General features: G+C 40.7%; 53 protein-coding genes (2 of these 53 running past the window's edge). 37 read left to right on the top strand and 16 right to left on the bottom strand.

The genetic code is table 11. The features are described 5' to 3' along the window. From rimP to Q0A08_RS12730, 9 genes are all read left to right on the top strand, one after another. A protein-coding gene (rimP, locus tag Q0A08_RS12770; protein WP_046016682.1) for a ribosome maturation factor RimP crosses the window boundary here: on the top strand, positions 1 to 20 show its 3' end. It extends 442 nt beyond the left edge of the window; the window shows 20 of its 462 coding nt (coding positions 443–462); its start codon lies beyond the left edge, outside the window; the stop codon is at positions 18 to 20. Positions 21 to 47: 27 nt separating this feature from the next. Beyond that, positions 48 to 1538 carry a transcription termination factor NusA gene (nusA, locus tag Q0A08_RS12765; protein WP_438461931.1) on the top strand — a complete coding sequence of 497 codons (1491 nt, stop codon included), beginning with the start codon at positions 48 to 50 and terminating at the stop codon, positions 1536 to 1538. Between the two features lie 27 nt (positions 1539 to 1565). Continuing rightward, positions 1566 to 4130, top strand: coding sequence for a translation initiation factor IF-2 (infB, locus tag Q0A08_RS12760; RefSeq protein WP_438461930.1), 2565 nt, complete (start codon positions 1566 to 1568; stop codon positions 4128 to 4130). Between the two features lie 9 nt (positions 4131 to 4139). Continuing rightward, positions 4140 to 4532 carry a 30S ribosome-binding factor RbfA gene (gene rbfA / locus Q0A08_RS12755; protein WP_009835752.1) on the top strand — a complete coding sequence of 131 codons (393 nt, stop codon included), beginning with the start codon at positions 4140 to 4142 and terminating at the stop codon, positions 4530 to 4532. Positions 4533 to 4560: 28 nt separating this feature from the next. Continuing rightward, positions 4561 to 5487, top strand: coding sequence for a tRNA pseudouridine(55) synthase TruB (gene truB, locus Q0A08_RS12750; protein ID WP_438461929.1), 927 nt, complete (start codon positions 4561 to 4563; stop codon positions 5485 to 5487). 85 nt (positions 5488 to 5572) lie between these two features. Beyond that, on the top strand, positions 5573 to 5842 hold the full coding sequence (gene rpsO / locus Q0A08_RS12745) for a 30S ribosomal protein S15 (protein ID WP_009835750.1): 270 nt from the start codon (positions 5573 to 5575) through the stop codon (positions 5840 to 5842). A gap of 203 nt (positions 5843 to 6045) precedes the next feature. Next, on the top strand, positions 6046 to 8154 hold the full coding sequence (gene pnp / locus Q0A08_RS12740) for a polyribonucleotide nucleotidyltransferase (RefSeq protein ID WP_438461928.1): 2109 nt from the start codon (positions 6046 to 6048) through the stop codon (positions 8152 to 8154). A 167-nt stretch (positions 8155 to 8321) separates the two neighbouring features. Next, positions 8322 to 8921 (top strand): LPP20 family lipoprotein, encoded by a 600-nt coding sequence (locus tag Q0A08_RS12735; RefSeq protein WP_438461927.1) that lies wholly within the window; start codon positions 8322 to 8324, stop codon positions 8919 to 8921. Between the two features lie 253 nt (positions 8922 to 9174). Then, positions 9175 to 10113, top strand: a complete 939-nt coding sequence (locus tag Q0A08_RS12730) for a DUF3080 family protein (protein ID WP_438461926.1) — start codon at positions 9175 to 9177, stop codon at positions 10111 to 10113. Here the strand turns inward: Q0A08_RS12730 and Q0A08_RS12725 are convergent, their stop codons facing one another. Further along, positions 10114 to 10434 (bottom strand): hypothetical protein, encoded by a 321-nt coding sequence (locus tag Q0A08_RS12725; RefSeq protein WP_438461925.1) that lies wholly within the window; start codon positions 10432 to 10434, stop codon positions 10114 to 10116. It lies immediately after the preceding gene. A gap of 286 nt (positions 10435 to 10720) precedes the next feature. Between Q0A08_RS12725 and Q0A08_RS12720 the strand changes: the two genes are divergently transcribed. From Q0A08_RS12720 to Q0A08_RS12705, 4 genes are all read left to right on the top strand, one after another. Continuing rightward, the gene (locus Q0A08_RS12720) at positions 10721 to 11785 is read left to right on the top strand and encodes a diguanylate cyclase (protein WP_438461924.1); all 1065 of its coding nucleotides are present in this window, start codon (positions 10721 to 10723) and stop codon (positions 11783 to 11785) included. 101 nt (positions 11786 to 11886) lie between these two features. Then, entirely contained in the window at positions 11887 to 12873 is a 987-nt protein-coding gene (glk, locus tag Q0A08_RS12715) for a glucokinase (RefSeq protein ID WP_438461923.1), read from the top strand. Beyond that, the gene (gene zwf / locus Q0A08_RS12710; protein WP_438461922.1) at positions 12866 to 14344 is read left to right on the top strand and encodes a glucose-6-phosphate dehydrogenase; all 1479 of its coding nucleotides are present in this window, start codon (positions 12866 to 12868) and stop codon (positions 14342 to 14344) included. The genes glk and zwf overlap by 8 nt, the downstream gene beginning before the upstream one ends. Before the next feature lie 60 nt (positions 14345 to 14404). Next, entirely contained in the window at positions 14405 to 15025 is a 621-nt protein-coding gene (locus tag Q0A08_RS12705; RefSeq protein WP_438461921.1) for a bifunctional 4-hydroxy-2-oxoglutarate aldolase/2-dehydro-3-deoxy-phosphogluconate aldolase, read from the top strand. A gap of 76 nt (positions 15026 to 15101) precedes the next feature. On the opposite strand, the gene Q0A08_RS12700 is transcribed toward Q0A08_RS12705, so the two are convergent. The 5 genes from Q0A08_RS12700 to rpsU form a co-directional block, all read right to left on the bottom strand. Further along, positions 15102 to 16493: a PhoH family protein gene (locus tag Q0A08_RS12700; RefSeq protein WP_438461920.1), complete on the bottom strand. Its 1392-nt coding sequence runs from the start codon at positions 16491 to 16493 to the stop codon at positions 15102 to 15104. A gap of 299 nt (positions 16494 to 16792) precedes the next feature. After that, positions 16793 to 18628 (bottom strand): RNA polymerase sigma factor RpoD, encoded by a 1836-nt coding sequence (gene rpoD / locus Q0A08_RS12695; protein ID WP_438461919.1) that lies wholly within the window; start codon positions 18626 to 18628, stop codon positions 16793 to 16795. 112 nt (positions 18629 to 18740) lie between these two features. Further along, the gene (gene dnaG, locus Q0A08_RS12690) at positions 18741 to 20714 is read right to left on the bottom strand and encodes a DNA primase (RefSeq protein ID WP_438461918.1); all 1974 of its coding nucleotides are present in this window, start codon (positions 20712 to 20714) and stop codon (positions 18741 to 18743) included. Between the two features lie 78 nt (positions 20715 to 20792). Next, complete coding sequence (locus Q0A08_RS12685; RefSeq protein WP_046016667.1) at positions 20793 to 21239, bottom strand: GatB/YqeY domain-containing protein; 447 nt, start codon at positions 21237 to 21239, stop codon at positions 20793 to 20795. A gap of 146 nt (positions 21240 to 21385) precedes the next feature. Then, positions 21386 to 21601, bottom strand: coding sequence for a 30S ribosomal protein S21 (gene rpsU / locus Q0A08_RS12680; protein WP_009835737.1), 216 nt, complete (start codon positions 21599 to 21601; stop codon positions 21386 to 21388). 480 nt (positions 21602 to 22081) lie between these two features. On the opposite strand from rpsU, the gene tsaD reads away from it, so the two are divergent. Further along, complete coding sequence (gene tsaD, locus Q0A08_RS12675) at positions 22082 to 23125, top strand: tRNA (adenosine(37)-N6)-threonylcarbamoyltransferase complex transferase subunit TsaD (RefSeq protein ID WP_438461917.1); 1044 nt, start codon at positions 22082 to 22084, stop codon at positions 23123 to 23125. A 9-nt stretch (positions 23126 to 23134) separates the two neighbouring features. Then, positions 23135 to 23491, top strand: a complete 357-nt coding sequence (folB, locus tag Q0A08_RS12670; RefSeq protein ID WP_438461916.1) for a dihydroneopterin aldolase — start codon at positions 23135 to 23137, stop codon at positions 23489 to 23491. Between the two features lie 59 nt (positions 23492 to 23550). On the opposite strand, the gene Q0A08_RS12665 is transcribed toward folB, so the two are convergent. The 8 genes from Q0A08_RS12665 to Q0A08_RS12630 all read right to left on the bottom strand — a co-directional run bounded on the left by Q0A08_RS12665 (position 23551) and on the right by Q0A08_RS12630 (position 31688). Next, the gene (locus Q0A08_RS12665; protein WP_438461915.1) at positions 23551 to 24684 is read right to left on the bottom strand and encodes a tRNA nucleotidyltransferase; all 1134 of its coding nucleotides are present in this window, start codon (positions 24682 to 24684) and stop codon (positions 23551 to 23553) included. Next, positions 24685 to 25005: a thiosulfate sulfurtransferase GlpE gene (gene glpE / locus Q0A08_RS12660; protein WP_438461914.1), complete on the bottom strand. Its 321-nt coding sequence runs from the start codon at positions 25003 to 25005 to the stop codon at positions 24685 to 24687. Next, positions 25002 to 25832 (bottom strand): symmetrical bis(5'-nucleosyl)-tetraphosphatase, encoded by an 831-nt coding sequence (locus Q0A08_RS12655; RefSeq protein ID WP_438461913.1) that lies wholly within the window; start codon positions 25830 to 25832, stop codon positions 25002 to 25004. The genes glpE and Q0A08_RS12655 overlap by 4 nt, the downstream gene beginning before the upstream one ends. Positions 25833 to 25840: 8 nt before the next feature. Next, complete coding sequence (gene apaG / locus Q0A08_RS12650; RefSeq protein WP_438461912.1) at positions 25841 to 26215, bottom strand: Co2+/Mg2+ efflux protein ApaG; 375 nt, start codon at positions 26213 to 26215, stop codon at positions 25841 to 25843. Further along, entirely contained in the window at positions 26208 to 27014 is an 807-nt protein-coding gene (gene rsmA, locus Q0A08_RS12645) for a 16S rRNA (adenine(1518)-N(6)/adenine(1519)-N(6))-dimethyltransferase RsmA (protein ID WP_438461911.1), read from the bottom strand. The genes apaG and rsmA overlap by 8 nt, the downstream gene beginning before the upstream one ends. Next, a complete protein-coding gene (gene pdxA / locus Q0A08_RS12640; protein WP_438461910.1) occupies positions 27015 to 28019 on the bottom strand; it encodes a 4-hydroxythreonine-4-phosphate dehydrogenase PdxA in 1005 nt (334 codons plus the stop codon). A gap of 106 nt (positions 28020 to 28125) precedes the next feature. Continuing rightward, positions 28126 to 29376, bottom strand: a complete 1251-nt coding sequence (locus tag Q0A08_RS12635; RefSeq protein WP_438461909.1) for a peptidylprolyl isomerase — start codon at positions 29374 to 29376, stop codon at positions 28126 to 28128. After that, positions 29376 to 31688 carry an LPS-assembly protein LptD gene (locus Q0A08_RS12630; RefSeq protein ID WP_438461907.1) on the bottom strand — a complete coding sequence of 771 codons (2313 nt, stop codon included), beginning with the start codon at positions 31686 to 31688 and terminating at the stop codon, positions 29376 to 29378. Before Q0A08_RS12630 ends, Q0A08_RS12635 begins: the two co-directional genes overlap by 1 nt. A gap of 93 nt (positions 31689 to 31781) precedes the next feature. On the opposite strand from Q0A08_RS12630, the gene djlA reads away from it, so the two are divergent. Then, positions 31782 to 32579, top strand: a complete 798-nt coding sequence (djlA, locus tag Q0A08_RS12625) for a co-chaperone DjlA (RefSeq protein ID WP_438461906.1) — start codon at positions 31782 to 31784, stop codon at positions 32577 to 32579. Here the strand turns inward: djlA and Q0A08_RS12620 are convergent. Continuing rightward, a complete protein-coding gene (locus Q0A08_RS12620; RefSeq protein WP_438461905.1) occupies positions 32576 to 33562 on the bottom strand; it encodes a DUF3530 family protein in 987 nt (328 codons plus the stop codon). The two genes, djlA and Q0A08_RS12620, sit on opposite strands and share 4 nt — an antisense overlap. Before the next feature lie 59 nt (positions 33563 to 33621). Here Q0A08_RS12620 and rpe point away from each other — a divergent pair, with 59 nt between their 5' ends. After that, a complete protein-coding gene (rpe, locus tag Q0A08_RS12615; RefSeq protein WP_438461904.1) occupies positions 33622 to 34296 on the top strand; it encodes a ribulose-phosphate 3-epimerase in 675 nt (224 codons plus the stop codon). Further along, complete coding sequence (locus Q0A08_RS12610; RefSeq protein ID WP_438461903.1) at positions 34296 to 34976, top strand: phosphoglycolate phosphatase; 681 nt, start codon at positions 34296 to 34298, stop codon at positions 34974 to 34976. Before rpe ends, Q0A08_RS12610 begins: the two co-directional genes overlap by 1 nt. Before the next feature lie 52 nt (positions 34977 to 35028). Here Q0A08_RS12610 and Q0A08_RS12605 read toward each other — a convergent pair whose 3' ends face one another. Continuing rightward, a complete protein-coding gene (locus tag Q0A08_RS12605; protein ID WP_438461902.1) occupies positions 35029 to 36126 on the bottom strand; it encodes a mechanosensitive ion channel family protein in 1098 nt (365 codons plus the stop codon). Positions 36127 to 36546: 420 nt separating this feature from the next. On the opposite strand from Q0A08_RS12605, the gene Q0A08_RS12600 reads away from it, so the two are divergent. The 19 genes from Q0A08_RS12600 to tssK form a co-directional block, all read left to right on the top strand. After that, positions 36547 to 37344 (top strand): hypothetical protein, encoded by a 798-nt coding sequence (locus tag Q0A08_RS12600; RefSeq protein WP_438461901.1) that lies wholly within the window; start codon positions 36547 to 36549, stop codon positions 37342 to 37344. Beyond that, a complete protein-coding gene (locus Q0A08_RS12595) occupies positions 37341 to 39470 on the top strand; it encodes an MFS transporter (RefSeq protein ID WP_438461900.1) in 2130 nt (709 codons plus the stop codon). The genes Q0A08_RS12600 and Q0A08_RS12595 overlap by 4 nt, the downstream gene beginning before the upstream one ends. After that, positions 39467 to 40489, top strand: coding sequence for an ABC transporter substrate-binding protein (locus tag Q0A08_RS12590; RefSeq protein ID WP_438461898.1), 1023 nt, complete (start codon positions 39467 to 39469; stop codon positions 40487 to 40489). Before Q0A08_RS12595 ends, Q0A08_RS12590 begins: the two co-directional genes overlap by 4 nt. A gap of 3 nt (positions 40490 to 40492) precedes the next feature. Next, positions 40493 to 42532: a type VI secretion system Vgr family protein gene (locus Q0A08_RS12585; RefSeq protein WP_438461897.1), complete on the top strand. Its 2040-nt coding sequence runs from the start codon at positions 40493 to 40495 to the stop codon at positions 42530 to 42532. Continuing rightward, positions 42533 to 43102, top strand: coding sequence for a DUF6931 family protein (locus Q0A08_RS12580; RefSeq protein WP_438461896.1), 570 nt, complete (start codon positions 42533 to 42535; stop codon positions 43100 to 43102). Positions 43103 to 43111: 9 nt separating this feature from the next. Continuing rightward, the gene (locus Q0A08_RS12575; RefSeq protein WP_438461895.1) at positions 43112 to 43402 is read left to right on the top strand and encodes a PAAR domain-containing protein; all 291 of its coding nucleotides are present in this window, start codon (positions 43112 to 43114) and stop codon (positions 43400 to 43402) included. A gap of 59 nt (positions 43403 to 43461) precedes the next feature. Next, positions 43462 to 44838, top strand: a complete 1377-nt coding sequence (locus tag Q0A08_RS12570; protein ID WP_438461894.1) for an ImpA family type VI secretion system protein — start codon at positions 43462 to 43464, stop codon at positions 44836 to 44838. A 404-nt stretch (positions 44839 to 45242) separates the two neighbouring features. Continuing rightward, complete coding sequence (locus Q0A08_RS12565) at positions 45243 to 45770, top strand: Hcp family type VI secretion system effector (protein ID WP_046016645.1); 528 nt, start codon at positions 45243 to 45245, stop codon at positions 45768 to 45770. A 218-nt stretch (positions 45771 to 45988) separates the two neighbouring features. Continuing rightward, positions 45989 to 46495, top strand: a complete 507-nt coding sequence (gene tssB, locus Q0A08_RS12560; RefSeq protein WP_046016644.1) for a type VI secretion system contractile sheath small subunit — start codon at positions 45989 to 45991, stop codon at positions 46493 to 46495. Then, positions 46492 to 47970 carry a type VI secretion system contractile sheath large subunit gene (gene tssC, locus Q0A08_RS12555; protein ID WP_438461893.1) on the top strand — a complete coding sequence of 493 codons (1479 nt, stop codon included), beginning with the start codon at positions 46492 to 46494 and terminating at the stop codon, positions 47968 to 47970. Before tssB ends, tssC begins: the two co-directional genes overlap by 4 nt. Positions 47971 to 47992: 22 nt before the next feature. Beyond that, positions 47993 to 49411: a type VI secretion system contractile sheath domain-containing protein gene (locus tag Q0A08_RS12550; RefSeq protein WP_438461892.1), complete on the top strand. Its 1419-nt coding sequence runs from the start codon at positions 47993 to 47995 to the stop codon at positions 49409 to 49411. Then, entirely contained in the window at positions 49408 to 49833 is a 426-nt protein-coding gene (gene tssE, locus Q0A08_RS12545; protein WP_438461891.1) for a type VI secretion system baseplate subunit TssE, read from the top strand. The genes Q0A08_RS12550 and tssE overlap by 4 nt, the downstream gene beginning before the upstream one ends. After that, positions 49826 to 51592, top strand: coding sequence for a type VI secretion system baseplate subunit TssF (tssF, locus tag Q0A08_RS12540; RefSeq protein ID WP_438461890.1), 1767 nt, complete (start codon positions 49826 to 49828; stop codon positions 51590 to 51592). Before tssE ends, tssF begins: the two co-directional genes overlap by 8 nt. Further along, positions 51583 to 52545: a type VI secretion system baseplate subunit TssG gene (locus Q0A08_RS12535; RefSeq protein ID WP_438461889.1), complete on the top strand. Its 963-nt coding sequence runs from the start codon at positions 51583 to 51585 to the stop codon at positions 52543 to 52545. Before tssF ends, Q0A08_RS12535 begins: the two co-directional genes overlap by 10 nt. A 3-nt stretch (positions 52546 to 52548) precedes the next feature. Beyond that, positions 52549 to 55164, top strand: a complete 2616-nt coding sequence (gene tssH / locus Q0A08_RS12530) for a type VI secretion system ATPase TssH (RefSeq protein ID WP_438461888.1) — start codon at positions 52549 to 52551, stop codon at positions 55162 to 55164. A 16-nt stretch (positions 55165 to 55180) separates the two neighbouring features. Next, positions 55181 to 55894, top strand: coding sequence for a hypothetical protein (locus Q0A08_RS12525; protein WP_438461887.1), 714 nt, complete (start codon positions 55181 to 55183; stop codon positions 55892 to 55894). A 26-nt stretch (positions 55895 to 55920) separates the two neighbouring features. After that, on the top strand, positions 55921 to 56925 hold the full coding sequence (locus Q0A08_RS12520; RefSeq protein ID WP_438461886.1) for an FHA domain-containing protein: 1005 nt from the start codon (positions 55921 to 55923) through the stop codon (positions 56923 to 56925). Then, on the top strand, positions 56922 to 57446 hold the full coding sequence (gene tssJ, locus Q0A08_RS12515; RefSeq protein WP_438461885.1) for a type VI secretion system lipoprotein TssJ: 525 nt from the start codon (positions 56922 to 56924) through the stop codon (positions 57444 to 57446). Before Q0A08_RS12520 ends, tssJ begins: the two co-directional genes overlap by 4 nt. A 10-nt stretch (positions 57447 to 57456) precedes the next feature. Then, on the top strand, positions 57457 to 57671 hold the start of the coding sequence (tssK, locus tag Q0A08_RS12510; protein WP_438461884.1) for a type VI secretion system baseplate subunit TssK. 1111 nt of this gene lie beyond the right edge of the window; the window shows 215 of its 1326 coding nt (coding positions 1–215); it begins with the start codon at positions 57457 to 57459; the stop codon falls past the right edge of the window.

The raw sequence follows: 57671 nt of genomic DNA, 5'->3' as shown, positions 1-57671 counted from the left end.
ACGTTGTTCCAGTATTTTAATTTACCCTTTAAAGAGAGGCTAAAAGGATGAGCAAAGATATTCTTTTGGTAGTGGAAGCAGTTTCCAACGAAAAAGACGTACCAAAACAAGTTATTTTTGAAGCAGTTGAAATTGCTTTAGCAAGTGCTGCTAAACGCCGTTTTGAAGAAGAAGCAAAAATTCGAGTTTCAATTGACCAGCGTACGGGTGATTACACTACGTACCGCCAATGGGACATTGTTGCTGATGAAGATTATGCTCAACCTGCCCATGAACTTACCATCGATGACTCAGTAGAGCAGAACCTAGGTTTAGCTATTGGTGAAATCTTCGAAGAAGAAGTTGAATCAGAAGCATTTGGTCGTATTGCAGCGCAAACGGCTAAGCAAGTGATTGTTCAAAAAGTCCGCGAAGCTGAGCGTGCGAAAGTTGTTGCTCGCTATAGCGAAAAAGTGGGCAAGCCAGTTCATGGTCAAGTGAAAAAAGTAACACGTGATAGTTTAATTGTGGATCTAGGTGAGAATGCAGAAGCTGTATTACCTAAAGACCAACTTATCTCTCGTGAAACTTTCCGCATGAATGACAGAATTCGTGCTTTATTACTTGAGATTCGTGACGATAGCCGTGGCGCTCAATTGATTCTTTCTCGTAACGACCCTGCATTCATGGTTGAACTTTTCCGCCTTGAAGTGCCAGAAATTGCAGAAGAAATGATCGAGATTCGTGGTGCAGCTCGTGACCCAGGTCTACGTGCAAAAATTGCTGTTAAAACGAATGACCGTCGCATTGATCCAATCGGTGCTTGTGTTGGTATGCGTGGTGCACGTGTACAAGCTGTCTCCAATGAGTTAAATGGCGAACGTGTTGATATTGTGCTTTGGGATGATAATCCGGCACAACTTGTTATCAATGCAATGTCTCCTGCAGAAGTGGACTCTATCGTTATTGATGAAGATACACACTCAATGCAAGTAGCTGTTAGTGCAGACAACTTAGCTCAAGCAATTGGCCGTAACGGACAGAACGTTCGTTTAGCGTCTAACCTAACGGGTTGGCAGTTAAATGTAATGACGAGCGAAGACGCTGTCGCAAAACAGCAAGAAGAGTCCGATAAGCTTATTAATCTTTTCGTGAATAACCTAGATATTGATGATGACCTAGCAGGTCAGTTAGTTGATGAAGGTTTTGCCACATTAGAAGAAATTGCTTATGTGCCAATGGAAGAAATGCTGGATATCGATGATTTTGATGAAGACTTGGTAAACGAGCTTCGTTCAAGAGCAAAAGAAGCCTTATTAAACTTAGCGCTACAAGCTGAAGAGCAGCTAGAAGAAGCTGCTCCAGCAGAAGATTTGCTCACAATGGAAGGTATGGATAACCACCTGGCATTGGTATTAGCGTCTAAAGGCATCTGTACAATGGAAGATTTAGCTGAGCAGTCTGTTGATGACTTAATTGATATTGAAGAAATCAATGAAGAACGCGCAGCGTCACTAATTATGACAGCTCGTGCACCTTGGTTCGCTGAATCTGAATAAATCTGAGTAGAATAAAGGGGGAACTTAATGACAGTTCAAACCGTAAAAACACTATCCGAGCTGGTGAATACACCAGTAGAGAAGCTGCTGACTCAGATGAAGGAAGCAGGGCTACCACAATCAAGTGAGAGCCAAGAAGTTTCAGATGCCGAGAAACAAGTGCTATTGAAACACCTTCAACGTGCGCACGGTGGTGATGAGTCAGGTGAGAAATCATCTCAACGCATTACTTTGCAACGTAAAAAAACCTCTACCTTAAAAGGTGGCGATAATAAGACGGTTAACGTAGAAGTGCGTAAAAAACGCACCTATGTGAAGCGTAATGATACTGAAGATGAGGCTGCTAAGCAGCAAGAACTGCTAGCTCAGCGTCAGGCTGAAGAGCAAGCTAAACTCGCTGCTGAAGAAAAAGCTAAACTAGCTGCAGAAGAGAAAGCTCGCCAAGAAGCAGAAAGAAAATTAGCAGAAGAAAAGGCGGCTGCAGAAGCGGCAGCAGCAGAGCAAAAAGCTAAGCAAGACGCTCAAACCACTGCTAAGAGCTCATCGGACGGTAAGAATTCCAACGTAGGAGCGAAAGAGTCCTTGGAACCTGTAAAACAAGCTAAACCAGCACCGAAGAAAAACCATCATATGACTGCTGATAAAGAACCATCAAAAGGTAAAAAAGCAGCACCGCAAAAACAAGACGGTAAAGGTAAAAACCGTTTCGGTGCTGATAAAAAGCGCGGTAACAAAAATGCTATGGGTGATGATGAGTTCGGTCGTCGCAATAAACTTGGCAAGAAAAACCGTAAAGCTGCGCCACAAGAGCACGGCTTCCAAAAACCGACTGCACCAATTGTGCATGAAGTTGCTTTGCCAGAGAGTATTACTGTTGCTGAACTAGCTGAAAAAATGACAGTTAAAGCAGCTGCTGTTATCAAAATCATGTTCAAAATGGGCGCAATGGCGACTATTAACGAAGTAATTGATCGTGATACAGCAACTTTGGTAGTCGAAGAAATGGGTCACACTGTTAAGTTCCTTGATGAGAACGCAGTAGAGAATGACATCATTGAAGCGATTGACTACAAAGGTGAAGAGATTAAACGTGCGCCAGTTGTGACTGTAATGGGTCACGTTGACCATGGTAAAACATCATTACTTGACTACATTCGTACTACACGAGTGGCAGCAGGTGAATCTGGTGGTATTACCCAGCACATTGGTGCATATCATGTAGAAACACCACATGGCATGATCAGCTTCTTGGATACTCCTGGACACGCTGCATTTACATCTATGCGTGCTCGTGGTGCTAAAGCGACAGATATCGTAATCCTAGTATGTGCTGCGGATGACGGTGTGATGCCTCAGACTATTGAAGCGATTCAGCATGCCCGTGCAGCTGAAGTGCCTATGGTTGTTGCTATTACTAAGGTTGACAAAGATGGAGCAGACCTTGACCGTGTTAAAAACGAGCTAGTTGCACAAGAAGTAGTACCTGAAGAATGGGGCGGTGACGTTCAGTTCGTTGGTGTATCTGCTAAGTCTGGTGAAGGTATTGAAGAACTGCTAGAGGCGTTATTGCTTCAGTCTGAAGTGCTAGAGCTAACTGCTGTGCCAAGTGCACCAGGTAAAGGTGTTGTGGTTGAAGCACGCCTAGATCGTGGTCGTGGTTCGGTTGCAACCTTGCTTGTACAAAATGGTACATTGAAGAAAGGTGACATTGTATTGGCTGGCCTTCAAATGGGTCGTGTACGTGCCCTTCTTGATGAAAATGGTAAGCCAATTGAAAGTGCTGGTCCTTCTATTCCTGTTGAGATCTTGGGTCTTGATGGTACACCTGATGCTGGTGAAGAGTTCTTGGTGGTATCTGACGAGCGTAAAGCGCGTGAAGTTGCTAACTTCCGTCAAGGTAAATACCGTGAAGTTCGCTTTGCACGTCAATACTCAGCTAAGCTAGAAAACCTATTCTCTGAAATGGGTAAAGATGAAGTTCGTACTTTGAATGTTGTCTTGAAAGCTGATGTTCGTGGTTCTCTTGAAGCTCTGAATAAATCTTTACTTGACTTGAATACTGATGAAGTTCGCGTAAACATCATTTCAAGTGGTGTTGGTGGTATTACTGAAACTGACGCAACTTTGGCTTTGGCTTCTGAGGCGGTAATCTTTGGTTTCAACGTACGTGCTGATGCTTCTGCTAAAGCTTTCATTGAGCGTGAGACTGTTGACCTAAGATACTACAGCGTAATCTATAACATCATTGATGATGTTAAACAGGCGCTATCTGGTATGTTGTCACCTGATCTTCGTGAAGACATCAAGGGTACAGCTGAAGTTCGTGAAATCTTCCGTTCACCTAAATTCGGCCTTATTGCTGGTTGTATGGTTGTTGAAGGGACGGTTTACCGTAACAAGCAGATCCGTGTATTGCGTGATGATGTTGTTATTTATGAAGGCGAACTTGAATCATTACGTCGCTTCAAAGATGCAACTAATGAAGTCAGCAAAGGCATGGAATGTGGTATCGGCGTGAAGAACTATACCGATGTTAAAGTTGGCGATAAGATCGAAGTCTTCGAGACTGTTGAAGTCGCCCGTTCTTTGTAAGAGGCTATAATGGCAAGCGAATTTAGTCGTACTAGTCGAATAGGAGACCAGCTTCAAAAAGAGCTGGCTTCTATCATACAGTTTGAAGTGAAGGATCCTCGTTTAGGGATAGTCACTATTAATGAAGTCAGAGTAGCTAAGGACCTTGGCTACGCTGATGTTTATTACACTGTGTTAGGTATGGATGACAAGCCGGAAAAACTGGCTGAGAACCAAACTGCATTAGACAGTGCTAGTAATTTTTTACGCCGTCGTGCATCACAGGAGATTAAACTCCGTGTGATGCCGTTACTGCGCTTTCATTATGATGATAGTGTTGTAAATGGTGCAAAAATGTCAGCTTTGATTGATGAAGCAATTAAAGCAGATGCTAAGCACAATCCAGAAAATGACAGTGAATAAACTGCTTAAGATCTAGGTTAAAAGTAAAATGACAAAACGCACATGGCGCCCAGTTCATGGGGTTGTCTTACTAAATAAACCTTTAGGCTTGAGTTCTAATCAGGCTTTGCAAAAAGTTCGACGTCTATTTCAAGCTGAGAAGGCGGGACATACAGGTGCTCTTGATCCTTTGGCAACAGGTATGTTGCCATTGTGTTTTGGTGAGGCAACCAAGTTTTCTCAGTTCTTGTTAGATGCGGATAAACGTTATATTACTAAGGTGGCTCTTGGCGTGAGAACGACCACGGGCGATGCTGAAGGTGATGTGTTGACGACAGAGCCTGTGCCTAACTTAACGGATGAAGCATTGGAGTCTATTCTTGATCGCTTTCGTGGCGAAATAGAGCAGGTTCCTCCTATGTATTCGGCGTTGAAGCACGAAGGTAAGCCTCTTTATGAATATGCTCGACAAGGTATTGTGATTGAGCGTAAACGTAGAGAGGTGACTATTTCTGATCTGACTGTAATAGAAAGAACAGAGAATAGCTTAACCCTAGATATTTCTTGCTCTAAAGGAACCTATATTCGCACTATTGGTGAGGATGTTGGGGAAGCATTAGGTTGTGGTGCGCATTTATCTGCACTGCATCGAGTTTCGTCAGCAGGTTATGATCCGCAAGATATGCTTACATTGGAAGAGTTTGAGGCGATTGCTGAAGGTGGTTATTCTGAATTGGATAAACATTTATTGCCTATGGACTCTGCCGTTATGCATCTTAATAGGGTAGAATTGTCCGCGGCTGATGCTAGGGATATTCTTTTTGGTCGCGCATTGGCCAATGGCACTGAGTTTGAAGAAGAAAGTTTAGTGCGATTATTTGCGCAAGCTGATCAAAGGTTCTTTGGCTTAGGGCAAATTCGAGGTGAATTTATTAAGCCTCACAGATTGATAAATACGAGTGAACAACAGGGGTAACCCGTTTTTTACTGTATCTAGGGTGCCTGAAAATATGCTCGGCCACCCTATATTTTTAATAGCATATTATATTGGAGATAAGATAATGGCATTAACTGCAGAATCAAAAGCAGCATTGGTAAAAGAGTTTCAAGTAGCTGAAGGCGATACAGGTTCACCTGAAGTTCAAGTTGCTTTGTTGACTAAGAACATCGAAGGTCTACAAGGTCACTTTAAAGCTCATATCCATGACCATCATTCTCGTCGCGGTCTTATTCGCATGGTAAACCAACGTCGTAAGTTGTTGGACTACCTTAAGCGTAAAGACGCAGCACGTTACACTGGCTTGATCAAAAAGCTAGGTCTACGTCGCTAAGACTGAAGAAAGGCCATAGTTTACTATGGCCTTTTTTTTTACCAAACTTAGTTAATTTCATTCCCAAGGGACAGCCTGTACTTCAAATTATTTTTTGCAAAAATCAAATTAAAATCTAAATTTGATTGAGAAATAATCTGAGTACTGGCTCTAAAAGAATGTCTTTGGGTGAAAACAGTTTTTAAATTTAATAAGGAATACTTGTGAGTATTACGACTAAAACATTTCAGTTCGGTAAAGATACCGTAACGTTAGAAACAGGCCGTGTTGCACGTCAAGCAACAGGTGCTGTTCTTTGTACTATTGGCGATGTACAAGTTCTTGCGACCGTTGTTGGCGCTAAAACTGAAAAGCCTGGACAAGGTTTTTTCCCTCTTTCTGTGCATTATCAAGAGCGTGCTTACGCTGTTGGTAAAATTCCTGGTGGTTTCCTTAAGCGTGAAGGTCGCCCTTCTGAAAAAGAAACACTAACATCACGTCTAATTGACCGCCCAATTCGTCCTTTGTTCCCTAAGGGTTACATGAACGAAGTGCAAGTTGTTATCACTGTTATGTCTACAAATACAGACACTGACGCTGATATTGCTGGCATGCTAGCAACGTCTGCAGCGCTGTCTGTTTCTGGTATTCCATTCAATGGTCCTATCGGTGCTGCTCGTGTTGGTTTCAATGATGACGACGGCTATGTACTTAACCCATCTTACTCAGAACTTGATGGTTCTTTGTTGGACATGGTTGTTGCAGGTACTAAAGACGCTGTACTAATGGTTGAGTCTGAAGCACAAGAACTGACTGAAGATGAAATGCTAGGTGCTGTTCTTTATGCTCATAAAGAAATGCAAACTGCAGTTTCTGCAATTTCTGAATTTGCAGCTGAAGCTGGCAAGCCTCGTTGGGAATGGTCTGCAGAACCAGAAAACGAAACGCTTAAAGCAGCTATCGCTGAAGGTTTTGCTGAGCAAGTTGAAGCGGCCTACGGTATTAGCGAAAAAATGGATCGTTACAGTAAGCTTGACGAAGTGCGTACAGCTGCAGTAGAAGCATTAGTATCTGAAGAAGGTGCTGTTGAAGAAGCTGACGTAACAAAAGCATTCGCAAAACTTGAGAAAAACACAGTTCGTCGTCGAGTAATCGAAAGCAAGCCTCGTATTGATGGCCGTGACAATAAAACGGTTCGTCCTATCGAAGTTGAAGTTGGCCTTCTGAGCAAAACTCATGGTTCATCTTTGTTCACACGTGGTGAGACTCAGTCGATTGTTACTTGTACTCTAGGTACGAGTCGTGATGCGCAAATGAGTGATGGTCTTGCTGGTGAAAATAAAGATAGCTTCATGCTGCACTATAACTTCCCTCCATACTCTGTTGGTGAGTGTGGTCGTATGGGTGGTGTTGGTCGTCGTGAAATTGGTCATGGTCGTCTAGCACGTCGTGGTGTTCAAGCAGTATTGCCTTCAGAAGAAGAGTTCCCATACACAATCCGTATTGTATCTGAGATTACTGAGTCTAACGGTTCAAGCTCAATGGCTTCTGTTTGTGGTGCAAGTTTGTCTATGATGGACGCGGGTGTTCCTCTTAAAGCGCCTGTTGCTGGTATTGCAATGGGTCTTGTGAAAGAAGATGACGGCTTTGCTGTTCTTACTGACATCTTGGGTGATGAAGATCACCTAGGTGATATGGACTTTAAAGTTGCGGGTACTGCTGAAGGTATTACTGCACTTCAAATGGACATTAAAATTGAAGGTATCAACGAAGAAATTATGGATATGGCCTTAAGCCAAGCGCTTGAAGCTCGTACTCATATCCTTCGTGAAATGTCTAAAGTCATTGGTTATGCTCGTCCTGAAGTATCACCAAATGCACCTTCTATGGCTTCTATCAAAATTGATCCAGAGAAGATTCGTGACGTTATCGGTAAAGGTGGTGCAACTATCCGCTCTATTACTGAACAAACAGGCGCTTCTATCGATCTTGATGATGATGGTACTGTACGTATTTATGCTGCTGATAAGGCATCATCTGATGCTGCTTTGGTTCGTATTTATGAAATCACAGCAGAAGCTGAAGTAGATAAGATCTATAAAGGTACTGTTGCTCGTCTAGCTGAGTTTGGTGCGTTTGTTACTATCTTACCTGGTAAAGATGGTCTAGTTCATATCTCTCAGATAGCTGAAGAGCGTATCCGTGCGGTATCTGACTTCCTAGAAGAAGGCCAAGAAGTTTTGGTTAAAGTTCTAGATGTTGATGCGCGTGGCCGTATCAAGCTTTCTATGAAAGATGTATCAGAAGAAGAAAAAGCGGCTTTTACTGAATAAGTAAAGGTTGAGCTTCTGGTATTAAAAAAGGGAGAGCATTACGCTCTCCCTTTTTTGTTCTTGCCTGATAGCTTTATTACTTTTAATATTCACTAAGACTAAACTAATTATTTGAGCTATAAAATATAAATAAGGTCAGTTCTGACGCTTATTAATAGGGAGATCTTATGAAATATCGCTTACTTGGAACCTTGATGGCTTCCGCATTTCTAGTTGCTTGTGGTTCATCACCTGAAAAGACAGAAACTCAAGCTGTAGCGGCTCCAGTTGCTTCTTGCTTGTTTGCTGATGGTTCTGGTGGCGCAGCCCCTGATTGGGTTTGTGGTGCACCTATGCCTGGTTATGACCTATCTTCTGTAGGTTATAGTGATAAGTCTGGTGCTGGTCCTAACTTCATGAAGCAAATGGCTGCAACAGCTGCGCGTGTTGAGCTGGCTCAAGTGCTGAGTCTAGATATTCAGAATATGATTAAGCAGTATGCTGAAACAACGGGTGCTGGTGATGCTGAAACCGTTGATCGTGTAAATACATCTGTAACAAAACAGATTACAGATCAGACTTTGGTTGGCTCTAAAATTATCCGTCAAATGCCGACACCAACAGGTGGCATCGTTGTATTAGTCGCGTTAGATCCTGCTGGCGTTGAGCAAGTTACTAAAGACTTGTTGAAAACGTCAATGAATAATGATCAAGCTTTATATCAACAGTTTAAGGCTGGCAAAAGCTTTGATGAGTTAGCAGAAGAGATTGCTAAATCACGTAAGTAATAGTGCTGAATATAGAGAGGCGAACCTAAGGGTTCGCTTTTTTTATGCTCAAATTATGCGGTTAGGTTTCTTAGTGATATGAGATTTGAGCGACTAAACTTAATGAGTCTTGGTTATTAATGGTCAGGAAGAGACGTTGAGGCTTTCCTTTATAAGAAAATTAAATCTAAGTTGGTTCTATATTACTTCTAGCTGTTTCGCTCTAGTAGGGTGCCAGGGGTCGACGGATATCTCTGATAGCCTGGGTGCTTATGTGGAAGATTTAAATCGTTACGAACAACTTTCTATGACGACACCAGCTAAAAGGTTTCCTACTTATGCGCTTCCATCCTACAAGCTTAAGCAACAGAGCCTGACTCAATTTGATATTGGCCTCATTGATTTTTTATCTTTACAGCATTGTGGTTTAGGTGTTTTGGTTGGTGAAAAAAATAGTGTTTTAGGCAAGGTTATGCCAAATAGCCAGCAATTATTATATGAAATCAAAGTCATCAAGGCATTAAATGAATGTGATGCTGGTTCAGTCTCTTTGCAAGATAAACTGACTCAGGTGGCAGATATAAAACAGCAAGAGTTGAATAAGGTATATGCAAATGCAGTATTTAACTCGAAAGAAACCGATGTGTTTTATAGTTTCTCTAATGGATATTTACCTCTTTCAGAGAATCGTTCAGGTTTTCAATCTTTACGAATCTCCTTAGATAAGTTAGCTAAATTAGGTGAGATGATAGGTGAAAATCAAACTGCTGTATCGATACTAGAATCTAATATATTGGATGACTTTGAAAGCCACTTTAAAGTCATCCATGATAGTGAGTATGCAGGTAGACTGCTTTTAAGTCTGCTCATATTAACTGATCATTTAACGCTTATAGCAGATAAATTATCAGTATTAGAAACTAATCCAGCATTTTGCCGAGGGCCAATGGTATTTCTAAAGCAGCAGTTTAAAACTCATTATATAGAAGGGATTCAACCTTATATGGCGAGGGTTAACCGTACCGCTTATGACGTATTGGCAAGTTTGTCGAAAATTGAGCGTAATGCTTCATCTTCTAGTACTGATTTAGCTTTGTTTCTGCAGCAATTTTCAATGGAGAAAGAGTCTGAGATATGGGGGTTGTATCAAGTTAGTGCGCAACAACATGCTGCCCAATGGAATCGCTTATTAAGAGGGTGTCATCTGTTTTAACTAAGCATTAGCGATGAGTGTATTAACACTTTCAAGGGCATCATAGGGGGTAGAGTTTGCTTCGATTAGAGGTTCTGATCCTAATGCTTTTAATAGTGCGATATTCGCTTGTGGGTTTGTGTGAATGGTTTGCTTAAAGCTAATGGGGCGATTCACAGCATGGTAGCTATGTTGGTTTAAGCTATCTTCGTCGTTATAGATAGCCGGCCCTGGTTGGGTAAATAAACTCATTAAAAGTGCAAATTGTGCGTTATTAGAGACACTGCTGCCTGCATGTGTTCGCTGGGTAATCTGGCTTTCAACAATATTTATTATATTCATCTAAACACTACTTTTTGTCTTTCCTTTACTATCGAACAAATAACCGAAAGCTTTAACTTTTTGTCATATCTTTATCGCATAAATTGTATTTATTTACTTTAAAGACAAGTATTTGCAGAAAGTAAGTTTATTAATTTTAGGCTAGATATATACTAGGGTAATAAGGGATCTTGTTTTCTGTTGAGACATTTACTAACAAGAATTTGCTAATGAGTCCCACTTGATAAATGATTCAAGGTGATTTTTATAGTGTTTGAAATGGCGTAATTAATTACTGGTAGCCTATATGCATGATATTAACCAACTGATAGAAAATGTAAGAGAAAACGAGCAAATAGCTCGTAAGTTCTTTGAAATAGAACGTTGCATTCTATCGATTGGTCGTTGTGACCAGTTTGTTTCAACTTTAACAAAAGAGGTGCAGAAACAATTTAATGTGCCTTATGTTTGGGTGAACCTGATTAACGAAGCCCCGCTTTCACATCTTATGGAAAGTTTAGAAAAAACCCCTAACTTACGTGATAGGGTAATGTTTTCCCGTCGTAGTCATATGGTTGATGTTATTAAATCATCTGCCAAAACTATCTTAGTAAATGATGATATTAGTAAGTGCCAGGCAATCATTCCTGCCGTCTATCAAGGGGTTGTTCACTCTCTTGCTATTTCTCCCTTAACAATTGATGGTGCGTTGGTCGGACTTTTTTGCCAAGCTGATGCCACGCAAGAGCGCTATGACCCTAAATTAAAAGATACATTCTTACTGGATCAATTGGCAATAAAAATATCTATTTGTCTAAGTAATGTGACAGCGCGTGAAAAACTGGAATATTTAGCGACTAGGGACTCACTGACAGGCTTGTTGAATCGTCGTCAGCTTGAGTTAATGCTGGATAGAGAGTTTCAGAGGGCGAAGCAAGAACAGAGAGATTTAACGGTCGCTTTTTTAGATTGTGATGCGTTTAAGTCTATTAATGATACCTTGGGGCACAACTGTGGTGATGAGGTGCTTGAATATATTGCTAAACGACTTTTAAAGCATGTGCATAAGCAGGGCCTAGCCTTTCGTTTTGCTGGTGATGAGTTTGTTTTCGTATTACCGGGTAAGTCCTTGAATCATGGTTTGCAAATTGCTGAATCTTTGCATGAATATTTACAATCCAACCCATTGCATTATAAATCCAACCTTGTGCCCATTACGATTAGTTATGGTGGTGCGAGCGTAGACTCCGATAGGGTGAGTAGCTATAAACAACTATTGAAATTGGCAGATGAGCGTCTTTATGATTATAAAAATAATCGTAAGCGATCTGTGCCTACTAAAGTCTTTAAGTTCTTAAATCGTTTGAAATAATTGTAATTTTATTACAATAATCTTGTTTGGAATCCACTTTCCGTATGTTTTTTAGTGAAATTATGTAGTAAAATTTCATTAAATTTAGATCGAGTCTAGTTATGTCTTATGCACTTATTGCTGATTTGGGTGGCACAAATGCACGTTTTGCATTGTCTCCAATTGGCAGCACTCAAGTCCAAGAAATTAAAGTGCTACCTTGTGAAGAGTTCGAAACTCTTTTTTTAGCGCTGAATAAGTACCTTTCCCAAGCCAGCATTTCTATTGAATCTATTTCTGCCGTTGTTTTAGCGATTGCTGGGCCTGTGAATCAGCCTTTGATTCGCTTTTCTAATAATGACTGGCAATTTACCCGTGATGATTTAGCTGCTTACTTCGGTATTGATAAAAAACTCGCCTTATTGAATGACTTTGATGCTATTGGTCACTCGTTAGACGTGCTGGAAGAAAAAGATCTGGTTGCGGTTGGTGAGGGTAAGATTGATTCAACTCAGCCTGCTTGGGTTGTTGGGCCCGGTACTGGTTTAGGTGTTGCCTGTGTCATCCCTCAGACTGATATTGGCTATGTGTTACCCGGAGAGGGTGGTCACGTTGATTTAATAAGCTGTACTGAACAGGAAGACTATATTTTATCTTATTTGCGTGAGCGGCATCACAGGGTGTCTGCTGAGCGAGTGTTGTCCGGCATGGGAATGGAAAATATTTATGCGGCTTTGGCTCATAAACAAGGTTTAGATAAACATCTAACTGCGCCAGAAATTGGTCGGGCGTTTAAAGAAAATGAGCCTTTGGCAGTTGCCTGTATGTCACAATTTTTTGTTTACCTAGGACGTGTGATAGGAGATTTAATTTTAAATGTCGAAGCCCGTGGTGGTGTATATATCGCAGGTGGCATAGTACCAAGGTATTTAACTGAATTTATTGAAAGTGGCTTTAGACAGGCGTTAGAAGAAAAGGGGCGTATGCGACACCTAGTTAGTGCTATTCCTACTTTTGTTGTAACGGCGGAGCACCCAGGTTTAATTGGTTGTGCTAAATATGCTTCATATCTAGTAAAAGCGTCAAATAATGGAGAGAGTAATGAGTAATTCCCGTTTAAAAGATTGTGATGTTGTAATTTTCGGTGGAGGTGGTGACCTTGCCATGCGTAAATTATTACCTGCTCTCTACCACTTAGATATGGATGGTCTATTAACCCCTACAACTCGTGTTATTGGCGCTTCACGACGAGATATGACGGCACAAGAGTATCAAGCTAAAGTAAGAGACGCTTTGGATGAGTTTGTGCCTTCTAGCATTGACGATAATGAAACTTGGCCAAGATTTAAAGAACGCTTGAGTTACGTCTCAGTAAACGCACAAGAACCAGCAGATTTCTCTCGCTTTAATGATCATGGTGTGGGTGAAAACAATAAAGACGTTGTATTTTATCTTGCTACTTCTCCTGACCTGTTTGGTCCTATTTCATCTTCTTTGGCCGCTGTAGGCTTAAGTGAAGATCGTATGCGAGTGGTATTAGAAAAGCCGCTTGGACGAGATCTTGTTTCATCTAGAGCAATTAATACGGAAGTGAAATTAAACTTCAATGAAAGCCAAGTTTTCCGTATCGACCATTATTTAGGTAAAGAAACGGTTCAGAATTTACTGGCAATTCGTTTTGGTAATACTTTGTTTGAACCGCTTTGGAATAGCGCACACATAGATAATGTTCAAATTACAGTGTCTGAAACTGTCGGTGTTGAAGGTCGCTGGGGCTATTATGATAAGGCCGGGGCATTGCGTGATATGGTGCAAAACCATCTCGTTCAACTTTTATGTCTTGTTGCTATGGAGCCCCCTGGCAGAATGGATGCAAGCTCTGTACGTGATGAAAAAATTAAGGTGCTTAAAGCATTGCGTCCAATTACAGGCGCTAATGCTTATACCAAAACAGTTCGTGGGCAATATGCTAAAGGTGTGGTCAATGGTAACTCTGTACAGGGCTACTTTGATGAAGAGGGTTCTAGTCCTGATTCTCGTACCGAAACTTTTGTATCTTTAAGAGCTGATATCGATAACTGGCGTTGGGCTGGTGTGCCTTTTTATCTGCGTACAGGTAAGCGTTTAGGTGAGCGTTACTCTGAAATTGTCATTCAATATAAAGCGGTTCCTCATAGTATTTTTAGTGATGAAAGTAATCGCCAAATGCAGCGTAACCAGCTAATTATTCGTCTTCAGCCAGAAGAGAAAATTTCTTTAACAGTGATGAATAAAGTGCCTGGGGCAAGCGAAGGGATGAACCTTCAGCCGGTCGACCTTAACTTGAGTTTGACTGAGGCGTTTCACAATAAGCGTAGTCCAGAAGCTTATGAGCGTTTGTTGCTTGATGTTATGCGTAACGATGCAACCTTATTTATGCGCTACGACGAGGTTGAGGCTGCTTGGAAATGGGTTGATGGCATTATGGAAGCTTGGAGTCAAACAAGTGAGCGACCTAAAGAGTATGCGTCAGGCTCTTGGGGGCCGGCTGCATCTATGGCTCTGCCTATTCGTGATGGCCGTAATTGGCACGATTACTAATCCTTATTGTAAACAACGACTTTTGATTTTTAACAAACAAATTTATAGAGGATAGGAATAATGGTGAGTCAATTAACAGCTAGAGAAGTAATGACTTCTACCCCAGTTGTACCTGTAATTGTGGTTGAGAATGTTGAGCAAGCAATTAATTTAGGTAAAGCGCTCGTTGCCGGTGGTGTGCCGGTATTGGAAGTGACCTTAAGAACTGAAGCTGCGTTGGAAGCTATTTCGGCTTTGAGAGAGCAGGTGCCAGAAGCAATTGTGGGTGCAGGAACAGTGTGTACTCGTGAGCAGTATGTAAAAGCGGTTGAAGCGGGCTCTCAGTTTATTATTAGCCCAGGTATGACGCCAGATTTGCTGGCGGTAGGTAAAGAGTATGACGTGCCTTACCTGCCAGCTGTAGCAACCATTTCAGATATCCTTTTGGGTATGGAATACGGCTATGATCATTTCAAATTCTTTCCAGCCGAAGTGAATGGTGGAGTGAAGGCGCTTAAAGCTTTTGCAGGTCCATTAGCGGATATTAGCTTCTGCCCAACAGGTGGTGTGAGTCCTGCAAACTATAAAGATTATTTGGCTTTGCCAAACGTGTTGTGCGTTGGTGGATCTTGGATAGTACCTAAAGACCTGATAGAAGCGGGTAAGTGGGATGAAATTACGGCTTTGGCTAAGCAGCTTTAGCGTTAGCTTATTTGCTAAAAAAGGGAAGTCATTAACTGGCTTCCCTTTTTTTGTCTTAATTGCTAATGAAGTTTAATTAAAGGTTCTCTTCTGCAAACTCTGCTAAACGACTTCTTTCAATACCGTTTACATGCATAACACTGGCATAGTTAAAGTGCTTACACTTTTCTACTAGGTAAGTTAAGCCTGAGGTAAGAGGGGTAATGTATTTGTTATCAATTTGTGCCAAGTTGCCAAGGACAATAATTCGTGAATTGCTACCAATACGAGTCACAATGGATTTTAGTTGAAATTGAGTTAGGCCTTGAGCTTCATCTACGATAATAAGTGCGTTGTTAAAGGACCTACCGCGCATAAAGTTAAGCGATTTGAACTGTATATTTGCCTTTTGTTTAACATAGTCAATGCTACTGATTGAGTGTTCATCAGCCCCGTGTAAAATTTCTAAATTATCATCGAATGCTGCTAGCCAAGGAGCCATTTTCTCTTCTTCTGTGCCTGGTAGAAACCCTATATCTTCTGCCATTGGAGGGGTAGAGCGAGCCACGATAATTTTATTGAAACGCTTCTCTTCCATGCTAACCTGTAATGCATAAGCAAGTGCAAGCAAAGTTTTTCCTGAACCTGCGGGCCCTGTCATTATCATCAAATCTGAATTCTCATGACGTAATAAGTAAAAGGCCATGGCTTGTTCTAGGTTTCTTGGGTTTATTCCCCAAAAGCTTTGGTGCATTAAGGCCGCACGATTTAAATCAAGTAGGTAGATGTATTGATCATCTAGATTACAAACGAAACCAACAAACTCTGAGTCGTCTGTGATAAACATATTGCTAAAGACTTGCTCTATTGCATCTCTTGGCAGTAGGTGAACAGTATGTCTGCCATGGCTTTCTGTTTTAACTTTATCTATGGTGTCCCAGAATTGCCCTTCGTAATGGACGTACCCTTTGCTGAGTAAGTCCACGTCATCGAGTACTTTGTCTTTTTTGTAGTCTTCGACTCTTTCTAACCCTGAGCCTTTCGCTTTGATGCGCATATTGATGTCTTTAGTAACTAAGCAAACTCTGTCTCTTGGGTTGGTGGCTTGAAGGCTAAGGGCGACATTGATAATGCGGTTGTCGTTAGCGTGGTCATGATTACCATTCAAAAAAGGGATGTTATCGTTTTGTTTGATTTGTTGATCTGGAAAAATGGCTAGACAGCCTGAAAATTTAGCATTGTCGGCAGAGGTGGTTTGTATTGATACACCTGCTTGAAGTTCTTTGGGAGAAGCATCGCCTACGATTTTGTCGATTGTATTGATGGCAAGTCGGGCTTCTCGGCTGACATCTTTGTCGCGCCTGTCTTTGATGATGTCCAGCTCTTCAAGAACTGTCATTGGGATAACGACCTTGTGCTCTGCAAAGGCGTATATAGCAAGTGGATCATGGAGTAGAACGTTAGTGTCTAAGACAAATACTTTTTCCATATGCATGACTCCTGTTGGATCATTATTTAAATATGTTGATCTTGTTAACGCTTCCTTGGGATTAAGTTTTTGTTTCAATTAACACTAGGCTAAATTATTTAGGTGTTCTTAAAAAGTGTTTAGAATATTGATCTTAAAGGCTTATTCACTTTTTAAATAATTAAGTGTTGGTGTTAATCCTGATTTATTATGTTTTAAGTTTAAGACAAATTTGTGACAAATGCCCAGCTTTATTGCTTAAAAATTAGGTATAAAAAAACCGCAGGCAAGCTGCGGTTTTTTTATAACGCTAGAAAAATCTATTCATCTAGGAAGCTGCGCAAATGCTCAGAGCGGCTTGGATGACGAAGTTTTCTAAGGGCTTTTGCTTCAATTTGACGAATACGTTCACGTGTTACATCAAACTGTTTGCCTACTTCTTCAAGCGTATGGTCAGTGTTCATATCTATGCCAAAGCGCATACGTAAAACTTTTGCTTCACGTGCTGTTAGGCCAGACAAAACACTGGTAGTTGCTTCTCTTAAACCTTCGATAGTTGCTGTATCAATTGGTGATTCAGCGCCATCATCTTCTATAAAGTCACCAAGGTGCGAGTCTTCATCATCACCAATTGGAGTTTCCATAGAGATAGGTTCTTTAGCTATCTTAAGGACCTTACGAATTTTGTCTTCAGGCATATCCATACGAACAGCAAGTTCTTCTGGCGTTGCTTCACGACCCATTTCTTGCAGCATTTGGCGAGAAATACGGTTCAGTTTGTTGATTGTTTCAATCATGTGTACTGGAATACGTATTGTTCTTGCTTGGTCTGCAATAGAGCGAGTAATTGCCTGTCTAATCCACCAAGTAGCATAAGTAGAGAACTTATAACCACGACGGTATTCAAACTTATCAACCGCTTTCATTAGGCCAATGTTACCTTCTTGGATAAGGTCCAAGAATTGTAGGCCACGGTTTGTGTATTTTTTCGCGATAGAAATTACAAGACGTAAGTTCGCTTCAACCATTTCTTTCTTGGCGCGACGAGCACGTGTTTCACCAATCGAAATGCGACGGTTGATCTCTTTCAGTTCAACAATGGTTAGACCCGTGTCTTTCGAAATGTTGCGAAGTTTACGCTGACTACGCATAAATTCAGCTTCGTTTTCTTGTAATGCTGCTGCATATCCTGCACCTGAAGCAACTTGATCAGGGAACCACTGGATATTCGTTTCATTGTTTGGGAAACGCTTTAAGAATTCTGTACGAGGCATGCCGGCTTTACGTACACATACCTGCATTATAATGCGCTCTTGTTCACGTACTTTGTCCATACGACTACGCACGCGATCTACTAGATCATCAAAGATTTTAGGTACTAGTTTAATTGGTGCAAAACAAACGCTTAGCTCTTCTTGTTTTTCTTTAACAATGGAGTCTTGGCGTGAATGTGTTTCAAGTAGTACTAGTAACTCTTTGTGATTGCGCTCGATCTCACCGAAACGGCGCGCTGTCTCTTCTGGATCTGGACCGTTATCTGTTTCTTCCTCATCTTCGTTGTCGTCACTCTCTTCAGTCGACTCGTCAAGTTCTTCTTCAGAAACTTCTTCGACTAAAGGTGCGTCTTCGAAAACAGGCTCTTCGCCATCACCGTCAATGAAACCACTAAAGATATCGCTTAAGCGACCTTCTTCTTCTTTAGTTTTTTCATATGCATCAAGAAGTGTTTGTACTGCGCCTGGGTAGTAAGATACCGCAGCCATTACTTCTCGAGTACCTTCTTCAATGCGTTTAGCGATAGCTATTTCGCCAGCACGAGTAAGTAGCTCTACGGTACCCATTTCACGCATATACATGCGAACAGGATCCGTAGTACGAGCAACATCACCTTCAACTGCCGCTAGAGCAGCAGCAGCTTCTTCAGCAGCTGCTTCATCAGTAGAGTCACCTTCTTCCATGAGAAGGTTTTCTTTATCTGGGGCATACTCACCAACCACTATCCCCATGTCGTTAATCATGGCGATGATTTGTTCGACCTGTTCTGGATCTGAAAGGTCATCAGGGAGGTGGTCGTTAACTTCGGCAAAGGTCAAATAACCTTGCTCTTTACCTTTTGCGATCAGCTCTTTGAGGCGTGATTGTTGATTGTCTGACATTAGACGACCTATGTTAGAATGCGTTAGAGAGAATTAGCCGTAAATTTTAGCAAAATCAATGAGATTTATCTAGATTTATAGTGCTTTTGGCAAGGAAAAAGTTAACACTAGCTTACTTGTTCTTGCGAATTTGCTCCATAAGTCTTCTTAATTCTTCACGGCTGTTATTATCCTTTATGGTTTCATTACCCTTACTTTTCAAGCGTGTAATTGCGTTATTTAATCCTAAACTTTCTTCCTTGCTCGCTATCATGTCTTTAACCTCTTGTTTTGCATCAACTAATTTGAATTTAGTGTGAGCGTCTTGATGGTTTAAAAGATGATAAATTTTTTCTGTTTGTTCTGTGTTGTGCCAAGATCCAAGTAAATGTCCTAGGTTTTTGTCTGGATTTTTACAAAAATAGCGCCATACCTTACTAAAAATTTGCGTGTCTAAATCTGGCTGCCTTAGTAAGGGGTCACTTACCTCAATGTCATTTGCTATGTGAGGATGTAGCAAAAGGCATAAAATGGCATGTTCAGTTTGGTTAAGTGCTGCAGCCATAGGAGGAGGGAGCTCCTCTTCATCTTGCCACTTTCCTTTGCCAAACTGTTTTTTATTGAATGGTTTTTTGTTGCTTTTTTTCTTAGGTTGAAAGCCAGGTTCAGCTGGTGCGCCTGAATAGTTATAATGAGAGTCGTCGTGATCATAAGCTAGATGATCGGGCAGAGGGATATCATCATATTCAGCGTACTGAGCGTTGTCATATGATTCTACTTGAGGTACAGGCTCTGAACTTCTTTGGTATTTAGGTTTTTGTGCTGATAACTTACTGGTATCAATGCCTGCTTGTTCTTCTAGTTGTTTGAGTAGTACCGATTTGTATGTGATGTCTGGTAATGCTTGGATTTGAGACATTACGTTTTGGGCAAACTGAGCTTCCCCTTCTTCATCTGCAAGCGTTACTTGATTACGTGCATGTTCAAATAGAACATGTGATAGTGAACTTGAGTCTTCAAGCCTGTCTTCAAAGCCTTCTTTGCCTATCTCTCTTACCAGTGAATCAGGGTCTTCTCCTTCAGGTAAGAACAAGAAGCGAACCTGTTTTCCGTCTTGCATCACAGGTAGGGTGGCTTCTAATCCACGGATAGCGGCTGCACGACCTGCTTTATCCCCGTCAAAGCATAATGTTACTTTGCTAACGAGTTTGAAAAGTTTGCGAATATGGTTGCTGTTTACTGAGGTGCCAAGAGTGGCAACGGCGTTTGTTATACCGTACTGAGCCAGCACGATGACATCCATATAGCCTTCTACAATGAGGATATGATCAAGTTGTTGGGTGTTTTGTTTAGCCTCATATAAGCCATATAATTCTTGGCTTTTTTGAAAAACAGGGGTTTCTGGAGAGTTTAAATATTTGGGTTTTTCATCGCCAAATGCTCGGCCGCCAAAGGCAATAACTCGTCCGCGAGAGTCTCTAATAGGAAACATGATGCGATCACGAAATCTGTCATAATAATGACCTTCCTGATCTTTCTTTTCGATCAGCATGCCCGCTAATAAAAGCTGCTCTTTTTGTTCGATTTTTTTGCCAAGTGACTGTAATAGATTATCCCAGCCTGGGGGGGCAAATCCTAGTCCAAACACTTTGGCTATTTGTCCAGAAAGCCCGCGCTCTTGTGCTAGATATTGGGTGGCTTTTGATTTTTGCTCGTGTTCGATGAGCTGTCTTTGGTAAAATGTTGCACTTTGAGTAAGTTGGTTGAGAAGGTCGGCATTTTGCTCGTATCTATCTGGCGCGCCTTGTTCTCTTGGTACTTCCATGCCTGCGTCTTTGGCAAGCAATTCAATCGCTTCAACAAAATCAAGGTGATCGTTTTCCATTACAAAGGAAATGGCGTTGCCGCCGGCACCACAGCCAAAGCAGTAATAAAATTGTTTAGCTGGATTGACGCTGAAAGAAGGGCTCTTTTCGTTGTGAAAAGGGCAGAGAGCTGTGTAGTTTTGACCTGTTTTTTTCAGGGTGAGGCGAGAGGCGACAATATCTGTAATATCGACTCGAGCGAGTAGCTCATCAATAAACTGATCTGGAATACGTCCTGCCATAAAACAAAGCTCACTCTAGGTTGCTGACCCCAAAGTAGTATAAATTAAACTAGTTTGGGGTGAAGGCTTAAAGGGGGATTATCCTAAGATGGATTTAACTAGTTTACTAGCTTGGCCCATGTCTCCACGACCTTGAACCTGAGGTTTAACGATAGCCATGACGCTACCCATTTCTTGCATTGAGCTAGCGCCTGTTTCGGCAACGGCTTTCTCAATGATATCTTTAATTTCATCTTCTGTAAGTGGTTGCGGTAGAAACTCTTGGATTACGCTGATTTCAGCTGTTTCAACATCGGCAAGATCCTGACGACCACCATCGGTAAACTGCTTAACTGAATCTTTACGCTGCTTAACCATCTTATCAAGAATTGCCAATACTCGTGCATCATCCAACTCAATGCGTTCATCAACTTCAACTTTTTTACATTCAGCTAGCATAGTGCGGATTAAGGTGACGCGGGCTTTTTCTTTAGCGCGCATGGCAACTTTAAGTTGTGCTGAAATTTCTTGTTTAAGTGCTGACATTGTTTGGCTCCATAAAGTGTCAATAAATAAAATGGAAAAAAAAACGGCTAGTATGAACTAGCCGTTTTCTTGCTATAAGTAGAACCAAGTTCTTCTTATAGATCAACATTTGTTTTGTAAGTAAGACTTACAAGTAAGGCAAAGGCCTAGTACAAACGTTGGAATTTTTTCTGCTCACGAGAAACTTTTTTCGCGTGACGCTTAACTGCAGCAGCAGCAGCACGTTTACGAAGAGTTGTTGGTTTTTCGTAGCATTCACGACGACGAACTTCTGCAAGAACACCTGCTTTTTCACAAGAGCGTTTGAAGCGACGTAGAGCGATGTCAAAAGGTTCGTTATCTTTTACTTTTACAGCTGGCATGTATTTACCTATATTAAAAATGTTTTAAATTTGTTCACAAAAAACGCGAAGATAATACTCTCATTTGTGTAAGCTTTCAAAAGAAGAATGCTTAATCTTTAAAAGAGTATAAAACTCATTAAAAACGTTCTGTGAAGACATAATGATCGGTCTTTATTAATTGTTAGACCTAACTTCATCTCTTTTATCTACCCGTTAAGGTATAGCACTAATTCAAAGCGCTTATATAAAAATATTTGACCTAATAAAGAGTGCTTGGCTTAGCCAAAGCGAAGAAAATCACCTGCCTTTTAATTTAATCTATTTAAAACGGAGCGCATTCTAGGCGTTTTGCTCCTTAAAGTCCAGTTGTTAAGGCATTAACAGACTAATTTGAGCGGATAAAATGAAATTTTGTTTTGCGCTAACCTTTCTACCTGTTTGAGATCAGGTACAATGCTTTGCAAATCTATATCGAATTTATAAAGAGAATAAGCCGTAATGAAAGTGCTAGGTCTTGAAACCTCTTGTGATGAAACGGGTATTGCTATTTATGATACTCAAGCTGGCTTGCTAGCGAATAAAATTTATTCACAAATTGAACAGCATGCTGAATATGGTGGTGTAGTGCCTGAGCTGGCATCTCGAGACCATGTTCGAAAAACCATTCCTCTGATTGAAGAAGTGTTAGCAGAAGCTGGTTTGAATAAAAAACAGTTAGATGGCATTGCTTTTACCACAGGGCCTGGCCTTGCAGGTGCCTTAATGGCGGGGGCGACCATTGGCCGTGCATTAGGTTTTGCACTAGATATACCCACTATTGGAGTACACCATATGGAAGGACATCTATTGGCGCCTATGCTTGAAGAAAAGCAACCTAAGATGCCATTTGTTGCTTTGTTGGTTTCTGGTGGTCATACCCAATTGGTACGCGTTGATGGTATTGGTGAATACAAGTTGTTAGGCCAGTCTCTTGATGATGCTGCTGGTGAAGCGTTCGATAAGGCCGCAAAAATGATTGCCCTGCCTTATCCTGGTGGTCCGCAGATCGCCGCGTTAGCGGCAAAAGGCAAAGCAAGAGACGGTCTTAAATTTCCTCGCCCTATGACTGATAGACCCGGGTTAGATTTTAGCTTTAGTGGTTTAAAGACTGCCTTTTTAACGTCTGTCCATAAAGCCATGGATGACGGTGATATGAATGATGAGTTCAAGGCTGATGTCGCTTTAGCTTTTGAAGAAGCTGTGGTGGATACGCTCGTGATTAAGTGTAAGCGAGCGCTAGAGCAAGAGGGCTTGAAACAGCTTGTCATTGCCGGTGGAGTAAGTGCTAACAAAAGGCTTCAAGCTAGTCTTCAGGCTAAGCTAGCTAAAATACGAGCTAGCGTATTCAATGCAAGACCAGAATTTTGTACTGACAATGGCGCTATGATTGCCTATGCGGGTGCGCAGCGTTTATTAGATGGACAAGTGTCTGATTTGTCTCTAGATATTCGAGCGAGATGGCCCTTGGCAGACCTGCCTGCATTAACAACGAAAAGAAATTAAAGGGTTAACATGACTGATACTGTTTTTATTGAAGGCCTACAGGCAGATGCCGTAATTGGGGTTTATGATTGGGAAAAAAAGATCAAGCAACAGCTGGTCTTTGATCTAGTGATGAATCATGACAACCGTGTGCCCGCTGCTACTGATGATCTATCTAAAACACTGGATTATGAAGCCATTTCAAATTACATAACGGCTTATTGCCAAGAGCATGTGTTTGAGTTAATTGAAACCTTGGCTGAGCGTTTGCTTGAATCTTTGATGGCGAAGTTTGCGCTAACTGAGGTTGAGTTGACGCTGAGAAAGCCTGGAGCAGTGCCTTCAGCAAGAGCGGTCGGTGTAAAAATTAAACGTAGACTTAAATAAACGGCTGCTTAGTTGAGATCAAAAAATGCCCAACTTTTACTTGGGCATTTTTGTTTGTGTTAGTTTATTTCGACTGCTTTTACTAAAGGATTGAGGCTGTTTTCAAGTTTTGCTATTCGGGCTAGTTTGATTGCTTGCCCTAACTCTGCCCCTTTATGTCCCTGTTTCATCATATCTTTCGCGCTAACGCTAGCGATATTTGATCTGAGATCATGCCAGTCATTTATGCTTGTACCTGTTAGTCGGCTTAAAAGCTTGGTGAATTCATTAAAAATTTGAGGCTTTTTGATTGCTGTAAATAAAGCTAGCCACTGATCCCACTCTTCAGCACTCATAGGTAACTTTGTGTTATGCATAAATTCACTGACAAGGTTGGCATAATGCTTAAATTGATTGGGGCAGGTTAATTTATCAAGTGCAGGTGTCAGCTTGTTTGGAGGGGTTTGATGGCAAATATAGGCCCAAACTAAATATTTATTATCAAAAGAAGATAATAAATTTTGGTCTGCTTGCTTTAGTAGGGTCGCAATCGCAGACCACTCAAAGTCTGCTAAAACATGTTCAAGGGCTTGGCAGCTATCTAATACGTTAAAAAAACTCTCAGGGTTAGGATAGCTAAGAGATTTTTCTAGTTCACGCCATATACGCTCTTGGTTTAGGCTTTCTAATTCACCAGATTGACTTATTTGAGTCATTAAAACTAAGGTTTCTGAAGCAATATTAAACCCAAACTGTTCAAAACGAGCGCTAAATCGAGCGACCCGTATGACCCTTAAGGGGTCTTCAATAAATGCATCAGAAACATGACGAAAAATTCGATTATTTAAATCTCTTATTCCCTGATAAGGGTCGATGAGAGTGCCGTCTTTATCCTTAGCAATCGCATTAATAGTCAGGTCTCGACGAGCTAAGTCTTCTTCTAGACTAATGGCGGGCGAGAAATCACAAATAAACCCAGTATAGCCTTGTCCCTTTTTAACCTCGGTTCTAGCTAAAGCATACTCTTCCTTTGTTTTTGGGTGTAAGAACACAGGAAAAAGCTTACCAACCTGTTGAAAATTATGGGAGAGAAGGTCATCCGGTGTAGCGCCTGTGACAACCCAGTCTCTATCTTTGATAGGTAGGTTTAATAGCTCATCTCTAACGGCTCCGCCCACTAAATAGTGAGTGAAAGGGAGTGTTTTTTTTGTCATTTATGACTCAGACTCACTGCGTTCTGGGTGTATTGCTTGCCATTGAGTAAAGCCACCGTTTAGTGAATACGCTTCTTTAAAGCCTTGGGCTGCTAGGTATTCTGCAGCGCCTTTGCTGCTATTGCCGTGGTAACAACAAACAATTAAAGGAGTATCAAAGTCATGCTCATTCACAAAAGCTTCAAGGTTGTCATTACTCAGGTGGATGGCGCCTTGCATATGACCATTTTGAAAGCTCATTAGGTCTCGTATATCAGCAATGTTCGCTTCTTGTTCGATAATCGGTAGGGCGTCTTGTATGTCTATGCATTTAAATGTCATGTTATTGGCCTAATCATGGGACATGGTGTGCTATAGGGCTGCCAATCATTAAGGCATAAGGCGGTTAAGCTACCTCCCCAAACACAACCGGTATCGAGTGCGTGTACTCGTTTCTTTTTTACTTTGCCTTCTAATGAAGCCCAATGCCCAAATATAATTTGGCAATCCTTGGGGAGTTGAGAAGGGAATTTGAACCATTTTTTAAAGTCTTTATTGCCTGACTTATTGGTTGCTTCTTTTGATTTAAGATCAAGTTTGCCTTTCTCGTCACAAAAACGCATACGAGTGAGGTAATTGATAATAGCTCGTATACGGTCAAAGCCAATAAGTTCTGGGTCCCACTGGTTAGGTTTATTGCCATACATGACTTTGAAAAAGTCATTTGCATACTCAGATTGCAACAAATTGCTCGCCTCTTGAGCATAAGCAAGTGTTTGCTCTAAGTTCCAACAAGGAGGAACTCCAGCATGGGACATAATTGCGTTAAACTCAGGGTCGTAATGACATAATGGCTGCGCTTGAAGCCAGTCAAGCAAAACGTCTCTATCTGAAGCGTTTAATATTTCAGTGAGGGTGTCATTGCGCTTTAGATTGGCGTGTCCTCTGGCTATCGCCAGCAAATGAAGGTCGTGATTACCTAATACGATTTTAAGGTTATCTTTTATTGAGTAAAGAAAGCGTAGAGTTTCTAGACTTTCAGGTCCACGGTTAATTAAGTCACCCGCTATCCATAGAGTGTCTTTTTGGGAATCAAATGAGACCTGTTTTAACAGACTAAGTAGTGGCTGAAGGCAGCCTTGAATATCGCCTATTGCATAGGTTGCCATAGCTTTTCCTAGTGAACCATATTTGGCACAGCAAGTTTAAAAATGGGTATTTCTACATCAAACTGTTCGCCATCTTCGCCGAGCATTTGATAGCTGCCTTGCATTACGCCTACTTGAGTGTCTAATACAGCGCCACTTGAATACTCAAAATGACTACCGCTCTCAATTTGCGGCTGTAAGCCAATAACCCCAGAGCCTTTAACTTCCTGTACCTTGTCATTGCCATCTGTGATGATCCAATGGCGAGAGATGAGTTGAGCTTTACTCTTGCCCTCGTTGATAATCTTTACATGATAAGCGAAGACAAAGCGCGAAGCTTCTGGCGTTGACTGATCAATAAGATAGTCGGTACTTACTTCTATTTTAATGTCGTAGTTAGGCACTAGCGGCTTCCTTGTTATCAAGGTAGTTTGCTATCTTGACATAATCTGGTACATCAAGTCTTTCTGGTCTCAAGCCTGCGTCAATTTCAAGTGCTTCAAAATCTTCATTATTTAGAATGCCCTTGTAGTTGTTACGTAAGGTCTTGCGTCTTTGCTGAAAGCCTAGACGAACAGTTCGCTCTAAGGTTTCAAGACTATTTGCCAAATGTGGTTTCTCTCGATAAGGCGTCATACGAACAATAGCTGAATCTACCTTAGGTGCTGGGTCAAAAGATTCAGGACCAACAACAAATAAAGATTCTACTTGGCAGTAATATTGCGTCATGACACTAAGGCGGCCATATAGATTGTCGCCAGGTCTTGCAGCTAGGCGATCAACAACTTCTTTTTGCAACATGAAGTGCATGTTATCAATGATGTCGGCTTGGCTTAGAAGGTGGAAAATAAGTGGCGTCGAAATGTTATAAGGCAGGTTACCAACAACACGAATGTTTCCTTCAGTGGCAAGTTGCGAAAAATCGAATTTCATCGCATCCGCTTCATGAACTCTAAGGTCAGGGTAGCGGAAAAGATTCACTTTCAAGATAGGGATTAAGTCTCTATCTAGCTCTACTACGTCCATAGATTCTGTTGCGGCAATAATACCTTGAGTTAAAGCGCCTTTACCTGGGCCAATCTCAACAATGCGTTGGCCTTTTTTTGGGGCTATACAGGCTACGATATTTCGAATTACGCCATGATCATGAAGGAAGTTTTGTCCAAAGCGCTTTCTCGCCTTGTGGGGTTGTGTTTTGTTCATTTAGGAAACTTTTTTCGCATTATTAGCCATTTCAATGGCGTGGTTGATCGCAATAATTAAACTGCCCTCGTTGGCTTCGCCTGTACCTGCAAGCTCAAGTGCTGTGCCATGATCAACTGAGGTTCTTATGATAGGTAACCCTAGAGTGATGTTGACGGCATTGCCAAAGCCTTTGTATTTTAACACAGGTAAACCTTGATCGTGATACATAGCTAGGACACAGTCACAGTTTTCTAGATTTTTCGGAGAAAAAAGAGTGTCGGCAGGTAAAGGGCCAACCAGTGACATGCCTTTTGCATTTAGCGTTTTTAATACCGGAATGATGGTGTCTATCTCTTCCATACCAAGATGGCCGTCTTCTCCTGCATGTGGGTTTAATCCACAAACGAGAATTCTAGGTTGTTTATGGCCAAATCGCGTTTTTAAATCTTGATTAAGTGCTTCAATAACTTGAGTGAGTGACTCTTTAGTGATTGCACTGCTCACCTCTTTTAGCGGTAAGTGTGTCGTTGCTAATGCGACTTTTAACCCTTCTGTTGCCAGCATCATTACGACTTGATCTGAGTTGCATCTTTGTTGGAAGTATTCAGTATGGCCACTAAAGTGAGTGCCTGTCTCGCATAATATGCCTTTATGAACTGGCGGCGTAACTATGGCATCAAAGTCATTGTTCAGGCAGCCATCAGCGGCAAGTTCTAGAGATTTAATGACAAATTCAGCGTTGTTAACATCCAGCTTGCCTGGCGTGACCTCACATGCCTGTGGGATGTTGATTACATCTAGCTGGCCTGCTGAGTGTGTGAGTACGCTCTCACTGGTTTTATGGTTTTTTATCTTAAGTTCAATGCCTAACTGTTTTGCTCTTTGTTGCAGGATAGTTGAAGAACTTAATACAAGAATTCTTGCGTTAAATGGCTGTTGTAGTGCTTTTAAAATGATATCTGGCGCAATGCCTGCTGGCTCGCCACTGGTAATACAAATAGTCGGTACGGATGATGTGTTCACGGATCTACTACCTAAATTTATGTGTTGCCTAAATTAAAGAGCAAGCTAAACAAAGAGTGCCTACGAAGAGTAGGCACTTGGGCATAACTAAATTGATCAGACCGAATTAAGAATCTGTCTTAATATCAATAAAGGCTTTGCTCTTAAGTTCGTCAAGCCACTGGCTTAAAACTAAATCTTGTTTTTGAGCGATAAGGGCTTGTTTAGCATTCGCTTCTTTTATTTTATCGCTAATATCTTGACTGCGACGACCTTCTACTTTTAATACGTGCCAGCCATATTGAGATCTAAATGGTTTACTTACGCCGCCTACACTTGTTTCGTTCATGACGGCTTCAAACTCAGGCACCATAGTGCCTTGTACAGTCCAGTCTAAATCACCGCCTTTAAGGGCTGAGCCTTTATCTTCACTAAATTCTTTAGCAAGACTAGCGAAATCTTCGCCTTTTAAAATACGTTGGTAAATAGTTTCAAGTGCTTCCTGAGTTTGTTTCTGGTCTCTAATCGCATTAGCCGAAAGCAAAATATGACGGGCTTTAGTTTGTTGTTGAAGTGCATTTTGTGATGACTTCTTATCAATTAGCCATAATAAATGTTGTCCTGCACTACTCTCGATTGGTCCATAGAGTGGGCCGTTACTCGCATTTAATGACTTGATAAAGAGTAAAGGAAGTTGGTTCATTGGGCGCCAACCTAAATTACCGCCTTCAAGCGCTGCTTGGCCGCTGGAATGAGAAATGGCTTGATCAGCAAAATCTTGTTCAGTTTGTATTCTGCTTTTTATTTGTGTTGCTTGTTCTAAGCTTGTAATACCCGCTTTATCGCGTACAAGAATATGTCTTAAATGAACTTGGTCTGTGTTTTTAGATAAAGCTTCGTCTGAATTTAAAAAATCATTAATCTCTTGTTCACTAATAATTATTCTTTGACGAATGACTTGGCCTTTAACCTTACCAAGCAAAATCTCGTTTTTAATCTGATTTCTATAAATCGTATAATCAATGCCTTGCTGCGCTAATGATTTTTTTAGGCCATTTAAGTCCTGATTCATCTTAGCTGCTACATTTAAAATCGCTTTATTCACCTCTTGATCGCTAATACGAATGCCAAGGCGATTAGCATAATTTACTTGTAATGTTTCATTGATCATCTGAGATAAAATTTGACGACGAATGTTATCTGTCATCTGCCCATTTGGCACTCTATCTTTAATGATGTTAAAGCGGGTTGTGATGTCGCTTTCTAATATCGCTTTAGAATCAATGATGGCAGAAATACCATCAATTTTGGTTGCTGCAAAACTGAAACTGCTTGCCACGACTAGGCTTGTGCAAATTAAAGTAAATAGTTTGTTCATTATTCGTATCCAACTTTTCCTGAGTTCCAGTATGTATCGCTTATGCTGCTAACACCATTGTCTTGGCCAATGGTGCTTAGGCTGCGTAAAATAAATTTAAGGAAGATGCCCTTTTGAAACACCTCGTCATCATCGCGCCAATGTTGATAACTTAATTGTGCTTTTACACAGCAATTTTCATATCCTACTCCAGCAATTTTCTTGCTGCGAACATCATCTAGTAAATCATAATCTTCTTGATAAAAAACTGACCAATTTTGATCAACTGGTACGATAGCTGAAAAAGAGGCCTGTTTAGTATCAGTAGCTCTAGTTTCGTCATCAATTTTGTATAAATAGCTAGCTTTTAGGTTGATATTGTTTTTAGGAGAGTAGCTGCTAGCAATTTTTGCTAGCTCCAAATCGTTTTCACTTAAGTCATAGTTAAGAGATAACGACGCGCTAAAAAGTTCATTATGTTTATAACTTAATTCGCTTAAGAGAGGGCTTTCACTTGAGGTATCAATATTAGAATAATAAACGCTATCATCGTCATCGTCATCGCTTCCTGAATCGATATCAATTTTTCTATCAGCTAGGAAAAAAATTTGCCCAAGTTTAAATGCCCAGCGTTCATTGTTGTTATGATCATAAACTCGGCTTTCAACACCAAAAGTAATCTGTTCTGTATCTCCAATCCAATCATTACCGCTAAAACGTGTATGACTAAAAGCTTGTGAATAAGTAAGGGACTTTTCACTAGTATCAAAGTCTGGAATATCGCTTTGATCTTTAAATGGAGCATTCAAGTAGCTAAGCTTAGGCTCTAAAGTTTGTCTCCATAGTTTGGAGTCAATTTCTAATGCTCGCTCAAAACTTATACCTGCATCTAAGTAGTAACTAAAATGATTAACATTAGCATTGTAGTTTGAATTGTTAGTGTAATTGTGTAAATCATAGGACCTATATTGATGTAAGATGCCAGGAGTAAAAAAGCCCCATTGATTACTTTTCTCAAAGTAAATATCTTGGTTTATAACACTTCTTTTTCCATCAATATCGCTTCTATCTGGGTCTTCATAATTTGTAAATTGGAAGTTAGGTTTATAACTTAGCCAGTCATTATCGTAGCGAAAAGAAGAATCAATTCTAGGAGCCCACTCATAAGGTTTATTTTTTGTTGCTATAGGTGTTTGATAACGCTTGATTGCAATAGATGAGGCAAAGTTGCCTTCATTATAATTTAACTTAGTACTACGTTCATAGTTGTCTTCTTCGCTAAGACTAATAGAACTCACTTCAGGTACTTTATTTGCTGTAGGATTATCTTCAAATAAAAGTTGAGCGTTAATGTTTTCAGATATGGTTTGTTTAGACTCCAGTTTTCTTAGAGTTTGTTGGCTTTCTGTATCATGAAAAAAAGTAGACTCTTCATAAGTAGTTAGTCCCCTTTTATTTAAATATCTTGCTTCAATGTCAAAACCTTCTCCTTGATGTTCTATAAAGTTTGGAGTAATGGTAGCGTCAAACTGAGGTGCAAGATTTAGATATATAGGTGTTGAAAAGCTGCCGCCATCATCACTTGAATAGCCAAAAGAAGGAAAAAGGAAGCCTGTTTTTCGGCGTTTATCTAAAGGGAAAGAAATCCAAGGAAAATAGAATACAGGAACCCCCGCTACTCTTATTTGAATGTGCTTTGCTGTACCGAAACCAATGTTAGGATCTAAGGCAATCGAGCTGCCATACATCTGCCATCCACCAGAGCCTGGTTCACAGGTTGTGTAAAAGCCTTCTTCGATAAAAATCACACCGTTTTTAGTTTTGTTGATGTTGCTAGCCTCACCTCTAATTCCTGTCTCATGAAAAACAAACTGAGCATCTTCAAAGAGAATTTCACTGCCTTCTTCAGAGTTGCTAACTTTGGCATTTGACGCCTTAATAAGATGACCTTGTTTGCGGCTTACGACATTACCTGAAAGTTGAAGGTGTTTATCTAGCTCACCTTCAATTTCATCCGCTGCGAAAGATTGGTTTGGCTGAAGAATTTCAGCGCCACCTTTAAGTCGCATCTTGCCTTCGTCCGTGCGCACAATAAGGTCGGCTAAAACGCGAGTATTAGGGTCTTTGTTAACTTTCCATTGGTCTAAGTAAGCTCCCTGACAGAACTGTTTAACTGAAGATAGTTGTTCTTGAGTTAAGGCTTCTCTTGGGTACCAGTCTAATTCTGCTGCTGAAACAGTGGAAATAAAGAAAATACTGTGTAAAAAAATGAACTTGATACGAATCTTGTTGGTCATGCGTTGTATACTGGTTGCTTTAAACAAATTGTGCATAGCAAGGTAGAAATCCCTGTTAGGGTAATAAGTTGGGCTAGATGATAATCTAACCTGTGCTATTTGGGCTACTGATTCTGGAGAAAAGTTCACATGTGGAAGTTGGTTGCGGCTGTTTTGGGTTATTTGTTAATGGGTCCACTGGGTATTTTGCTCGGTTTGGTTGTTGGTCACATTATTGATGCTGGCAAGGCAAATTTAGCAGGCCTAAATATTAAACGTGGATCTGTGCGTCAACAACAGGCCGCTTTTTTTCAAACCTTGTTTCTTTTGATGGGCCGTTTGGCGAAAGCAGATGGTGTTGTATCAACGGAAGAAATCAAACTTGCCTCTGATGTTATGGATAGAATGGGGCTTAAAGGTGAGGCTAAAAAACAAGCAATTGAGCTCTTCAATCAAGGTAAGGCTGCTTCCTTTGATTTAGTTGAAGTGCTCGCAAGCTTTCAAAGTGCTGTGGGTGAAAGAAGTATATTGACTCGCACCTTGGTGGAAATTCTCTTGGTATCTGCCTATGCCGATGGTGATTTTAGCCTGCAGGAAAAATCTTTAGTTTCACAAGTATGTGCCCATTTAGGGATCAGTGTTGCTGAGTTTGAGCAGCTGCATTTGCAAATTAAGCAGCAGGCACAATTTAGACAAAATGGTGGTAGCGCGAGCCACTTGAATGATAAAGAAATGCTGCAAGCTGCATACGATGCAATTGGTGTAACCGCATCAATGACAGATGCTGAAGTTAAAAAAGCTTACCGTAAGCTGATGAGTCAGAATCATCCAGATAAGATGATGGCTAAAGGTTTACCAGAAGAGATGGTGTTAATTGCGAAAGAACGGACGCAAGAGATTCAGTCCGCCTATGATTTAATCAAAAAGACGCGTAAAGCATCTGCCTAAGGTGATTGATAGAAAAGCGACTTGCTGAACTCGGGGAGCGATTTTAATTGCTCCCTTTGCTGTGTGTTTTGCTTTAAAAAGCCCCTAATACGTTGCACTAGTTGTTTTTCATCAATAGTGAACTCGCTGTTACTGGTTACTTTTATTTGAGTATAATTGGGTGCTTGGCTTTCTCTTTGTAGCATAGCAATACGACGAGCTTGCGCATAATGTCGATCAAACTGGTTGGGTCTAATATAATAATCAAGGACAGGTTGAGCGCTTCCTTTTAATAGCTCAACAAAAGGGAAGTAGGCAAGTTGGTTTGGTGTACTTGCAGAAATCAAGATAAGCGCGCCAGTACTTAATTGCTTGCTAGTACTGTATTTAAGTGCGTAAGTGGCACTCGTGCCATAGCCTAAAAGGCTGATGTTAGATATTCCTTTCTCATTCGCAAACGCGATACTCGCATCTATTCGGCCAAACACTACCTCTTCATTGGTTAATAAGGTGTTATCTTCAACTTGATCGGTTTCATTATCTTCTTTAGGAGTAAAACTTAGTGCTTCTTTTTTTGAGCTATCTGGTACCTCAATGGAAATTGTGCACCAACTACTTTTGGTTAGTTCTGATCTTACTGGGTTAATAACATTAGGCCAGTCTGGGTGTTCATTGTTTCCATGGAGTAAAATGATGCAGCCTTGAGGGTCGTTGCTTTGAGCGACTTTGTGTAGTGCTAAAAATGTATCTCCTTGAAAACTGAGATTTTCTATTTCATCTGCTGCATTCATTTCAATTTGACGTGTGAGCGCTTCAATGCGTTTTACTTGTGATGGAGTAAAGCTGCGCTCTTGAAGAGGTTTGCTGGCAGGCATGTTTTCTGTCCCTGCTGTATTCTCATTGGCTTGTGTTTCATCACCTGTAGCTTCATCCGCTGCGAATGCAGAAAAAGAGAAGAGAAATAGAAGAAGGATGAATCCCTTTATCTTATTTTTATATCTCATAAATACTTATCTTTCAAGCCTTGTTAGAATAAGCCAAATTTTACTCTGGAATTAGCGATATGAATGATTTTGTAATAGCTCCATCAATTCTTGCGGCCGACTTTGCGCGTTTAGGTGAAGAGGTCGACTCTGTTCTCAATGCTGGTGCAGATATTATTCACTTTGATGTAATGGATAATCATTATGTGCCTAATCTAACGATAGGGCCAATGGTATGTAAAGCTTTGCGTGATTATGGGGTGACGGCAGAAATTGATGTGCATCTTATGGTTAAACCTGTTGACCGCATGATAGAAGACTTTCTAAAAGCGGGAGCTAGCTATATTACTTTCCACCCAGAAGCCAGTGAACATATTGATCGCTCACTGCAAATGATTAAAGAAGCTGGCTGTAAAGCGGGCTTAGTATTTAATCCAGCAACCCCTTTACACCATATGAAGCATGTTATGGATAAGTTGGACATGGTGATGCTTATGTCTGTTAACCCAGGATTTGGTGGGCAGAAATTTATCCCTGAAACGTTGGATAAGCTGAGAGAAGCAAGAGCCTTAATTGACGCAAGTGGTTATAACATCCGTTTAGAAGTTGATGGTGGCGTTAGTGAAAAGAATATTGCTGAGATTGCCGCTGCTGGTGCGGATACTTTTGTTGCCGGTTCTGCCATCTTTGGTAAGCAAGATTATAAGGTTGCTATTGATGCTATGCGTTCAGAGCTTGCGAAAGTAGAACGCTAATGAGAACGCCTAAGCATTTTAAAAAATGGTTTGAAGCTTGGCCGCAGTTAGTGTGCTTTGATTTGGATGGAACCTTAGTTGATAGTGTGTCTGATATCGCTTTGGCGGTAGATAGCTTTCTTGTTGAACAAGGTAAACCGCCTGTCGGCGAAGATCAAGTACGCCAATGGGTAGGTCAAGGTGCTGCGAGTCTTGTTCGTAAGGCAATGTCTTGGACAGACCTTGATGAAGAGTCTTATGAAGATTGTTATTGCAGCTTTTTAATTGCTTATAAAAGTAACTTAACGCAAAAGACGCAATTATATGCAAATGTATTGGACTTGTTGAAAGCGCTAAAGGCCAATCATGTGCCTATGGCCTTGATTACCAATAAGCCAAGCGCATTTGTTAAACCCATACTTGAGCACTTTGAGATCAGTGATTACTTTTCTTGGATTTTAGGTGCTGACACTTTGGAAGAGAAGAAACCTTCTCCTTTGCCTTTGCTGTTTTGTGCTGAGGCGATTGAAGCAGAGCAGGATCAATGTGTCATGATTGGTGATTCGCAAACAGATAGTCGTGCAGCTGTTGCGGCAGGTTTCAAAAATGTCTTAGTGACCTATGGCTATCATCAAGATGTTGATTTGAAATCTTTAGAAGCGGATTTGCTTATAGATGATCTAGTCGAGTTACTTCTTTAAAGTAAGTGTCACGATCTGAAAAGGCAGCCAAACAAAGTTTGGCTGCCTTTTTTTATGCTTCTGGATGGATATTTGGCTCTGTTTGAACTTTTAATGTTTGGGTTGGGAAGGCCAGCTCTGCCTTATGGCTAGCAATAATGTCGATAATCTTAAGTAAAATGTCCTGCTTTACTTCATGGAAGCGAATCCAATTAGTGGTTTTTGTAAAGGTGTAGACGAAGAAATCAAGTGAAGAGGGACCAAACTCATTAAAGCTAACTATCATGGTTTGGCTACTATCTATATCTTGATGTGTTTTAAGCATGGCTTTAATGTCGCTCATTATGCTTGCTAAAGCATCAACATCATCATATCTAATGCCTATTTTTTCATAGATTCTGCGATGTGACATGCGAGAAGGATTTTCCACAGAGATAAGGGAAAAGGTGGCATTTGGAACATAAAGAGGGCGTTTGTCAAAGGTTCTAATTCGGGTTTGACGCCAACCAATATGTTCTACAGTACCTTCAATTTCTTTATCGGGAGATCTAACCCAATCTCCCACTGAAAACGGGCGATCAAGATAAACCATCAAACCGCCAAAGAAGTTTGCAAGTAAATCTTTTGCCGCAAAACCTACTGCGATACCCCCTATGCCACCAAATGCCAGAATCCCAGAAATACTCACGCCTATCGTTTGTAAAACTACGAGTGCTGAGATAATTAGTAGGCTTGCTTTGATGAGCTTACCAACGGCTGATACCGTCGTTAAGTCCATCGGGTGTTTCATTTTTACGGGAGATATTAATATTTGTTCGCAGCGTTTAACTAAACGTGAAACAAACCAAGTAAGCAGGACGATAAGACCTATTTTACGTAATGCGTCTAAACTTGTTTGAGAAAAAGCCCCCATCTCATTATTGGAAGTTTGAGAAATGATTAATAAGCCTAACCCCCATGTGAAATATTTAATAGGTTGTCTGGCAGCCATTAAAAGGGCTTTGTCCCAAGGGTTTTTTGTCGATTTAAGTTGTAGCAGTATGCGCGAAATGAGTTTTGAAATGATGAGATGAATAAACAGGGTGATGATTAATATAAATGCAATTTTCACTAGCCAATGCATTTGAGATTGGCCAAGCCCTACATAGTTAATAAAAATATCCCAATTCATTGTGATCTTCTCGTCTGATTCTTATATAAAGTGAGCGATATAGTACTTTAATGACTGTGATTATTGACTAAAAATAATAGGTTTTAACTAAATACAAACGAATAAGTGTTTAAAACCTTATTTTCTGCAGATAAGTGTCTTCAAGTTGGCATTATGTGAAATATACCTGCTTAATGTCACGTTTTTTTAAGAAACTATGATTAAATAGCTCTTTTACGAATTTTTTTTTGAATTACACGCTTTCTACACAATGATTCAATAAGATAAAAACTATCTAATAAACCAGTTATTAATATAAGTGATTGGTTTGAATGTTGGTATTTTTTGTTTTATGTGTGCTCGATAGATTGATCTATCCTTGATAAGAGACGAAATTGCGAGTGGGTTTGTTTATCGATTATGCATGGAGATAATTGAATAATGAAAATTTTTATTGAGATTCACCTCAGGTTTGTAGCAACTGTTTGGCTGATTCTTATGGCTGTTTTAAGTTTGCTTTACCTCATTAATTACATGAAATTCGATAGTTTGATGTCTGGTGTTGTTTCATCAAAATTAGAGGTGATTTCTTCGTCATTAGAGTCCTCCATATTAAAGGCAGAGCGCTTAGGTATTCATCTGAAATCTGCAAATAATTTACCTGATTTAATGGAGCGGGCGAAATCACGAGACGTCAATGTAAAGCTTATCCATATTATAGGTAATGATGGCGTCGTAATTTATTCCACAGATTCGCAGTTGGTTGGGCAAAAAGTAGAGGCAAACTTAAGTAAAAGAGCGCTTCGTTCAACCGAAGCTAACTGGATGTTAGCAACAGATAAAGATCTCTACAGTGGACTGCAATTAAAAGACAGTTTTGACGAACTTATTGGTAGTGTCGTGATTCAGTACGATAAATCTTCTTTTTCAGGTACTTATGCGCAAGTTAGATTGCACTTACTGGAAATGACTGTGGGCATTTTCTTAATTTTCTCATTAATTGTCTTTTTAGTTATCAGGCTGTGTTTTGGCGATATTAGTGGTGTTATCCATCTGATTGAACAGTATACAGGTGGTGAGAAAGTGACTAAGACATTTGATGCGCCTGAAGGCTCCCTTGCTTTTAAATTGGCAGAGCAAATGAAGCAAGGTGAGCAAATGAAAGCTCAAGTCAGTAGCGAGTTGGATGCTATTCAAACTCTTAAGGAAAAACAGAAAACTGAGGGTTTGTCTAAATGAATGAAGTAAAGAGCATGTCTGGCTTTATTAATAGCCGCTTAATCTTAGTGACGGTGTTGAGTGCATTATTCGCCTCTGTCTTGAGTACCTTATATACCTTGATAGAGTTTGATTTTGCACTGGAGCCTGAGTTACTTAAAAAGGCAAATGCTGTGGCTGAAGTTATCCACGATGACGTGCAACTAGCCACTAGTGTTGGTATTCCTTTTGATCAAATTGAAGGGATGGACTCTTATCTTTCAGATACCCTTTATAAATATCCTGAGCTGACATTTGTTGCCATAGTGTCTGAAAAAGGCAGTCTTCTTTATAGTGCGGGTACTACGCCTAATCTAAGCCGTATTAAACCTGAATCTTTTAATATGGAGCATCCTAATTTTCTAGAAGAAAATATAGTGGAGCGTCTAATTCAGGGGTCAAAAGAGCTGTATGGGATCTTTTTTAGTGATGTGTCAGCAAATCAAGGTAGAGACCTATTTAAGCTTGAAATGGCTCTTGAAGATAAAACCTTAGGTTATGTACTCGTTGGTTTAGATTCTGGCTTTATTCAATCGCAACTTACAGATGTATTTTTTGATGTGGTGATTGTATTAGTTGCTGTACTGCTAGTGTGTTTTGAAGTCGTCATGGTGGTGGTGATGTTTTATGTATCAGAGCCACTTAAAGAGTCAGAAAGTTTGTTGCAAAGGCAGGCTGAAGGTGATTTTTCTGTTAATGAGAAGGTTATTACCAAGGGCGTTTTTGGTAATTTTATTGGCAAATTAAATCAGGACTCCAAAGATTTACAGGCCCAATTTCAATCCGCAGTAAAAATAGTTGAACAAGAGAACATACAAAAAACTGAAACCTCGGCTAAGTCTCATTTACAAAAAGTCGCAGAGAAGTTTCGTTTGCAGAATGTGCTTAATGTAAAAAGTGGCGATATCGTTGATGCTCGTATCCCTTTGTTTGTTTTTTCTTTAGCTGAAGAATTGCAAAAATCCTTTATGCCTTTGTTTGTCTCTGAGTTATATGAAGCCGACTCTTGGATCTCAAAAGATGTGATGCTGGGCTTACCTATCTCTGTTTTCATGCTTGTTATTGCATTAGCTACGCCATTTGCTGCTGGCTGGGTCGATAAATGGGGGCAAAAGCCATTATTCCTAATTGGTTTAATTCCTGCTATTTTAGGTTACTTAGGTTGTTACTTTGCGCAAGATGCGATGGATATTGTGATTGCTCGAGGTGTGACCGCGCTTGGATATGCCGTTATTACGATTAGTTGCCAAAGTTATATTGCGGCTGTTGTCTCTTCTGAGAATCGGGCTAAGGGTATGGCTATTTTTGTCGGCGTACTCATGACCGCAACCATGTGTGGTACTGCTTTAGGTGCGATTATTGCCGATAGGGTTGGTTACCAACCAGTGTTCTTACTTTCGGCTATTTTATCAAGCTTTGCTGGTGTGCTGGCATGGAGAATGTTCTCGGGTAAAGTGAGTACGGCTTCCTCTGTCGCTAGCCAGAAAGCTAAAGGCGGCCTTTTATTGCTAGCGCGTAACGTCAAGTTTGTTTGTATCATCATCTTCTGCGCCATTCCAACTAAGATAATTTTGACTGGCTTTTTGTATTTTATGGTGCCTTTATATTTGGTGTCACTCGATGCAAGTCAGTCCGAAATTGGTCGAGTCATGATGGTTTACTCTTTGATTATTATTCCACTTAGTCCTTTGGCGTCAGGTATCGCTGATAAATCGGGCAAGATGAAAGAGCTTGTATTGCTTGGTACTGTCTTGTCTGGCGGGATCCTAATATCTCTCTATGGCGAAGCTTCATTTTATAAGCTGTTGCTGGCCGTTGCTTTAATGGGTGTTGCTCACTCAATTTTAAAAGCACCGTTAATTGCTTCGGCATTGGAAGCGGCTGAAGCGACGCCTGAAGTAGGGCGCACTAAGGTGTTAGGTATTCTAAGAACCGCTGAGCGTATCGGTAGTGTGTTAGGGCCTGTATTAGTTGCGACATTGCTGACCTTGTATGATTTTGGCGAAGCCATGGCCATTGTTGGCACGGGTGTCTTGATATCCGCTTTGTGTATGTTTATTTTCCTTCGTGTGCCAGATGCTAAGCAGGATGCAGGAGCAGAATCATGAAACTCTTTATTACTCTGATATTGTTATTTACACCCTTCTTGGCCTCTGCCGCCAAAGTGTTTGATGCGGCTAATCCGGCCACTGTTTATATGGTGGTTTGGCGTGGCTGTGAAGATGCTTGCCTTGGGTTTAAAAGCTATATCAAAAACAATAATTTACCTGTTAATTTGATTGTACGAGATGTGGCAAGAGATAAAACTCGTATTGCTCATTACCTTGCTGAAGCGAAAGAGCTAAAGCCTGATCTTGTAGTGACCTGGGGAACCAGTGTGTCGAAGGGCATGATAGGTACTATGGGTGAGTTTGGGTCACAAACTAAGCTTGGGGAGATTCCTGTGATGTTTATGATAGTGGCTGACCCTTTAGGGGCAGGCATTATCTCTTCTTATCAAAGCAGTGGTAGAGCTAAGGTGACAGGTATTCGCAACCGAATTTCTGAAGATGTGCAAATTAGAGCAATGAGAGAGTATTTCTCACTTACTCGGATGGGCGTTATTTATTCTGAAGGAGAATTGAATTCAGTTCTAAATACCAAAAAACTGCACGCCTTATCACAGGAAATGGGTTTTGAATTAATTGAAAAAACGTATCAGCTTGATGCCAATAACACGCCTTTACCTGGTCAATTTGATCAGGTGATGAAAGATATGGCCGATGAGAATGTCGATGTTGTTTATGTTGGCTCAAGTTCTTACAACCTAGAAAACAAAGATGAGTTTACACGTGCGGCAGTAAGGCATGCATTGCCTGTTGCCAGCGCTTACGATGTGATGGTGACAGAATCTGACGGCTTAATTGCGGTTGCTAACAAATACTATAATGTTGGGCGTTTGGCGGCTAATCAGGCAAATAAAGTTTTGTTCGAACAGTCTGTGCCAGGAGATTTACCCATCGCCGAATTAAGTCGATTCTCCATGTTTATTAATATGGACGTAGCACGAAACTTATCTTTGTATCCTCCTATTCAGTTATTACGATTTGCTGAATTGATTAATCCTGACTCACATAATGAAGATTAGACTATGGATGATTTATTAGAACCGCAAAGCAGTAATTTGGTAATCGCCAATAGTAGTGGTGATGAGTTTGTTGTGACTAGCATGTCAGTGACAGAAGGGCTATCTGAACTTTCTGTAATAGAGGTCGAAGTGCTCTGTCAGGATGTGTCTCCAGAAGATTGGGTCGGTGATCAGGTTACTTGTTCGTTATACTCAGCTCCTGGCGATAGCCGTAGTTCGGTGCGCGAATACTCAGGTTATGTTGTTGCTGTGAATGGCTTAACCCAAAGTGTGCAGTCACGTAGTCGTGGCATGAGGTTGACCATTAAGCCTTGGTTAGCATTGCTAGGTTATAGTGGCAGTTGCCGAGTATTTCAGGAGGTCTCAACGCAAGATATTGTCACCTCTATTTTTGATGAGCTTGGGTTTAGTGGCTGTTACACAGTAAATAGTATGCCTTCGTCAACACGTGCTTATTGCTTACAATACAATGAATCTGATTTGGATTTTGTAACCCGTTTATTGGCTGAAGAAGGTGTGCATTTTTACTTTGATGCTGATGCTAATTCGGCAAAAATGATACTTCAAGATGCCTCTAAACCCTTCTCAAAAGATGGTAAAGCAAGCTTAGACCATGTGGCAAAGCCGAGTGGTGAGAATGACTTAGCAACACTTTGGGAGCCGCAAAACCAGATGCATAGTGCCAGTATTGAATTGGCTTCTTATGATTATAACCAGTCAAAGCTCATTACAAGTAAAGCTCAATCATCTAAATACAGTTTATCGGGCAATACTAAGCTCACTCAATATCGATATCCTGCCTCAAGTATTACAGGGTTGATGGATGATTATGCAAGCCCTCTAGCCGTTACAGAGAGGGCTCAACTTGATTCTCACTACACGAGTATAAAAGCCAGAACCGATACTATCTCTATTTCCGCTGGCCGTTATCTTGATATGAGTTCGCATCCAAATAGTGGTCAAGAAGGGAGTTACTTGATTACACGCGCAGCCTATCAGTTTGATGCAAATGGTAGCTCTGCTTTTGATAAAGAAGCTGAGTTTATCTGTGTACCAGAAGATCATTTGTACTATCCAGATATTGTGGAAAAGCCTGTGATTCATGGATTGCAAACAGCGGTAGTTGCAGGAACTACAGATGATGAGCCTGCGGCAGATGAACTAGGGCGAGTGCGCATTAAATTTCATTGGGACTCAGAAACGGGGGATAAGACGAGCTGTTGGGTTCGTGTTGCTCAACCTATGGCTGGTAATGGCTATGGCTTTCAATTTTTACCAAGAGCAGGTCATGAGGTGTTGGTAAGCTTTATCAATGGCGACCCAGATCAGCCTGTAGTGGTTTCGAGCGTTTATAACAGTACTCATAAACCCCCTTACCCAACACTAAATACTACTGAATCAGGGATTAAGACCCAGCAGAAAGGTGAATCGAACGAAATTCGTTTTGATGATAAAGCTGACGAAGAGGCTTTTTACACTCATGCAGCGAAAGATTACACCAATGAGGTCGTGAACGATTCATTCGAGATTGTCGGTAATGAAAAATCTGTGGCGGTAACGCAAAGTATTACTCAAACGGCAGATGTGGATTTTGCTGTTACAGCGAAAGAGAATATCGCTCTAACAGCCGAGAAAGCCTATACCCTAAATGCAACAGATTCTATTTCTGAAGACAGTAAAGAGATCACTTTAACCGCGTCAGACACACTTAAGCTGGTGGTGGGGGATAGTGAAATTGTTATGTCGAGTTCATCAATAGATATTACCAGTGGTAGCGTAACCATCTCTGGCAGTTCCAGTATCTCTATAGAAGGCGGTAGTTTGTCGCAATCCGGCACCTCTGTTTCAATTGATTCGGATGCATCTATGGACTTAAGTGCTGGAGCTAGTTTGACAGCAAAAGCAACGGCAACATTAACTGCGCAGGGGTTGAACGCAACTCTTCAGGGAGATGTTGGAGCAACGGTAACGGGTAGCGCGACAGCTGAAATTTCAGCAGATGGTATGACAACCGTTAAAGGCGGTATAGTGATGGTGAATTAGATGCTAAAGAAAATACCCTTAACATCATGTGAGAAAGTGTGGGAAAGATTTAAATCCTCAGATGAAGCAGATGAAATAGTCGATCTAAGTTCTGAGCCAAGAGTGATTATTGAAAGCTTACTTGGGGCCGGTTTGTATCAAGACTTGGTGCATTTTTATTGTCATGCTTTGCCGATGCGAGAAACTATTTGGTGGAGTATCTGTGTGCTTGAATTGAGACAGGATGTTTTAACAAAAGCAGAGTTGTCTTTATTTAATGCCTGTAAGGATTGGGTAAGAGAGCCACAAGAGCCAAAGAGACGCTATATTGAGAAACAAATGCAGCAACTAAAGAACGAAAGTTTTATTCGTTGGCTGGCTCAAGGTGTTTTTTGGAATGGTAGTGGCAGCATTGCAGAAATTAGTTTGCCTGTTGTTATGCCTGCTGAGTTTTTATACTCCAAAGCGATTGCGGGTGCGATTAATACAGCAGCTGTCCTACCTGAATGGAAAGGACGTGATAAGTTTTATAAGCAAGCTTTTGCCAGTGCGTTCGATATCGCACAAGGCGGTAAAGGCCTGATTAACTAGGAGGTTTGTATGAGTTTAGCTGCAAGGTTAACGGATACACATGTATGTCCTATGGTAACGGGTGTGGTTCCTCATGTTGGCGGAATCATTTCAGGCCCTGGTCAAGCAACAGTTTTAATAGGAAGTCTGCCTGCTGTGTGTCTGGGTGATATGGCCATTTGTGTTGGTCCACCAGATACCATAGTAATGGGAAGTGCTACGGTACTTATTGGCAGTGTGCCAGCCGCTCGCATGGGGGATACAACCTCTCATGGTGGCTCTATCGTATTAGGGTGTGCGACAGTCATGATTGGCGGGTAGAGTGAGCCCGTGAGCTCCTAAAAATGAATAATAATTAAATATAATTGAGATAATATTTTATGGCGCAATTATTGGAAGCAATTTCTGCGGATGCACCTTGTGGTGAGTATTTAAAAGATAATCGAACCTTGTTTCGAGGCTTACGAAACTATTTTAACCAGGCTCAATCCTCTTATCGTCAGTTAATGGAGTCGCCAGATGCCATGCATGATGAAGAGTTGTTGACTCAAAATGCTGCCAATTGGAATGAGCTTTCTAACCAATGTGAAAAAACCATTGAGACAGTCTCTAAAGATGTTGAAGTGATGTGTTGGCTAAGTGCGGCTCAACCCTTTTCACATCAACCGCTGGAAAACTTAGCAAGTGTATTGGCAAGCTTCACTCAATTGGTGAACACTTATTGGGATGATCTGCACCCAAAGCCTCCTGAAAAGAAATTAAAGTCTGAAGACGATGCTGGTAAAGCGCGTGAATGGGCTGAATTTCGAGTTAAGCCATTTTTGCAACTAGTGGGTGAAAGAGATGGTACTGGTCTCTTATCTATGCCATTACAAAGTATTAGTTTTATTGGAGCTATTGACTATAGTCGTTATTATTCAGCGGAAAGAGACGGTCAATTAGAAGCGTTAAAATCAGAAGCATCTCAGTATATTTCAAGTAATAAAGAGCAAGTAAAAGAAACGATTTTAGCGCTTGGTGAAATTAAGCAACAGTTACTTGCGCTTGAGGCGAGTATCGTAGAAAAGTGCCGAGATGTGAGCGCTCAGCCAGTCAGTTTTAGATTTATTAACCAAACTGTTGATAGGCTTATCAATGCAAGTCACTACTTAGTGGGTAGCTTGATTGTACCTTGGCCTTTGGATGTTCAAGAGCCTGCATCCGTTGAACAGACTAGTACAGCAGAATCTGCACCTACTGCAAGTGAGTCCCTCACACAAGCGCCATCAGTTGGAGAAGTATCTATGCCTAATACCGTGACGAATGAGGTGGTTTCCCTACAAGGTAAGGTAGGAGAGGAAATTTATACTCGTGATCAGGCTTTTCAGCAGCTTAGGCAAATTTCAGATTACTTTAGCCGTACCGAGCCACATAGCCCAGTTTATATGTTGTTAGAGAGGGCAATTAGGTGGGGTTATATGTCTTTACCTGATTTGTTAAATGAAATGGTCGGTGAAGATGACAAGATGATGGGGCGTATGTATCAATTAGCGGGTTTAGAAAGTGTAGATAAAACGGTGATCCCAGACCCGACAATTTCTGCATCTGAACTTTCGCATAAGCAACAGTCTGCGCCAGTTAAATATAATGCGCCGCCAGTTTCAGTTCCAAAAACTGAAAAAGTGGAGACGGTAGCAACGAATGAGCCTGTGAAACAAGAAGAAACTGTGCAGGATAATTCGGCAAGCTCAGGAAACTTATCTTCGTTTGAATGGTAGGTTTATTTTGCTAGTTAATTGTTTTTTAAGAAAAATACTGTAGTGTTTTAATGATAGCTTTATATAGTCGACTATTTTCTTCTATGTAGTTTGGTATCAAGAATAAATGAAATATGAAGAAGTGGTGGATCTTTAGCCGCTTAAATTTACAGTTAGCTGATATAGCAGTAATCTATTTATCAACAGAGAGAATATTACGAAAGAAGAACGAGAAACTATTTTAGTATCAATTAAATACTTGCTAGTTGATCCACTACTTTCATTGAATTGTCGCGAGACAGGTCTATTGTTAATTGCTTAGTAATTTTTTGAATGAGTTGTATAGAATTAAGCAACGCATTTATTGGCTAGGTTATCGCTTGAATAAAATTGAAAAAACAAAATTTAAATAGAGGAAATAAAACATGGCTACTATTTACATGCGTATTGACGGTGTTGACACAATCAATGGTGCTGCGACTATTGGTGAAGTTGGTGGTAAGAAAGGATTCTTCGCAATTGACTCCCTTTCTTGGGGTGCAGTGCGCGGTGTTACTGTTGATGTTGGTAATGCAAACAACGCTGACCAAGGTATGGTTGGTCTAGGCGAATTAAGCATTTCTCGTCAATCTGATGGTGCGAGCCCATTGCTTACAACTTTCTTGTTCTCACCAGGTGCTGAAGGTAAAACATGTGAAATCATGATTACTAAACCATCTCGTGAAGGTAACGGTGCTGATCCATATCTAGTTATCACAGTTGAAAAATCTCGTATTGCTAGCTACAACGTAGGTTGTGGTGACGGTTCTTTGCCAAGTGAATCTTTTGCTCTAGCTTATGCAACTATGAGCTTAACTTACTACTATGAAGATGATGCAGGCAAAATCCAAAAAGGTGATGTGATTAAATATGACGTTCCTACAGCGACATTGGCTTCTAAAGCTGCTTTATAAGTCGCTTTAAAATCAGAGTTAATTATTAAGCTTGTGGTCATAGTGTCCATAAGCTTAATTGCTGTTAACTCAATATCAGTTTTGTTTGTTATTGCTTAAAAGTTTAGCTATCAAAATAATTGGTTAGTGATTTAAAAACGACTGTTTTGATTTTTTAAACGGTAATAACGAGCTTAGTAATGCTTATTACTAGTGTGTACAAATAACGGAGAAAGATTATGGCGTTAAACTCGCAGCATAAACGGGTCAGTAAAAACCGTGTCAGCATTACTTATGATGTTGAGACGAATGGCGCGGTAGAAAATAAAGAATTGCCATTTGTTATTGGTGTAATTGGTGATTTTTCAGCTCACAACGATGACAGAGAAGATTTAGAAGACCGTACTTTTTATCAAATTGATAAAGACAACTTTGATACGGTAATGAAGCGTGTTGGCCCAGAATTGAAACTTAAAGTTGATAACACACTTTCTGATGATGACAGCCAATTTGAAGCTGAGCTTAAATTTAATTCAATGAAAGATTTCGAACCAGATTCTTTAATTGAACAAGTAGAGCCACTGAGCAAGTTAGCAGAAACAAGACAACAGCTTAAAACCCTATTGTCTAAAGCTGACCGTTCTAGAGATTTAGAAAAGCTATTAAAAGAAGTTCTACAAAGCGCAGATACAATTAACGCTCTATCAAGCGAACTGGGTATTGAACCGAATGGGGGAGAAGAATGAGTACTGAATTAGAAAATCAAGCTGGTGCTGAAGGCGCTGAAGGCTCTTTAAGCTTTCTTGATCGTGCTATTGCTGCAACAACACAAACCCCAGAAGATACAACCAAAGAGCTTTTTTCTGTATTAGCTGAACAAGCTTTAGACGGTACGGTTGTTTGGGATAAAAACCTAACTAAAACAATCGAAAATGCGATTGCTGAAATTGATAAGCAAATGTCTCGTCAATTATCAGAAATCATGCAGCAAGATGATTTCCAACGTTTGGAAGGCTCTTGGCGTGGTCTAGGTAAGCTGGTTCGTGAAAGTGAAACCGGTCAAAGCCTAAAAATTAAATTAGTCGACTTCCAAAAAGACGAATTATTAGAGCAATTTGAAGATGCGCCAGCAGTAGATCGCAGCCCATTATTCGATGCTTTATACCAAAAAGAATTTGGTACAGCTGGTGGTGAGCCTTACGGTTTGTTGCTAGGTGATTTTAACTTCTCGCATAAAGATGAAGATGTTTCTCTATTGCGTTATATGGGTGAAACAGCGGCTGCAAGTCATGCACCATTTATTGCTGCTGCAAATCCAGAAATGTTTGAAATTGATTCATTCACAACATTTGATGAAGGTAAGCCAGTTGCCGCTGGATTTGATTCACCAAGCTATGCTGCGTGGAATGCCTTTAGAGAAAGTGATGATGCTCGTTATGTAAGCTTAACTTTACCGCAAACACTTGCTCGTCTTCCTTATGGTGAGAAAGGTTTGTCGACTGATTCATTTAATTATGAAGAGTTAGGTACAGATGCAGAGGGTAATCCTCTACCTAAAGACAACGATCAATTGGTTTGGTCTAACGCTGCGTTTGAACTAGGTCTAAAAATGAGTCAATCTCACACTGCATTTGGCTGGTGTACAGCGATTCGTGGATTAGAGAATGGTGGTAAGGTAGAGAACTTACCTAATCTGACCTACCTATCTGATGCGGGTGATATTCAGCAGCAGTGTCCGATCGAAGTGAACCTAACAGATGAGCGTGAGAAAGAGTTAAGTGACCTTGGCTTCTTACCACTAGTTCATTATAAAAATACCAACTTTGGTGTTTTCATTGGTGGTCAAACAACACAAAAACCAAAAGTGTTTGTTGATCCTGATGCAACTAGTAATGCAGCAATCTCTGCACGCCTACCTTACATCATGGCAAGTAGCCGTATTGCGCACTACTTGAAAGTGATGGGTCGTGACATGTTGGGTTCTAACTTAGAAGCGTCTGACATTCAAAAAGATCTGCAAACATGGATTGACCAGTATACAAACTCTGGTGCTGTGGGTAATGAAGAAAGATCTAAGACACCGTTATGTGAGTCTCGTATCCAAGTGGTAGAACAGCCTGGTCGTCCTGGTTCATATTCTGCAGTCGCTCACCTACGTCCTTGGTTACAACTAGAAGAGCTTACTACGTCTGTTCGAATGGTAACTAAAATACCTGGTTAAGCTTTTTAAGTGGTAGTCGATAATGTTGCAGAATGATTTTCAGGATGATTTAAATCGACTTGATGCTAAGGGCGATGATTTTTTAAGGGAAGCATTAGCTTTGCTTGTTCATCTAGATGAACAAATTTTATCAAACCCTAGCGTATTAAGAGCGACAATTCAGCGCCTTATTACTGAAATTGACGCTAAGTTGTCCGAACAACTTTCTGCCATTATGCACCATGAAGATTTTAAGCAATTAGAGTCTTCATGGCGCAGCATTGACTCCCTTGCTCAGCTACCGATTAATAAGCAAAAGACAAAAGTCAGAATCATTGATATTTCATGGAATGAGCTATCACATGATGTGAACTCGTCCGTCTCGTTAAAGCGTAGTCATTTATATAACCTGTTAGGAAATAAAGAGCTTAATACGTCAGGCGGTCAGCCATTTGGCATGATAGTGGTAGATCACCTTGTCTCTATCGATTTTGATCAAGATTATGATGATGTATACACCTTAGAGCTATTGGCAAGTTTAGGTGAGTCTTGTTTATGTCCTTTTGTTTTATCGCCCTCAGATAACTTTTTTGGTGGTGGTGATGCCGATTGGTTATCAGATACAGATCGAATTGAAAAAATTCTAAATGGGCCTGAATTTGATGCTTGGCAAAGGCTGAGGAAAATACCAGCCTCTCGATTTTTAGGCTTGACTATGCCTAAAGTGAAGCTAAGAAATAGCTATCAAAATTTTTATTCGAACTTTGTTTTTAACGAAACTTACCACAAAGAAAACGGCCTGTGGGGCAGCGCTGCATTTATGCTTGCGTCTGTTGCTATGCGTGAATTTAACCGCATTAGTTGGTTTGGTTTTATGAAGTCTCGTTGGCAAGATCAGTATTATGGTGCGTTAGTAAATGTGCCACCCACTGGTGCTGGTTCTTTTAGTACTAAAAAACCTACCACTCAAGTTAACTTTATTACTGGGATGGGCGCTTTTTATGCGGACCAAGGTTTTGTCCCTATTTGTCATAGCTTAATGACAGATAAATACTACTTACGTGGCAATAATTCTATTTGGGACAGCGGTGCTAATGAAACTGATAAAGTAATGGGGCAGTTACAAACCACCTTGATGGTGTGTCGTATTTCTCATTATTTAAAAGTACAAATACGTAGCATGATAGGTAACTTTCAAACCGCACAAGAGTGTGAAGTCTACCTAAATAATTGGCTCGATAGATATTCGAGTAATCTTTTTAATGCAGATGAAAAAACCTTAGCTAAATTTCCGTTAAGCAAAGGCAAGGTGACTGTCCGTGAAGTTGCCGGTCACCAAGGTCGATATGTGTGTGATGTGTTAGTGCAGCCTCAATATCAATTCGACCATGTATGTGGGGAAGTCCTATTGTCGACGGATATCGGGCCAGAAGATGTTTCTTCTAGAGGAGTTTTATCATGATTTTTTGGAAAACCTTTTTGCAAGACGATGATATCTCGCATCATGACGAAACCTTAGAGGCTATTCGCTATCAGCTAACCGTTCTATTAAATTCAGAAGCTCCTATGTTGAGCTTGCCTAAGAATCTAAAGCAAGTAGAAAAATCTACCGTTAGATTTGGATTAGACAGTATTTATAGTATCAGCAGTCAAATGGATAATGATCAATTCTCACGTTCAATGGAAGGCTGGATAAGGGACTTTGAGCCAAGGCTAACTGATGTTCATGTTGAGATTGAAGAAGCAGAAACCCATAAGAACATTATTAGCTTTTCTTTAATGGCTCGAGTTACAACTGAAACCGGCAACCATGCCTTAATGTTTGATTCTAATATTTGTTTAGCAAATCAAACAGTTAGTTTAGAGGGGCAGGAAGTTGTCTGATCAATTAATGCGTTATTACGAGCGTGAGCTTGCTTATGTTCGAAAGTCCTTAGATGAGTTTGTTAATCAGTTTCCAGAACAAGCAGGCACGTTAAGGCTTAACCAAAGTGCTAATGAGGACCCTAATATCAGTCGCTTGATTGATGCAATGGCCTTATTGACTGCAAAAACTGAAAAACGCATAGATGAACAGTTTCCAGAGTTAGTTCAAGGGCTATTCTCCTTACTCTATCCAGGTTATCTGCAGGTTTCACCTAGCTATACCGTGTTGGAGTTAGAAGCAGACCCAGATAAATTAAGTGATATTGTTTACTTACCTAATGGTAGCCCATTAACTTTGCCAGTTAAATCTGGCCAAGAATGTGAATTTACCACGGTGAGTGACTTACAGATCTTGCCATTGGAAATCACTCAAGTTAAAGCTCAGGCAGCTCCTTTTAATTTTGTGACTCCGAATCAGCTTAAGCACTCAGACTCAGTGATACAAATCGAGTTGTCAGCGCTTGAAAATATGTTTAGTCAGATTGCCTTTAATGACTTTAACTTCTATATCCGAGGTTTCGAAAATAACTCGGCAAGTGTGATTGATTTACTGCTACTTCAAACGGAAGTGATCAGTGTATTTCATGGTGATCAGCAAAAGATTATTGATGTTGATCGTCTGGTTTCTCGTATTGGCGATGAAGATTTTCAGTGGTTACCAAAATACGCTAGCCACTTTAAAGGCTATGACTTATTGAGAGACTATTTTACCTACCCTGATAAATCTGCTTTTTTTAGTATTAAGAGCCTAGGGCAAGAGTTGTCAGAGTTCTCATCGGATAAGGTCACCATTAACTTTTTTGTTAAACAGCTGCCTGCCGAGTTCTTACGACTTTTTGATAAGAGTGTATTTGCATTAAATGCAGTGCCAAGTATCAACCTATTTGAAACCCGAGGCGAGCCACTTAATTACGACTTTTCTAAGTTAGCTTTGCCTGTTGTTGCGGATGTGAAGGCCGGAAACCAACTGGAGATTGTTTCGGTAGAAAGCGTAAGTGAAGTATTGCCGACGGGGGAAATTACCCTAAGTCCTGTCTATGAGTCTGGTTACTGGCATGATGATAAGTCTCCCCAATGGCAGGCAAAACAGTATTGGAATGAGCAGGGTAAGAGGCATATCGATCTATCGATAAGTTACCCATATAGTCAGCCAAGCGATTCAATTGTCTTGTCTATGATGCTCAAAGTATGTAATGGACGTACGCCATGTTTAGTGCCAGCTGGCACAGCAGCAGATTCGTTAGTCGCCATAGATTTACCCGGTGTATTGAAGACCTTGTCAGCGCCTACTGCGCCTCATTATCCTGATTTAGATAATAGAATGAACTGGCGTTTCATTGCCTTATTGAACTCGAATTTTTCATCTTTATTGCAAGCTGATGACCCAGTAAAAGCGCTTCAGCATGCACTACGATTATGTTGTCCGCAAACTCTATGTCCACAAGCAGATGCTATCAAGAATGTTGAATATCAGCATTTAGTGTCCCCTATGACAATTATGCAGCAAACAATTTTTGCTTCAGGCACTGAAGTGACTATTACTTTAGACGATGAATTAATTGCTAATCAGGTCGCAGTTTTTGCGCATGTACTAAACCATTTTTACCAACAGTTTTGTAGTTTTGATCGATTTATACAGCTCAAAATTAAACGCTTTGGTAACAGTCAATCGAGTATTAGTTTTCCTAAAGTGCATGGGAGCCAGATGTGTCTTTAGTCACTTCTGTTCTGGCTAACCCCAGACGTTATGACTTTATTCAGGTCATAAGGCTGTTGCGTATGGCTGCTAAAGATAAGCAGCTAAGATTTATACCTGAGCCTATGCCTGAGGGTGATAGTGAAGAAGTCATCGCGATTGAGCTAGGTGTTACTCGGTGCAAGGTGACTTTAGGCATCACTGCCTTGTCAGGTTGTAGAGGTGTTATCCCTGACTATCTGTATCAAGAATTACTTAATGCGTTGCATCAGGAAGAAACGTCATTACAAACCTTTTTAGACGTTTTTAACCATAGGTATTACCAACTATTTTCTGATTCAGTAACCAGCAACTTGCTTTTAAAAGAAGAGCAAGAAGTGATGCAGTCTGCAAATTCAAATAGCTTGAAGCAAAAAGATGCGCTCGCTCAGCTGTCTGCATTACCCCAAAGTCTGACAGAAGGGTCAACCACAAGTTTACTAAGGTTCAGTGTACTGATTGGACTGAAAACCCGAAACCTAAAGACGTTAAAGCAATTACTCAGTGCTTATTTTGATTTAGATATTTCCGCCAAAGTAGCAGAAAAAACAATTTATAGAGTGCCGTCAGATTGCCTGACTAAGTTAGGTCAAAGCCAAGGTCAAAATCAGCAACTTGGCCGTGGCTTTCTGTTAGGAAAGCAAGCCAGTCAGTATTTTCAATCGTTAGAGATTTTAGTGAAGCCAAGAAGTCATCGTGAATTTTTAGGCTTACATGCGAATTGGCATTTTGCTCGAAGCTTAAGAGCCTTGGTGTCTGTTTATTTGAGAGAACTCACGGATGTGAAAGTTTATTTATATGTAAAACGAGCCTATATAAATGAGCCTAAATTATCCGCATTGAATGGTGGTGTTCGACTGGGCGAGGCAAACTGTTTATTGCCAAAACAAGCCCCGGATGAATATCGAAAGATCCTTCTACAACCAGAGAGATAAATTATGTCCCACGTAAAACTAGGAAATTTAGTTAGTAAATTAGAACCAGAATTACGAAGTGCTTTAGAACAAGCTGCTGGTGTAGCAATGAAACAAAAAGTTGCCGCCATTGAAGTTGAGCACTGGTTGGTGCAAGTGCTTGCAGTAAGAGATCAAGCTTTTGAAACTTTCTTGAAAGTACAGAACGTTGATTCTACTGCCTTGATGAGTGAGCTGACATCTCGTTTAGACCGAATTCCTAAAGGCGCTGAAGGTCAGCCGACAGTCAGTGCTGGTTTGAGTGAGTTGATAGAAGCCGCTTGGATGCAAGCATCTGTTAACTTTGGTCATGGTCAAGTTAATGCCTTCCACCTATTACTGGTTATGGTTCAGGCCGATGCGTTTGGCGTGAAGAAAGTAAACTTGCCTAGTCTTTCAACTGTTTCAGTTGAAGCGTTACAATCTAAAATTAGTAAGCTGCAAACGGTCGCTAGCCTAAGCACAGCCGCCGCTGGAGAAGCGGGTGCCCCTGCTCAAGGTGGTGAAGGTGGTGCGCTTGATAAATACACCATTAACCTGACGCAACAAGCCCGTGATGGCAAGATTGACCCAATTTCAGGCCGTAATGCTGAAGTACGTTTAGCGATAGATATTCTTTGTCGTAAACGTCAGAACAACCCCATTTTAGTGGGTGAACCTGGAGTGGGTAAAACCGCTGTTGTAGAAGGCTTAGCGCTGCGTATTGTTAGCGGTGAAGTACCTCCTGTGATTCAAGGAGTTGAACTTCATACGTTGGATCTAGGTTTGCTTCAAGCGGGTGCGAGTATTAAGGGTGAGTTTGAAAACCGCCTTAAAGACGTTATTAACGAAGTGAAGAACTCTGAAACCCCTATTATTGTTTTCATTGATGAAGCGCATACTCTAATTGGTGCGGGTGGTGCAGCAGGGCAAAATGATGCCGCAAACTTGCTAAAGCCAGCCCTTGCTCGTGGTGAGTTTAGATCACTCGCCGCCACAACTTGGGCTGAGTATAAAAAATACTTTGAAAAAGATCCTGCATTAACTCGTCGTTTCCAAGTTGTGAAAGTAGAAGAGCCTAATGCGGTTGATGCATTGCAAATGCTTCGTGGAGTGGCTAAATCATTAAAAGCCCATCATGGTGTTTTCATCAAAGAAGATGCGCTAGATGCGGCTGTAAACCTGTCTATTCGTTACCTTCCTGCACGTCAATTACCAGATAAAGCGATCAGTTTGTTAGATACTGCCTGTGCGCGCATTGCTTTAACTCAAGGGGCGAAACCTGAGCGGATTGAAAGCTTAGAACAAAAAATTCGCTACTTTAATAGTGAATTGTCGGCATTAAATGTAGAAGATGCTGTATTCACTGATGCCGCAGAAGATAGACAAGCGCTTGCGGACCAAGTCGTTGAAATGGAAGCTGAGTTAGCGGGTTTGAACGACAAGTGGAATAAAGAGCTAGATCTTGTTCAACAAATTATTAGTTTAAGTGACACCATTCAAACTCAATACAAAGACGATGCGTTAGATGCTGAAGAGCAAGACGCATTACAAGGTTTATTGGGCCAGTTAGAAGAAGCCCAAGGCGACGAACCTTTGGTATTCTCTATGGTTGATTCAGGTGTAATTGCAGAAGTAATCTCAAGCTGGACCGGTATTCCTGCTGGCAGCATGGTGAAAGATGAAGTTGCGAAACTGCTAAACCTTGAAAATGCTTTGCATGAGAGAGTGATAGGCCAAGATGCAGCGATTGGAGAACTGGCTAAGAGTATACGTATTTCTCGTGCAGGCTTAACCGATAATCGTAAACCTGTTGGTGTGTTCCTAATGTGTGGTCCAAGTGGTGTCGGTAAAACCGAAACTGCGATGGCACTGGCAGATCAAGTCTTTGGTGGTGGGGATAACCTAACCGTTATTAACATGACTGAGTTTAAAGAAGAGCATAAGATCTCCATGCTACTAGGCTCGCCAGCGGGTTATGTTGGGTTTGGTGAAGGTGGTGTTCTGACTGAAGCGATTCGTCGTAACCCGTACTCAGTCTTGTTATTGGATGAAATGGAAAAAGCGCATCCAGGTGTACATGACCTTTTCTATCAAATTTTTGATAAAGGCCATATTAAAGATAGTGAAGGTCGTAATGTCGACTTTAAAAATACCATTATCATAATGACATCGAATGCTGCTGACCAAGCTATCTGTGATGTTTGTGACGAGCAAGAAGAGCGTCCGTCGACAACCGATTTGGTTGAACAAATTCGCCCCGACCTACAAACCTTCTTTAAACCTGCTTTCTTAGGTAGGGCGACTATCGTGCCTTACTATCCTCTTAATACAGAAGAGCTGACTAAGATTGCTGAAATCAGCTTAAAACGTATTCAGAATAAATTGGATGAGCAATATAAAGCGACATTTGAATGGGATCAAAGTTTTATTGATTTCGTTGTTTCGCGTAATATTGACCCGACAACTGGCGGTCGTGCAATTGAGCAGATTATTAATCGTTCATTAATGCCAAGACTTGCTGAAGAATGCATTCAAAGGTTGAGTGAAGGTTTAGAAATCTCAAGTGTTAAGGTGAGTGTTGAAACTAACTCGGGTGATTTAGCCCTAACCATAGATTAATAAAAAGAGGATAACCGTGCAGATTGCTAGAACAGGGTATCATCATACTAAGTGGGTTCTCAGTCTTGCATTGTTTTTACTAAGTGGTTCAGCCTTTGCGCTGGACCGCTTGTATCTAGCAACGCAGGAATGGCCACCCTATCAGACGGTAGATCGCGGAGAAATTGGCGGTGTTGCTGTTGAGCGAGTGCAATGTACTTTGCGTCAGATGGGCCAGCCCTATGAAATTACTATGATGCGCTGGGATAAGGCGCAGCTCTTAGTTGAAGCAAATAAAATGCATGGTTATTTTTCTGGCTCTAGTAGTGCTTCAAGAGAGTTATATTCAGACGCATCAGATCCTTTGATATCGGAGGAATTATCTTGGTTTATCTCTCCTAATGTGAGTCTAGATCTTGATGATGAGAGTGCCAAATACAAGGCTCGTTTCAGCGCTAAATTTAATACGAATAAATGGCTTAATTTAAAAGAAGAAGGTTTTAATGTGGTGAAAAAGCCGCGTGATTCTGACTCTTTGTTACAAATGTTATGGCAGGGTGATATCGATGTTGCTTTAGAATACCGTCTGGTATTTGAGCACTCTATGGCTCAGGAGAATATCCCATTAGATTACTTCCGCCGTGTTCCTTATGGTAGACAAGATCTAATGGTGCATTTTTCAAAAGAATTTTTACGTAAAAACCCTGTTTTCCTAGGCAATTTTAATAAGGCCCTAAAACAGTGTCTTTAATAGTGGACTTGTAAAAGAGCAAATTTATGTCGATAAGTTTACAGCTCGTTGAGCTACCAGAAAATGAACAAGTCAATAGTAGGCAGCTTTCCTTACCTGATACGGGAGGAACAATCGGGCGCTCTTTCGATTGTACGATCCAATTGCCTGATTTTAATCGTACTTTATCTCGAGTTCACGCAGAGATAGTTAAACACCCTAAAGGCTCTTATCAGATTATAGACAGAAGCGTGAATGGTGTTTTTGTGAATGGCCAGTTATTGGGCAAAGGTCTGCGTCACTTTTTGGCGGATGGCGATACGATTGTGATGGGAGCTTATACCTTACTCATCAGTGATATGGAATCCTTGTTCGCAGCCGAAGAAGAGCCACCTGTTTTAGATGATGTCTATGCTGAAGAGTTAGATGCAAAAAGCTTTTCTATTGATAGCTTAGACATAGGAAAAAAGAGCAAAGTACAAGAAAACCCTCAAAACCTAGGGGATTACTTTGATAATAAAGATGATGATTTTTCAGAGGAAGCCAACTTGTTCTCCAAGAAGAATGTATTAGCTGATGATGAGTTTGGTTTTGATCCGTTTGAGGAATCTCCTGCTGATTCCGAGTTTGAGATTAATGAGGAAAAAATTGAAGAAGTGAGCTCGCATGATGAAGATATTGTCATGTTAGAAGAGCCAAATGTGAGTCTGCAAACGACAACATCATCCAACTTGTTAGATGAACATCAGATGTTAAGCGACAGCATCATGGCTTTAAGTCAGATTGTTGATCAGCAAAAAATGGGGCTAAATAGTGCTATTGCTCACGAAAGATTAATGGAATGTATAGATAAAGCGGTAGATCGTTTTCTAGAAGATTTAGAGCCAGACCACATGGAAGATGTGTTTAACGACTATTTAACAGGCTGGGGCAACCGAGATAAAAAGTATTGGAAGTTGTACCGTAAAAACTTTATTCGCAAACAAGAAAGACGTGAGTTTCATCGTTCTTTCTCTGCGTTATTTTTAGAAGAATTAAGAGGCAATAAGTGAGGCTTTTGAACCTACCGGTCATTCTATGTGTGGCTTTAATGATGCTAGTGACTGGCTGTAGCAGTAATAGCGCGACGAGTGCCAACACCAAAGCATTTATTGCACCTTATCAAGTTGAGTTTAACGTTGAGACCCTAGATGATATTAATGCTTATGGTGATCAACAAGCTCGACCTATTGTAATTCGCATTTATCAACTCAGTGAGTTTGGTGTGTTTAATAATGCCGAGTTCTTAGACTTGTTTTCAAAAGATAGAGAAACATTAGCTGATTCGTTAATTGATGTGACATCACTGGCGCCAATGTTGCCGGGTAAAAATCAAAAAATCACCTTAGATGTACAGCAAGAGTCGCGTTATATCGCTGTGCTAGGTGAATTTGCAGATTATGCTAATGCTGAAGTTAAAGCTTATGTTGCTTTGGCTGAAACCCCTGAACAATATCCTGTTTATATTCGAGTTAGTGGTAAGAAAATTGCTATATCACAACCCGTTGATGAATCTTGGTGGAAAGTATTTTAAGGAGTCTAATTTGAGACGTCATCGCAAGGTAGTTTGGAGTGAAGGCATGTTTATCGCGCCTCAACATTTCCAGCAACAAGAGCGTTATAACCACCATTATCTAGAGCAGTATATCGCTTTGACTCAAGGTGGTCAGCGTTATGGTTTATCAACACTTGAAATTGATCAACATAGATTACAAATAGGCAAAATCGCTGTCACTCAGTGTCGTGGTTTATTCCCTGA

Source organism: Marinomonas sp. PE14-40 (assembly GCF_051623805.1).
Lineage (GTDB): Bacteria > Pseudomonadota > Gammaproteobacteria > Pseudomonadales > Marinomonadaceae > Marinomonas.
The sequence above is the reverse complement of the archived record's forward strand: the minus strand, read 5'-3'. Positions and strand labels throughout refer to the sequence as shown.

Excerpts from the sequence above, each read along its gene's own strand:
- nusA (WP_438461931.1), top strand. The coding sequence starts at position 48 with ATGAGCAAAGATATTCTTTTGGTAGTGGAAGCAGTTTCCAACGAAAAA.
- dnaG (WP_438461918.1), bottom strand. The coding sequence starts at position 20,714 with ATGGCAGGACGTATTCCAGATCAGTTTATTGATGAGCTACTCGCTCGA.
- Q0A08_RS12700 (WP_438461920.1), bottom strand. The coding sequence starts at position 16,493 with ATGGAAAAAGTATTTGTCTTAGACACTAACGTTCTACTCCATGATCCA.
- Q0A08_RS12605 (WP_438461902.1), bottom strand. The coding sequence starts at position 36,126 with ATGAATTGGGATATTTTTATTAACTATGTAGGGCTTGGCCAATCTCAA.
- rbfA (WP_009835752.1), top strand. The coding sequence starts at position 4,140 with ATGGCAAGCGAATTTAGTCGTACTAGTCGAATAGGAGACCAGCTTCAA.
- Q0A08_RS12685 (WP_046016667.1), bottom strand. The coding sequence starts at position 21,239 with ATGTCAGCACTTAAACAAGAAATTTCAGCACAACTTAAAGTTGCCATG.
- Q0A08_RS12610 (WP_438461903.1), top strand. The coding sequence starts at position 34,296 with ATGAGAACGCCTAAGCATTTTAAAAAATGGTTTGAAGCTTGGCCGCAG.
- tssB (WP_046016644.1), top strand. The coding sequence starts at position 45,989 with ATGGCGTTAAACTCGCAGCATAAACGGGTCAGTAAAAACCGTGTCAGC.
- rpsO (WP_009835750.1), top strand. The coding sequence starts at position 5,573 with ATGGCATTAACTGCAGAATCAAAAGCAGCATTGGTAAAAGAGTTTCAA.
- Q0A08_RS12575 (WP_438461895.1), top strand. The coding sequence starts at position 43,112 with ATGAGTTTAGCTGCAAGGTTAACGGATACACATGTATGTCCTATGGTA.
- Q0A08_RS12635 (WP_438461909.1), bottom strand. The coding sequence starts at position 29,376 with ATGAACAAACTATTTACTTTAATTTGCACAAGCCTAGTCGTGGCAAGC.
- rpsU (WP_009835737.1), bottom strand. The coding sequence starts at position 21,601 with ATGCCAGCTGTAAAAGTAAAAGATAACGAACCTTTTGACATCGCTCTA.
- Q0A08_RS12590 (WP_438461898.1), top strand. The coding sequence starts at position 39,467 with ATGAAACTCTTTATTACTCTGATATTGTTATTTACACCCTTCTTGGCC.
- tssH (WP_438461888.1), top strand. The coding sequence starts at position 52,549 with ATGTCCCACGTAAAACTAGGAAATTTAGTTAGTAAATTAGAACCAGAA.
- Q0A08_RS12565 (WP_046016645.1), top strand. The coding sequence starts at position 45,243 with ATGGCTACTATTTACATGCGTATTGACGGTGTTGACACAATCAATGGT.
- tsaD (WP_438461917.1), top strand. The coding sequence starts at position 22,082 with ATGAAAGTGCTAGGTCTTGAAACCTCTTGTGATGAAACGGGTATTGCT.
- Q0A08_RS12655 (WP_438461913.1), bottom strand. The coding sequence starts at position 25,832 with ATGGCAACCTATGCAATAGGCGATATTCAAGGCTGCCTTCAGCCACTA.
- Q0A08_RS12720 (WP_438461924.1), top strand. The coding sequence starts at position 10,721 with ATGCATGATATTAACCAACTGATAGAAAATGTAAGAGAAAACGAGCAA.
- Q0A08_RS12620 (WP_438461905.1), bottom strand. The coding sequence starts at position 33,562 with ATGAGATATAAAAATAAGATAAAGGGATTCATCCTTCTTCTATTTCTC.
- truB (WP_438461929.1), top strand. The coding sequence starts at position 4,561 with ATGACAAAACGCACATGGCGCCCAGTTCATGGGGTTGTCTTACTAAAT.
- Q0A08_RS12630 (WP_438461907.1), bottom strand. The coding sequence starts at position 31,688 with ATGCACAATTTGTTTAAAGCAACCAGTATACAACGCATGACCAACAAG.
- glk (WP_438461923.1), top strand. The coding sequence starts at position 11,887 with ATGTCTTATGCACTTATTGCTGATTTGGGTGGCACAAATGCACGTTTT.
- Q0A08_RS12735 (WP_438461927.1), top strand. The coding sequence starts at position 8,322 with ATGAAATATCGCTTACTTGGAACCTTGATGGCTTCCGCATTTCTAGTT.
- Q0A08_RS12600 (WP_438461901.1), top strand. The coding sequence starts at position 36,547 with ATGAAAATTTTTATTGAGATTCACCTCAGGTTTGTAGCAACTGTTTGG.
- rpoD (WP_438461919.1), bottom strand. The coding sequence starts at position 18,628 with ATGTCAGACAATCAACAATCACGCCTCAAAGAGCTGATCGCAAAAGGT.
- Q0A08_RS12665 (WP_438461915.1), bottom strand. The coding sequence starts at position 24,684 with ATGACAAAAAAAACACTCCCTTTCACTCACTATTTAGTGGGCGGAGCC.
- Q0A08_RS12585 (WP_438461897.1), top strand. The coding sequence starts at position 40,493 with ATGGATGATTTATTAGAACCGCAAAGCAGTAATTTGGTAATCGCCAAT.
- Q0A08_RS12580 (WP_438461896.1), top strand. The coding sequence starts at position 42,533 with ATGCTAAAGAAAATACCCTTAACATCATGTGAGAAAGTGTGGGAAAGA.
- zwf (WP_438461922.1), top strand. The coding sequence starts at position 12,866 with ATGAGTAATTCCCGTTTAAAAGATTGTGATGTTGTAATTTTCGGTGGA.
- Q0A08_RS12550 (WP_438461892.1), top strand. The coding sequence starts at position 47,993 with ATGTTGCAGAATGATTTTCAGGATGATTTAAATCGACTTGATGCTAAG.
- rsmA (WP_438461911.1), bottom strand. The coding sequence starts at position 27,014 with ATGAACAAAACACAACCCCACAAGGCGAGAAAGCGCTTTGGACAAAAC.
- Q0A08_RS12725 (WP_438461925.1), bottom strand. The coding sequence starts at position 10,434 with ATGAATATAATAAATATTGTTGAAAGCCAGATTACCCAGCGAACACAT.
- folB (WP_438461916.1), top strand. The coding sequence starts at position 23,135 with ATGACTGATACTGTTTTTATTGAAGGCCTACAGGCAGATGCCGTAATT.
- Q0A08_RS12570 (WP_438461894.1), top strand. The coding sequence starts at position 43,462 with ATGGCGCAATTATTGGAAGCAATTTCTGCGGATGCACCTTGTGGTGAG.
- tssC (WP_438461893.1), top strand. The coding sequence starts at position 46,492 with ATGAGTACTGAATTAGAAAATCAAGCTGGTGCTGAAGGCGCTGAAGGC.
- tssE (WP_438461891.1), top strand. The coding sequence starts at position 49,408 with ATGATTTTTTGGAAAACCTTTTTGCAAGACGATGATATCTCGCATCAT.
- Q0A08_RS12595 (WP_438461900.1), top strand. The coding sequence starts at position 37,341 with ATGAATGAAGTAAAGAGCATGTCTGGCTTTATTAATAGCCGCTTAATC.
- rpe (WP_438461904.1), top strand. The coding sequence starts at position 33,622 with ATGAATGATTTTGTAATAGCTCCATCAATTCTTGCGGCCGACTTTGCG.
- Q0A08_RS12520 (WP_438461886.1), top strand. The coding sequence starts at position 55,921 with ATGTCGATAAGTTTACAGCTCGTTGAGCTACCAGAAAATGAACAAGTC.
- glpE (WP_438461914.1), bottom strand. The coding sequence starts at position 25,005 with ATGACATTTAAATGCATAGACATACAAGACGCCCTACCGATTATCGAA.
- infB (WP_438461930.1), top strand. The coding sequence starts at position 1,566 with ATGACAGTTCAAACCGTAAAAACACTATCCGAGCTGGTGAATACACCA.
- djlA (WP_438461906.1), top strand. The coding sequence starts at position 31,782 with ATGTGGAAGTTGGTTGCGGCTGTTTTGGGTTATTTGTTAATGGGTCCA.
- Q0A08_RS12705 (WP_438461921.1), top strand. The coding sequence starts at position 14,405 with ATGGTGAGTCAATTAACAGCTAGAGAAGTAATGACTTCTACCCCAGTT.